Origin of the sequence: Kitasatospora sp. GAS1066B, assembly GCF_041262605.1 — a bacterium.
GTDB lineage: Bacteria > Actinomycetota > Actinomycetes > Streptomycetales > Streptomycetaceae > Kitasatospora.
In genome coordinates this window covers 113,877-170,070 of the sequence record NZ_JBGCCO010000010.1, presented here as the reverse complement: position 1 = coordinate 170,070, position 56,194 = coordinate 113,877, and the positions used below count along the sequence as shown (strand labels likewise).

Genomic DNA, 56,194 nt, shown 5'->3' with positions numbered 1-56,194 from the left:
CAGGCAGCCCGCGCAGGAGTGTCTGGAGCTTGGACTTCCGTCCGTACGGTTTCCCCGTTCGGCCGTCGAGGTCCGTCACGAGCCCCGAGCGCCCTGTGCGCCGGGGCTCTTCTCGTTCTCGCGACGAGTTCTCCGCGAGGGCTTCCTTCCCTTCCAAGGTCCGACGGCACAGTAGGTCGACTTGTCCAGGTCGGCCGACCTCGACATCACGGAAGGAGGCGTAAGCCTATGGCAAGGCCCGACAAGGCTGCTGCCGTCGCGGAGATCGCGGACAAGTTCCGTTCCTCCAACGCGGCCGTGCTGACCGAGTACCGCGGTCTGACGGTGAAGCAGGTCAAGACCCTGCGTCGCTCGCTGGGTGCTAACGCCCAGTACGCCGTGGTGAAGAACACGCTGACCAAGATTGCGGCCAATGAGGCCGGGATCACGGAGCTCGACGACCAGTTCACCGGTCCGACGGCTGTCGCCTTCGTCACCGGTGACCCGGTGGAGTCGGCGAAGGCTCTGCGTGACTTCGCCAAGGAGAACCCGGCTCTCATCATCAAGGGCGGTGTCCTTGACGGTAAGGCGCTGACCGCCGATGAGATCAAGAAGCTCGCGGACCTCGAGTCCCGCGAGGTGCTGCTCGCCAAGCTGGCGGGTGCCATGAAGGCCAAGCCCTCGCAGGCTGCCGCGGTCTTCCAGGCCCTGCCCTCGAAGCTCGTCCGCACCGTGGACGCGCTGCGCGAGAAGAAGGCCGAGCAGGGCGGTGCCGGTACGCCGGCTCCCGCCGAGGACGCCGCCGCCGAGTAATCGGCGACGGGCTGACGCCCTCGCAGCGGGCCCGCGCCCGCCAACCCCGTACATCCCGGCACCACCTGCCGAATTAGTGGAAGGACGCCATCATGGCGAAGCTGTCCCAGGACGACCTGCTCGCGCAGTTCGAGGAGATGACCCTCATCGAGCTCTCCGAGTTCGTGAAGGCGTTCGAGGAGAAGTTCGACGTCACCGCGGCCGTCGCCGTCGCCGCCGGCCCGGCCGGCCCGGCCGCTGCCGTCGAGGCCGTCGAGGAGCAGGACGAGTTCGACGTCATCCTCGAGGGTGCCGGCGACAAGAAGATCCAGGTCATCAAGGAGGTGCGCACCCTGACCTCCCTCGGCCTGAAGGAGGCCAAGGACCTCGTTGACACCGCCGGCGCCAAGGTGCTGGAGAAGGTCGCCAAGGACGTTGCCGAGAAGGCCAAGGCTGCCCTCGAGGCCGCTGGCGCCAAGGTCACCGTCAAGTGACTTCTCGCTCCTGAGCGAGCTCTTCGGGCCGGGCCGGCCACCCCTCGCGGGTGGCCGGCCCGGCCTTTTGCTGTCAGCCTTCTGTCAGCCCCGCCGGGTAAGGTGATCACGTTCCGCTCGCCCACCGCGGCGGGGGCCCCGGCGGCACTTGTGCCGGGTCCGCTGTAACGCGTCGGGTGCCCGGAGCGATGGAGAGTGCGAGGTCCGCGCTTCGGCAGGGCCTTGACGAACGGCACGCGGCGCGCGATTCTCGAGGCGCGCGCCGACACCGCGAGAGCGGTCGGCCGTTAGTTTGAGTGGCCCCTGGATGCATAACCAGGGGGCGCGGCGGGAAATGACTCCACGTGAGTCGCGGTGTCTGCCTCAGGCGAGGTTGGGCACCGCTGCGGTGCGCAGGGGCTGCCCAGGGCAGTAGCAGTGACGGTAGTAGGCAGTGGCAGGTCGAGCAGTAGGGAGTGTCCGATTCGGTCTCCGAATCAGGGCTGGACAGCAGTGTCGCCTTTGGCTACACTGTCCCTTTGCGCTGCCTGTTAGCTGCTCCGTGACTCGTCGCCCGGAGTCTGCGCTGCCCTGACCTGGGGTTTCCCCCCTCGGCAAGGCCCGGCCGGTACGCGCGTAGTGAGCTCCGAGCCCTCGGAAGGACCCCCCCTCTTGGCCGCGCCGCGCAACGCCTCGAACAACGCCAATTCCACCGCCCCGCTCCGCGTCTCCTTCGCGAAGATCAAGGAGCCCCTCGAGGTCCCGAACCTCCTGGCCCTGCAGACCGAGAGCTTTGACTGGCTGCTCGGCAATGCGGCCTGGAAGTCCCGGGTCGAGGCGGCCCTGGAGAGTGGTCAGGACGTCCCCACGAAGTCCGGTCTGGAGGAGATCTTCGAAGAGATCTCCCCGATCGAGGACTTCAGCGGGTCGATGTCCCTGACCTTCCGCGACCACCGTTTCGAGCCGCCGAAGAACTCCATTGACGAGTGCAAGGACCGCGACTTCACCTTCGCGGCCCCGCTCTTCGTCACCGCCGAGTTCACGAACAACGAGACCGGTGAGATCAAGTCTCAGACGGTCTTCATGGGCGACTTCCCGCTCATGACCCACAAGGGCACGTTCGTGATCAACGGCACCGAGCGTGTCGTCGTCTCCCAGCTCGTCCGCTCGCCGGGCGTGTACTTCGACTCCACCCTGGACAAGGTGTCCGACAAGGACATCTACTCCTGCAAGGTCATCCCCTCGCGTGGTGCCTGGCTGGAGATGGAGATCGACAAGCGCGACATGGTCGGTGTCCGCATCGACCGCAAGCGCAAGCAGTCGGTCACCGTGCTGCTCAAGGCTCTCGGCTGGACCAACGAGATGATTCTCGAGGAGTTCGGCGAGTACGAGTCGATGCGCGCCACCCTGGAGAAGGACCACACCCAGGGCCAGGACGACGCGCTGCTCGACATCTACCGCAAGCTGCGTCCCGGCGAGCCGCCGACCCGTGAGGCCGCGCAGACCCTGCTCGAGAACCTCTACTTCAACCCCAAGCGCTACGACCTCGCCAAGGTCGGCCGCTACAAGGTCAACCGCAAGCTGGGCAACGCCGAGTCGCTGGACTCCGGCGTGCTCACCGAGCCCGACATCATCGGTGCGATCAAGTACCTGGTGAAGCTGCACGCGGGCGAGACCGAGTGGCGTGACAACGAGGGTCGCGACATCGTCGTCGAGGTCGATGACATCGACCACTTCGGCAACCGTCGCCTGCGCAACGTCGGCGAGCTCATCCAGAACCAGGTCCGTACCGGCCTGGCCCGGATGGAGCGCGTCGTGCGCGAGCGCATGACCACCCAGGACGTCGAGGCGATCACGCCGCAGACCCTGATCAACATCCGGCCGGTCGTCGCCTCCATCAAGGAGTTCTTCGGCACCAGCCAGCTGTCCCAGTTCATGGACCAGACGAACCCGCTGTCGGGCCTGACCCACAAGCGTCGTCTGTCCGCGCTGGGCCCCGGTGGTCTGTCCCGTGAGCGGGCCGGCTTCGAGGTCCGTGACGTGCACCCCTCGCACTACGGCCGCATGTGTCCGATCGAGACCCCCGAAGGCCCGAACATCGGTCTGATCGGGTCGCTGGCCTCGTACGGCCGGGTGAACGCCTTCGGCTTCATCGAGACCCCGTACCGCAAGGTCGTCGAGGGCATCGTCACCGAGCAGGTGGACTACCTGACCGCTGACGAGGAGGACCGCTTCGTCATCGCGCAGGCCAACGCGCCGCTGACCGAGGACCTGCACTTCGCCGAGCCGCGCGTGCTGGTGCGTCGCCGTGGCGGCGAGATCGACTACATCCCCGGCACCGAGATCGACTACATGGACGTCTCGCCGCGCCAGATGGTGTCGGTCGCGACCGCCATGATCCCCTTCCTCGAGCACGACGACGCCAACCGCGCGCTGATGGGCTCGAACATGATGCGCCAGGCGGTGCCGCTGCTGAAGAGCGAGGCTCCGCTGGTCGGCACCGGCATGGAGTACCGCTGCGCCGTCGACGCCGCGGACGTCATCACCGCCGAGAAGGCCGGTGTGGTGCAGGAGGTCTCGGCCGACTACGTCACCGTGGCCAACGACGACGGCACGTACAACACGTACCGCGCCGCCAAGTTCACCCGCTCCAACCAGGGCACCGCCTTCAACCAGAAGGTGCTCGTGGACGAGGGCGCCCGGGTCGAGGCCGGCCAGGTGCTGGCCGACGGCCCGTGCACCGACGAGGGCGAGATGGCGCTGGGCAAGAACCTGCTCGTCGCCTTCATGTCCTGGGAGGGTCACAACTACGAGGACGCGATCATCCTGTCGCAGCGCCTCGTGCAGGACGACGTCCTCTCCTCGATCCACATCGAGGAGCACGAGGTCGACGCCCGTGACACCAAGCTGGGTCCGGAGGAGATCACCCGGGACATCCCGAACGTCTCCGAGGAGGTCCTCGCCGACCTCGACGAGCGCGGCATCATCCGGATCGGCGCGGACGTCGTCACCGGCGACATCCTGGTCGGCAAGGTCACGCCCAAGGGTGAGACCGAGCTGACCCCGGAGGAGCGCCTGCTCCGCGCGATCTTCGGTGAGAAGGCCCGTGAGGTCCGCGACACCTCGCTGAAGGTGCCGCACGGTGAGTCCGGCAAGGTCATCGGCGTGCGCGTCTTCGACCGCGAAGAGGGCGACGAGCTGCCCCCGGGCGTCAACCAGCTGGTCCGGGTCTACGTGGCCCAGAAGCGCAAGATCACCAACGGTGACAAGCTGGCCGGCCGACACGGCAACAAGGGTGTCATCTCCAAGATCCTCCCCGTCGAGGACATGCCGTTCCTCGAGGACGGCACCCCGGTCGACATCATCCTCAACCCGCTGGGTGTCCCGTCCCGAATGAACCCGGGACAGGTCCTGGAGATCCACCTCGGCTGGCTCGCCCAGCAGGGCTGGGACGTCTCCGGTCTGGCCGACGAGTGGGCCCGCCGCCTGCAGGCGATCGGCGCGGACAAGGTCGAGGGTGGCACCAACCTCGCCACCCCGGTCTTCGACGGCGCCCGCGAGGACGAGATCACCGGTCTGCTGGACCACACCACGCTCACCCGTGACGGCGAGCGCCTGGTGAACTCCACCGGTAAGGCCCGGCTGTTCGACGGCCGTTCCGGCGAGCCGTTCCCGATGCCGATCTCGGTCGGCTACATGTACATCCTCAAGCTGCACCACCTGGTCGACGACAAGCTGCACGCTCGTTCGACCGGTCCGTACTCGATGATCACCCAGCAGCCGCTGGGTGGTAAGGCGCAGTTCGGTGGTCAGCGCTTCGGTGAGATGGAGGTGTGGGCACTCGAGGCTTATGGCGCGGCGTACGCCCTCCAGGAGCTGCTCACCATCAAGTCCGACGACGTCCTGGGCCGCGTGAAGGTCTACGAGGCGATCGTCAAGGGCGAGAACATCCCCGAGCCCGGCATTCCCGAGTCCTTCAAGGTGCTCATCAAGGAAATGCAGTCGCTCTGCCTCAACGTGGAGGTGCTGTCCTCGGACGGTTCCAACATCGAGCTGCGGGACTCCGACGAGGATGTCTTCCGCGCCGCCGAGGAGCTCGGTATTGACCTGTCCCGGCGCGAGCCGAGCAGCGTCGAAGAGGTCTGACGGAGGTTGGGCCGGCTGCGCGATCAGCAGCCGGCCCGCCCCCAGGCCCCCCTCAGACCAGATGAACGACTTTCGACTTACGAAAGAGGGCTTGACGACCAGTGCTTGACGTCAACTTCTTCGACGAGCTCCGCATCGGCCTCGCGACCGCCGACGACATCCGCCAGTGGTCGCACGGCGAGGTCAAGAAGCCGGAGACCATCAACTACCGCACGCTGAAGCCGGAAAAGGACGGCCTTTTCTGCGAGAAGATCTTCGGTCCCACCCGGGACTGGGAGTGCTACTGCGGTAAGTACAAGCGTGTCCGCTTCAAGGGCATCATCTGCGAGCGCTGCGGCGTCGAGGTGACCCGCGCCAAGGTGCGTCGTGAGCGGATGGGCCACATCGAGCTGGCCGCCCCGGTCACCCACATCTGGTACTTCAAGGGTGTCCCCAGCCGTCTGGGCTACCTGCTCGACCTGGCGCCGAAGGACCTCGAGAAGGTCATCTACTTCGCCGCCTACATGATCACCTGGGTGGACGACGAGCGTCGCCAGCGCGACCTCCCGTCCCTGGAGGCGCACGTCTCCGTCGAGCGCCAGCAGATCGAGAACCGCCGTGACGCGGACCTCGAGGCTCGGGCAAAGAAGGCCGAGACCGACCTGGCCGAGCTGGAGGCCGAGGGCGCCAAGGCCGACGTGCGCCGCAAGGTGCGCGAGGGTGCCGAGCGTGAGATGAAGCAGCTGCGCGACCGTGCGCAGCGCGAGATCGACCGCCTGGACGAGGTGTGGGCCCGGTTCAAGAACCTCAAGGTCCAGGACCTCGAGGGTGACGAGCTGCTCTACCGCGAGCTGCGCGACCGGTTCGGCACCTACTTCTCCGGCTCGATGGGCGCGGCGGCCCTCAAGGACCGCCTGGAGACCTTCGACCTGGCCGAGGAGTCCGAGCGGCTGCGCGAGATCATCCGCACCGGCAAGGGCCAGAAGAAGACCCGTGCGCTCAAGCGCCTCAAGGTCGTCTCCGCCTTCCTGCAGACCACCAACAAGCCCAACGGCATGGTGCTGGACTGCGTCCCGGTGATCCCGCCGGACCTGCGTCCGATGGTGCAGCTGGACGGTGGCCGCTTCGCGACCTCCGACCTGAACGACCTGTACCGCCGCGTGATCAACCGCAACAACCGCCTGAAGCGGCTGCTCGACCTCGGCGCGCCCGAGATCATCGTGAACAACGAGAAGCGGATGCTCCAGGAGGCGGTCGACGCCCTCTTCGACAACGGCCGTCGTGGTCGCCCGGTGACGGGCCCCGGCAACCGTCCGCTGAAGTCCCTCAGCGACATGCTGAAGGGCAAGCAGGGTCGTTTCCGTCAGAACCTGCTCGGCAAGCGCGTCGACTACTCGGCCCGTTCGGTCATCGTCGTCGGCCCGCAGCTCAAGCTGCACCAGTGCGGTCTGCCCAAGGCCATGGCGCTGGAGCTCTTCAAGCCGTTCGTGATGAAGCGCCTGGTCGACCTGAACCACGCGCAGAACATCAAGTCGGCCAAGCGCATGGTCGAGCGCGCGCGCCCGGTGGTGTGGGACGTCCTCGAAGAGGTCATCGCCGAGCACCCGGTGCTGCTGAACCGTGCGCCCACCCTGCACCGCCTCGGCATCCAGGCCTTCGAGCCGCAGCTGGTCGAGGGCAAGGCCATCCAGATCCACCCGCTCGTCTGTACCGCGTTCAACGCGGACTTCGACGGTGACCAGATGGCCGTCCACCTGCCGCTCTCCGCGGAGGCGCAGGCCGAGGCCCGCATCCTGATGCTGTCCTCGAACAACATCCTGAAGCCGGCCGACGGTCGCCCCGTCACCATGCCGACCCAGGACATGGTGCTCGGTCTCTTCTTCCTCACCTCGGACCGCGAGGAGGTGAAGGGCGGTGGCCGCTCCTTCTCCTCGACCGCCGAGGCGATCATGGCCTTCGACGCCCGCGAGCTGGACGTCCAGGCCCCGATCGAGCTGCGGCTGCCGATCGGCACCGTGCCGCCGCGCGGCTGGACCCCGCCGGTGGTGGACGCCGAGTGGACCGACGGCCGGCCGAGCTGGACCGAGGGCGAGCCGTTCCGCCTGAACACCACCCTGGGCCGCGCGCTCTTCAACGAGCTGCTGCCCGAGGACTACCCGTTCGTCGACTACGAGGTGGGCAAGAAGCAGCTCTCCGCGATCGTCAACGACCTGGCGGAGCGCTACCCCAAGGTCATCGTCGCGGCGACCCTGGACAACCTGAAGGCGGCCGGCTTCCACTGGTCGACCCGGTCCGGTGTCACCGTCTCGATCTCGGACGTCGTCGTGCCGCCGAGCAAGCCGCAGATTCTCGAGGGCTACGAGGCGCAGGCCGAGAAGGTCCAGAAGAACTACGAGCGCGGTCTGATGACCAACGACGAGCGCAAGCAGGAAATGGTCAACATCTGGACCAAGGCGACCAACGAGGTCGCCGAGGCCATGAACGCGAACTTCCCGAAGACCAACCCCATCTTCATGATGGTCGACTCGGGTGCTCGCGGAAACATGATGCAGATGCGTCAGATCGCCGGTATGCGTGGTCTGGTGTCGAACGCCAAGAACGAGACGATCCCGCGTCCCATCAAGGCGTCGTTCCGTGAGGGCCTGTCGGTGCTGGAGTACTTCATCTCCACCCACGGTGCCCGTAAGGGTCTGGCCGACACCGCGCTGCGTACCGCCGACTCGGGTTACCTGACCCGTCGTCTGGTGGACGTCTCGCAGGACGTGATCATCCGCGAGGAGGACTGCGGCACCGAGCGCGGCCTCAAGCTGGCGATCGGTTCGGTCGGCGAGGACGGCGTGCTGCGCAAGGCCGACGACGTCGAGACCAGCGTCTACGCCCGCATGCTGGCCGAGGACATCACCGTCGACGGCAAGCTCATCGCGACCGCCAACACCGACCTCGGTGACGTGCTGATCGACGAGCTGATCCGCCACGGCATCGGCGAGGTCAAGACCCGTTCGATCCTGACCTGTGAGTCGGCCGTCGGCACCTGTGCCTTCTGCTACGGCCGTTCGCTGGCCACCGGCAAGCTGGTCGACATCGGTGAGGCGGTCGGCATCATCGCCGCCCAGTCCATCGGTGAGCCCGGCACCCAGCTGACCATGCGTACCTTCCACACCGGTGGTGTGGCCGGTGACGACATCACCCAGGGTCTGCCGCGTGTCGTCGAGCTCTTCGAGGCCCGTACCCCCAAGGGTGTGGCCCCGATCTCGGAGGCCTCCGGCCGGGTCCGGATCGAGGACACCGAGAAGACCCGCAAGCTCGTCGTCACCCCGGACGACGGCACCGAGGAGATCGCCTACCCGGTCTCCAAGCGTGTCAAGCTGCTGGTCAGCGAGGGCGAGGCGGTCGAGGTCGGCCAGAAGCTGACCCAGGGCGCCACCAACCCGCACGACGTGCTGCGGATCATGGGCCAGCGTGCCGTCCAGATTCACCTGGTCGCCGAGGTCCAGAAGGTCTACAACTCGCAGGGTGTGTCGATCCACGACAAGCACATCGAGATCATCATTCGGCAGATGCTCCGCCGCGTGACGATCATCGAGTCGGGCGACGCCGAGCTGCTCCCGGGCGAGCTCGTCGAGCGCGGCCGCTTCGAGACCGAGAACCGTCGGGTGGTCTCCGAGGGCGGTCACCCCGCCTCCGGTCGTCCGCAGCTGATGGGTATCACCAAGGCCTCGCTGGCCACCGAGTCCTGGCTGTCGGCCGCCTCCTTCCAGGAGACGACCCGGGTGCTCACCGACGCGGCGATCCACGCCAAGTCGGACCCGCTGCTGGGCCTCAAGGAGAACGTCATCCTCGGCAAGCTCATCCCGGCCGGTACGGGTCTGCCCCGCTACCGCAACATCCGGGTCGAGCCGACCGAGGAGGCCAAGGCCGCGATGTACTCGGCCGTCGGCTACGACGACTACGACCTGTCGCCCTTCGGCGCCGGCTCCGGCCAGGCGGTTCCGCTGGACGACTACGACTACGGGCCGTACACCGGCTGAGTCGTTCGCTGAACCGCAGGGCGGTCACCCCACCGGGGTGGCCGCCCTGCGGCGTTTCCAGGCGCCCCCAGGCGTCTCCAGGCGTCTCCAGGCGTCGTCCAGTCCGGCTCGCGACGGGCGGCCATGCCGCCGAGCGAGCGTGCGAGGACGTGGCTGCCGCGATTCCGGCAGCCTCAGGCCCGGCGAAAGTCGGCTGGTAGTGTGCCGCCATGCGAATCTTGGTCACCGGTGGCAGCGGTTACATCGGCTCTCACACCACGCTCCAGCTCATCGCGGCGGGCCACGAGGTGGTGATCGCGGACAACTTCAGCAGGAGCAAGCCGTCGGTCCTCGGCCGCCTCGAGTCGCTGTCGGGCGTGCCGATCAAGCACCACGTCATCGACCTCACCGACCAGGACGAGACCGACCGTCTCTTCGCCCAGGGGGCGTTCGACGCGGTGATCCACTTCGCCGGGCTGAAGGCGGTCGGGGAGTCCGTCGCGATGCCGCTCGAGTACTACGCGAATAACCTCGGTTCGACCCTCTCCGTGCTGGCCGCGATGCGTGCGCACGGTGTCAAGAAGCTGGTCTTCTCCTCCTCCGCCACCGTCTACGGCGAGGACGCGCCGGCGCCGATGCGGGAGCCCTTCCCCACCTCGGCGACCAACCCCTACGGCTGGACCAAGGTGATGCAGGAGCAGATGCTGCGCGACCTCGGCGTGGCCGACCCGGAGATGCGGATCGCGCTGCTGCGCTACTTCAACCCGGTCGGCGCCCACCAGTCCGGGACGATCGGCGAGGACCCGCACGGGGTGCCCAACAACCTGATGCCGCTGGTCGCCCAGGTCGCCGTCGGGCGACGCGCCGGCCTCCAGGTCTTCGGCACCGACTACCCCACGCCCGATGGCACCGCGCGGCGTGACTACCTGCACGTCGAGGACCTGGCCGCCGGCCACGTCGCCGCCCTGAAGAAGCTGGGCGAGACGCAGGAGCCGGTCTCGACCTGGAACCTGGGCACCGGGAGGCCGACTTCGGTCCGCGAGATGGTGTCGGCGTTCGCCAAGGCGAGTGGCCGGGAGATCCCGACCGTCGACGCGCCGCGCCGCCCCGGCGACATCGCGGACTCCTACGCGGACCCGGCCAAGGCCCAGGCCGAGCTCGGCTGGGTGGCCACCCGCACCATCGACGACATGTGCGCGGACACCTGGCGCTGGCAGTCGCAGAACCCGGACGGTTTCCCGGAAGCCTGACGTCCCGGGTACTACGGGCACTAGGAGCTGTTCGGGGTTCGGATCATGTGGTTGAGGTGAGGTGCTTCAGCCACATGATCGAGCCTCGGAGGTGGAGTGCGGCCTCGAAGCTCTCCTGGCTCTTGTCGTAGCGAGTGGCCACCCCGCGCCAGGTCTTGAGCTTCTGGAAGCAGCGTTCGACGGTGTTCCTCTCCTTGTAGAGCTCGGCGTCCTGGCTGACGGGCCGGCCACCTCGGCTGCCCTTCTTCTTGCGGTTGGCGGCTTGGTCCCCCTTCTCCGGGATGACGGCCCTGATGCCGCGTTTGCGCAGGTAGGCCCGATTGGCCTTGGAGGAGTAGGCCTTGTCCCCGGCGACTGCGTCCGGTCTGGTGCGCGGGCGGCCGACCGGCCCCGGGACCCTGATCTTCTCCAGCACGGTCCGGAACAGCGGGCAGTCCGCCGCCTGACCGGGTGTCAGGACGAAGGCCAGCGGCAGCCCGGCGGAGTCGACCGCGGCATGGATCTTGCTGCTCAGGCCGCCCCGGGACCGGCCGAGTCCGGCAGCCTTCGCACGGGCTTTGCGGCGACGCCGCGTTGCGGCAGGATCCGCGCCCGCCCGGTCCGCGGCGGTCGTGTCCGCCGGGGCTTGCGGTGCACCACCCGCCACACCGGCGGTTGGCGCGGCAGTGGAGCCCCTTTTTCCTCGGTCAGTGCCTGTTCGAGGGCGTCCAGGGTCTCCCCAGCGACGGCCAGGCCGGACGAGTCCTGGTGCCCGCGCACCACCGTGGAGTCCACGCTCACCAGCTCCAGACCGACCAGCCCACGCCCGGCCGCCTCCGCGATCAACGCGTCCATCAACCCCTGGAACACCCCGGCCCTGGCCCAGTTGCTGAACCGGGAGTACACCGTGGACCAGGGCCCGTACCTCTCTGGGACATCACGCCACCCGGACCCGGTCCGGAAACGCCAGATCACCCCGTTGAACTGGTCCCGCACCCGCCGGGGCAACGGCCCCGTAGCCGCGACCGGCAGAAGGGGCTCGATCAGCATCCACTCGGCATCCGTCACATCAAAACGCGCCACACCCGAGTTCTACCAGCAGCCAGCACCACAAAGAGATCCAAACCCCAGACAGCTCCTAGCTGACGCGGAACACCGGGCCCCGCGCGGTGAACGGCAGCGAGCCGTCCGGCGGCAGCAGGAAGGCGTGCTCGCGGCGCACTCGCAGCACCTCGCAGTAGCCGTCGGTGATCAGCAGGATCGGCGCGCCGGGCGGGAAGTCCTCGGCTCGCTCCAGCAGGTCCACCCCGGGCTGCAGCAGCGTGCCGCCGCGACCGCGCACCCGCAGCCGGCCGGCGATCCGCTCCGGCGGCAGGTAGCCGGCGTCGTAGGCGGCGGCGTCGCAGTACACCACGCGGGCGGCCGGCACGTCCCGGGCGGCCGCGTAGGAGGCGATCGCGCCGAGTGCCTTGCCGAGCAGGCGGCGGTCCATCGACCCGGAGGTGTCGAGCACCACGCCGAAGGTGCAGCGGGCCACCTCCTCGGGCGGGAAGTACCGTCCGGCGCGCGGGATGCCGGGGGAGGAGGCCTGCCGGCGCGAGGGGCGGGCGTAGCTGCGCACGGGCTGCGGCGAGGGGACGAACTCGTCGAACCAGCGGGCGAGGCGGGCGTCCCAGGGCAGCGGCGGGTGGGCCAGCGCGCGGATCTCCTCCTCCAGGCCGGCCGGCAGCAGCCCGCGCTCGCGCCGGTGCAGCTCGAACCCCTGTTGCAGGCCACGGCGGTAGAAGTCGTCGAGGTCGACGTAGTCGCGCGGCTCGCCGAGCGGCGCGCCCAGCACGTCCGGGCGGCCCTTGCCCGCGAGGGTGGCCAGGCGGCGGATCCGGCGCTGGTCGCGGACGATCCGGTCGTACACCTCCTCGGCCGACAGGCCCCGCAACTCCGGGTCGTGCAGCAGCCCTTCGGGCATCTCGCCGACACCCATCTCGAGCAGCCAGCCGTTGATCACATAGTCGGCCGCGACATTGAACAGGTACGGGTCGCGGGCCCCGCGCCGGTCGCCGTGCCGCAGCGCGGCGTGCAGCATCTCGTGGGCCAGGATGAACCGCCACTCCTCGTCGCTGTAGTGGCGCAGCGGGTTGAGGTAGATCTCGCCGGCCTCGGCGTTGACGGCCGCGATCGCGATGCCCTGGGCCCGGGCCAACTCGGCGTCCGCGACCAGGGTGAGGCCGGCCGCGATGCCGCCGAGCAGCGGGTAGGAGGAGATGAACCAGTTCAGCGCGCGGGTCCACGGCCGCTCCGGCAGCCGCGCTCCGGTCAGCTCCTCGCGCCGGCCGCCGGCCAGGTCCATCGCCGCCGACATGGTGCGGGTCAGCGCGGCGGCGAAGGCCACCGTCCAGTCCTCGGGCGTCTGCTGGTACTTGCCGGTCCGCCGGAGGTCCGACGCGGTCCCGGCGGTCCCCGCCACCTCGGGCAGCCCGTCCCGGCGCCAGCGGGCGGCCATCTCCTCCTCGTCCCCGCCGAGGTACGCGCCGGGCAGCTCGAACGGGCTGCGGCCGATCGTGAAGGTGGCCAGGAAGCGGTTGACCACGTGGCAGCGGGCGGCTCGCAGGCAGGCGTCGGGCGGCTCCGGCGGGCCGTCCAGGTGCCCGAAGCCCAGGTGCAGCAGGCAGTGTGCGAACACCCAGGCCCACTCGGCCGGGTCCGCGCGCCGGTTGCCGTCCACGTGCAGCACGCCGTTGGAGTCGACCACCGCCCAGCCGCCCGGCGGCAGGCAGTCGGGGTTGCGGCACAGGCTCACGTCGAGCGAGGCGAAGGCGCTGTTGCGGCGCAGCAACGCCAGCCCCTCGGCGAGCGCCAGGGCGGCCGGGTCCTTGACGTCCGGCTGACGCGGCGGGCGCCTCACCGTCGCGCCTCGACCAGCCGGGGCATGTCCCGGGCCGCCTCGATCAGGAACCAGGCGGGCAGCACCGGGTTGCCGTCCGGGCCGTCCGCGATCACCGTCTGGGCCACCTCGACCGAGATCTCGGCCAACTGCACCAGCAGCGACTTGGCCCGGTAGGCGGTCTGCCGCAGCGCGTCGGAGGCGTACTCCTTCCTGGCGGGCAACTCCTTGACCAGGCGGCCGCGGAAGGCGTCGGCCAGGTAGTAGAGCAGGTCGCGGTCCTCCAGCCGGTGCGGCCAGCGGGCCTCGCCCTTGAGGATCGCGTCCAGCCCGAAGGAGTGCCGCACGATCTTGGCGTAGCCGCAGAAGGCCACCGCGTGCTGCGGCGTCAGCAGCCCGTTCGCCACCACCTTCAGCGTCTCCTCGGCGAGGGTCGGCCCGAAGGAGTGCAGCGCGTCGGAGAGCATGTGCCAGGCGCGCGGGGTGGAGAACGGTTCCTCGGACTTCGGCGGCGCGGACCAGAGGTGGTCCGGACGGTCCGTCAGGTAGTCCACCACCCAGGGGTGGATCCCGCTGCCCGCGGCCCAGCTCAGCCAGTCCGTGGCGCTGGCCCGCAGATGGACGTGGACCAGCCGGTTGACCAGCGCGGAGGCCATCGGCCGGGCCAGTGCGCCGTCCGTGGCCCGGTTGCCCGCGCCGATCACGATGCTGCCCGGTGGCAGCTCGTAGGAGCCGATCCGGCGGTCCAGGATCAGCGAGTAGAAGGCCTTCTGCACATCGGGCGTGGCCGCGTTGAGCTCGTCCAGGAAGAGGCAGTACGGCTCGTCGCGGGCGATGGCCTCCGGCGGGCAGAACCGCGAGCGCCCCTGCGGGGTGATCTGCGGGACCCCGATCAGGTCCTCCGGCGCCAGCTGGGTGCCGATCAGGCTCACGCACTCGAGCCCGAGCGAGTCGGCGAACTCCCGCACCAGCGAGGACTTCCCGATCCCCGGCGCACCCCACAGGAAGACCGGCCGCACGGTGGCCAGCCCGAGCAGCAACTCGGGTACCTGGGACGGGGATACGGTGACAGCACCCTGCACGGGGGATCCTCTGCTGCTCGGCGGACGGTCCGACCAGTGTCCGGGCCACCGCCCGCCCGCGCACCCGCTTTTCGCCGCTGAAACCGGGGTGCGGCCCCGCCCGGCGGGCGCCTACTGTCGGTCGCATGACCCGCACGCTCGTCGCCGTCCTGACCGGAGCCGGCATCTCCACCGACTCCGGCATCCCCGACTACCGCGGCCCGAACGGCCTGTGGCAGCGCGACCCACAGGCCCAGCAACTGGTGACCATCGGCCCCTACCTGGCCGACCCCGAGATTCGCCGCCGCTCCTGGCAACTGCGCCTGGAGACCGGGGCGCTGGCCGCCGAGCCGAACGCCGGGCACCGCGCGCTGGTCGAGCTGGCCGCGAAGCTGCCGGTCCGGGTGCTCACCCAGAACGTCGACGGCCTGCACCAGAAGGCCGGGCTGCCCGACCGCAAGGTGCTCGAACTGCACGGCACCGTGCGGCGCACCCAGTGCGTGGCGTGCCGGCGCTACGGCGAGATGACCGAGGCGCTGGCCCGGGTCACGGCCGGTGAGCCGGACCCCGCCTGCCCGCACTGCGGCGGCATCCTCAAGCCGGCCACCGTGATGTTCGGCGAGAGGCTGGACCCGGTGGTGCTGGCGCAGGCCGACGCGATCGCCAAGGCCTGCGACGTGTTCATCGCGGTCGGCAGCTCGCTGCAGGTCCACCCGGCGGCCGCCCTGCCGCGGATCGCGCTGGAGCACGGCGCCCGGCTGATCGTGGTCAACGGCGAGCCGACCCCGTACGACGAGCCGGCGGCGGAGGTGATCCGGGAGCCGATCTCCACCGCCCTGCCCGCGCTGGTCGCTAGGCTGGCCGGGTGACGCACTTCGATCCCTGGTCAGCGGAGTTCATCGCGCACCCGTACGACGTGTACGCGCAGCTGCGCGAGCGGACCCCGGTGGTCTTCCACGAGCCGACCGGGCAGTGGCTCGTCTCCCGCCACCGGGACGTCAGCGCGCTGCTGCGCGACCGGCGCCTCGGCCGCAGCTACACCCACCGGTTCAGCCACGAAGAGTTCGGGCAGCAGCCGCCCGACCCGGCGCACGAGCCCTTCCACACGCTCAACGGCAACGGGCTGCTCGATCTGGAGGCGCCCGACCACACCCGGATCCGGCGGCTGGTCGCCAAGGCGTTCACGCCGCGGATGGTCGAGGCGCTGCGGCCGACCGTGGCCGCGCTGGCCGACGAGCTGGTCACCGGGCTGCTGAAGGAGGGCGGCGGCGATCTGATCTCCGCCGTCGCCGAGCCGCTGCCGGTCGCGGTGATCGCCGAGATGCTCGGGGTGCCCGCGGCCGACCGGGACCTGCTGCGGCCCTGGTCGGCGGCGATCACCGGGATGTTCGAGCTGAATCCGACGCCGGAGGCCGCGCGGAAGGCGGTGGACGCCAGCGTCGAATTCTCCGACTTCCTGCGCGAGCTGATCCGCGAGCGCCGGGCCAACCCGGGCCCCGACCTGATCTCCGCCCTGATCGCCGCCCAGGAGGAGGGTGACCGGCTGAGCGAGCAGGAGATGGTCTCCACCTGCGTGCTGCTGCTCAACGCCGGCCACGAGGCGACCGTCAACACCACCGGCAACGGCTGGTGGGCGCTCTTCCGCAACCCCGACCAGCTGGCCCTGCTGCGCTCCGACGTCGACCGTCATCTCCCCACCACCATCGAGGAGTTGATGCGCTATGACACCCCGCTGCAGATGTTCGAGCGCTGGGTCCTGGAGGACATCGAGCTGTACGGCAGCACGATCCCGCGCGGTGCCGAGCTGGCCCTGCTCTTTGGCTCGGCCAACCGCGACCCCGAGCGCTTCGCCGAGCCCGAGCGCCTCGACGTGACCCGCACCGAGAATCCGCACCTCAGCTTCGGTGCCGGCATCCACTTCTGCCTCGGCGCTCCGCTGGCCCGCCTCGAACTCACCGAGTCCTACGGCGCGTTGCTCCGCCGCGCGCCCGGCCTGGCGCTGCTGAGCGAACCCACCTGGCAGCCCGGATACGTGATCCGCGGCCTGGACGAATTGCTGGTGACCACGTGAAGCGAGCCACCGGAGCCCTGCTCGGCCTGGCCATCGGCGATGCCATGGGCTATCCGACCGAGTTCCGCACCATCGCCCAGCTCGCCGCCACGGACCCCGACTGGCGCCGTCTGCCGCTGCCCACCCCGGCGTTGATCACCGACGACACCCAGATGACGCTCGCGGTCGCCCGCGCCGTCCGGCTGACCGGCGAGCTGGCCCCGCAGCCCTTCGCCGAGCAGCTGACCGACGAGTTCGTCGCCTGGTGCCACGCGCCCGACAACAACCGGGCACCCGGCCTGACCTGCATGCGCGCCTGCCGGGAGCTGCAACGGCACCCGGGCCGCCCCTGGCAGGTGTCCAGCCAGATGGGTTCCAAGGGGTGCGGCGCCAACATGCGGGTGGCCCCGATCGGCCTGATCCGCTCGTTGACGGCCGATCAGCTGTCCGGTGCCGCCCAGCTCCAGGCCGCCCTGACCCACGGCCACCCGACCGGGCTGGCCGCCAGCAGCCTGACCGCCCACACGGTCCGGCTGCTGATCGAGGGCTGGGCGCCTGAGCAACTGCCGGCCGAACTGCGCCGCTTCGCGCTCGCCAACCGCACCCGCTACGAGTCGTACTGGCTCGGCGACCTGGCCGCCCGCGCCGACGACCGCTTGCCCGAGGACTTCATCGCGCGCGGCTGGGACGAGTGCCTGGAGGTGCTCGACCGGCTGGACGCCGCGCTGGCCGCCCCCGACCGGGAGAGCGACCCGTGCCTGGCCACCGGCGCGGGCTGGATCGCCGAGGAAGCACTGGCCACCGGCCTGCTCTGCTTCCTGCTCTTCCCCGACGACCCGGTCACCGCGGTGCGCCGGGCCGCCTACTCCTCCGGCGACTCCGACTCCATCGCCTGCCTGGCCGGCGCCTTCGCGGGTGCCTACGTCGGCGCGGCCGCCTGGCCGGCCGAGTGGGTGGAGCGGATCGAGCACCGCGACGAGCTGCTGGCCCTCGGCGCCTTCTGGGATTAGCAGGCTCCTACCGCTTGCCGCGCCCCCGCTCCACCCGAGCCCGCCCGTGCAGCGCGGCCCGGTCCGCGGCGGCGCGGCCCGCGGCCCAGCCCTCGCCGTCGCTCACCCGCACCCGCTGCGAGGTGAGCTTGGGGAACATCCGGTCGGTGGCGGAGGAGACCGCCTCCTCGCGGGCGGCCAGCGCGGGCAGCAGCCGCTCGTCCGGCAGCAGTTGTTCGGCGGTGCCGTCCTCGCGCAGGTGCCGCCCGGCGGCCGCCTCCCGGGTGGTCCGCTCGGTGGCCTCGGTCAACCGTTCGCGGATCCGTGCCGCGTAGGAGACCAGGAACGACTGCCGGAACGCCCGGGTGCGGGAGGCCCCGCCCAGGTGCTGCTTGCTGCCCGACTGGTTCATCGCGGCGGTCGCCTGGACCAGCAGCGAGGTGTACAGCAGTTCGACGGCGTCCAGGTCGGAGTCGAAGCCGACCACCGTGCAGAAACCGAACTCCTTCGCCCAGACCACCCGGCAGCGGTTGGCCGCCGCCACCGCGTCCAGCAGCATCGCCTTCGGTCCCTCGTACGGGTTCTCCACCCCGATCCGCACCGCGCCCGGCAGGTCGTCGCGGGCCTGACCGGCGGCCAGCAGCGCCTCGTCGATGCTGTGCTGGGCCATCAACTGCTGCGCCTTCTCGGTCAGCGCCTCGGCCTCCTGCGGGTACTCGGTGGACTCCGCCTTGGCCAGCAGCGCCCGGATCCGGGACAGCATCCGCGGCTCGCCCGGCACCGGGACGGCCGCCCGGTGCTCCACCGGCCGGGAGCCGGGCACCGGACCGACCGGCGCGAGCACCGGCAGCCGGCCGAGCAGCCGCAGCAGTTCGAACACGGCGGTGGCCAGCGCGAACCGGTCCAGCCGGTGCCGCTCGGCGAAGCCGGGCAGGAACCGCTCGTCGCCGGCCCACCAGACGGCGGCCGCCAGCTCGCGCAGTTGCTCCTGCCAGCGCCGGTCCAGCGCGGCGGGAGAGTAGCGGCGCGCCTCGGCGGCGACCAGGTCGACCAGCAGCGTCTGGTGGACCGGGGTCAGGTCCCGGCGGACCAGCCTGGCCAGGTCGGCGGGGCGCCAGCCGCGGGCCCAGAGCCCGCCGAGAGAGCGGTCGGTGAGCAGCAGCAGGCCCCGGCTCATCGCCGGCCAGCGCTCTGCGGAGGCGGCCAGCAGCGAGGCAGCGCCGTCCACCACCTCGTCCAGCCGCCGGTCCGGCGCGGCCAGCACCGTCTGGAGCGCGTGTTCCAGCAACTCGTCGATGCTCTTCTGCTCTTCGTCCACCGAGCCCATGATGCCGCAGCGCCGTGCGGGTCTCGGCGCGATGATGGTGGAACCCTTGGCCGCCCTGGTTCGTCCACAGGGTTGGGAGAGGCATCACGGGAGGAGAGCCGGATGGGTGATGTGCAGCCGTGGCCGTCTGCGGGGGGCCGTCCTGACCGGCCGCAGGGTGGCGGCTGGCAGCCCGCCGGGCAGCACCCCGGGTATGCGGCGATGCGCGCCGCCCACACCGACCGGGACCGCACCGTCGACGTGCTGAAGGCCGCCTACGCCGAGGGCCGGCTGAGTGCCGACGAGTACTCCGCGCGCTTCGACCTGGCGAACCAGGCCCAGACGTACGGCCAGCTGGCCCAGCTGGTCGCCGACCTGCCGTCCGGCCCGATGCCCGGCCCGATGTCCGGCCCCTCGGCGGTGCCGCTCGGCCCGCCGGTGCCGGCCACCTTCCTGCCGCCGACCCGCCAGGCCCGCAACAACGGCGTGGCCATCGCCTCCCTGGTGTTCGGCCTGCTCTGCGTGCCCTCGTTCGGCGCCCTGGGACTGCCGGCCGTGATCACCGGCCACATGGCCCGCCAGCAGATCCGCCGCTCCGAGGAGGGCGGCGACGGCATGGCGACCTTCGGCCTGGTGGTCGGCTACCTCTCGCTGGCCGGCTGGAGCCTGGCCCTGTTCGTGGCGGTGCTGGGTGCGCTCAGTCACCCGTGACGGCGCGCCCCGTCCGGGTCGCCGCCGACCCGGCGCTGTGCTATAGCGGATGAGACGGGTCGGGACGGGGTCCGGAGGATGCCACGATTCCCGCCACGACCAGCCAAGTTCCATTTGTTTTGACCGCGCCCGATGCGCTAGGTACGCTCTGACCTTGTGCCTGGGGTGTCCCCGGGTCCTTGTGCGTGCAAGCACACCGGCCGCCGCGCCACTCGCGTACCGGCGCCGTCGCTGCACAGAGCACCATGGATTCCGCGATCTTCCTCAACTCGCCGAGCGAGCCGGAAGTAGCCCAACACACCCGACCTCGTGGGTCGGCGTGAGCTGGGAACACCGCAGGTTAGTTTCACCCAGCCTTGGCACACAGAAAACGGAGAAACGGTGCCTACGATCCAGCAGCTGGTCCGAAAGGGCCGGCAGGACAAGGTCGAGAAGAACAAGACGCCCGCGCTGAAGGGCTCGCCCCAGCGCCGCGGCGTCTGCACGCGTGTGTACACGACCACCCCGAAGAAGCCGAACTCGGCGCTTCGTAAGGTCGCCCGTGTGCGCCTCACCAGCGGGATCGAGGTCACCGCTTACATCCCCGGCGAGGGCCACAACCTGCAGGAGCACTCCATCGTGCTCGTGCGCGGCGGTCGTGTGAAGGACCTTCCTGGTGTCCGCTACAAGATCATCCGCGGCTCGCTCGACACCCAGGGTGTCAAGAACCGCAAGCAGGCCCGCAGCCGCTACGGCGCCAAGAAGGAGAAGTAAGAATGCCTCGTAAGGGCCCCGCCCCGAAGCGCCCGGTCATCATCGACCCGGTTTACGGCTCCCCGCTGGTGACGTCGCTGGTCAACAAGATCCTGCTGCACGGCAAGCGCTCCACCGCCGAGCGGATCGTCTACGGCGCCCTCGAGGGCGTCCGCGAGAAGACCGGCTCCGACCCCGTCGTGACGCTGAAGCGCGCGCTGGAGAACGTCAAGCCGGCCCTCGAGGTCAAGTCCCGCCGCGTCGGTGGCGCCACCTACCAGGTGCCGGTCGAGGTCCGTCCGGGCCGTGCCAGCACCCTGGCGCTGCGCTGGATGGTCGGCTACTCCCGCGCCCGTCGCGAGAAGACCATGACCGAGCGCCTGATGAACGAGATCCTCGACGCCTCCAACGGCCTGGGCGCTTCCGTCAAGCGTCGCGAGGACACCCACAAGATGGCCGAGTCCAACAAGGCCTTCGCGCACTACCGCTGGTAGTCCGAACCCCGTCACTAGACAGAGAGAGAACGAGCCACAATGGCTGCAACCTCCCTTGACCTCGCCAAGGTCCGCAACATCGGGATCATGGCGCACATCGACGCGGGCAAGACCACCACCACCGAGCGGATCCTGTTCTACACCGGTGTCTCGTACAAGATCGGTGAGGTCCACGATGGCGCTGCCACCATGGACTGGATGGAGCAGGAGCAGGAGCGCGGCATCACGATCACGTCGGCCGCGACGACCTGTCACTGGACCCTCGACGACTCCGACCACACCATCAACATCATCGACACCCCGGGCCACGTCGACTTCACCGTCGAGGTGGAGCGTTCGCTGCGCGTGCTCGACGGTGGCGTGACGGTGTTCGACGGCGTCGCCGGTGTCGAGCCCCAGTCCGAGACCGTGTGGCGGCAGGCTGACCGCTACGGCGTCCCGCGCATCTGCTTCATCAACAAGCTGGACCGCACGGGTGCCGACTTCTACTTCTGCGTGCAGACCATCGTGGACCGCCTCGGCGCGACCCCGCTGGTCATGCAGCTGCCGATCGGCGCCGAGGGCGACTTCGCCGGTGTCGTCGACCTGGTGAAGATGAAGGCCCTGGTCTGGTCCGCGGACGCCCCCAAGGGCGAGATGTACGACACCGTCGAGATCCCGGCCGACCTGGCCGAGAAGGCTGCGGAGTACCGCGAGCAGATGATCGACACCGTGTCGAACACCAGCGACGAGGTGATGGAGCTCGCCCTCGAGGGCGAGGACATCCCCGAGGAGCTGCTGGTCGCCGCGATCCGCAAGGGCACGCTGAACTCGGACTTCACGCCGATCTTCTGTGGCTCCGCGTTCAAGAACAAGGGCGTCCAGCCCCTGCTCGACGCGGTCGTGAAGTACCTGCCGTCGCCGCTCGACATCACGGGCATCGAGGGCACGAAGCCGAACGACCCCGAGACGAAGATCATCCGCAAGGCCTCGGACGACGAGCCGCTCGCCGCGCTCGCGTTCAAGATCATGTCGGACCCGCACCTCGGCAAGCTCACCTTCGTCCGGGTCTACTCGGGCCGCCTGGAGTCCGGCACCTCGGTGCTGAACTCCGTCAAGGGCAAGAAGGAGCGCATCGGCAAGATCTACCGCATGCACGCGAACAAGCGTGAGGAGATCGAGTCGGTGGGCGCCGGCGACATCATCGCCGTGATGGGTCTCAAGCAGACCACCACCGGTGAGACGCTGAGCGACGAGAAGAACCCGGTCATCCTGGAGTCCATGGACTTCCCGGCCCCGGTTATCCGCGTCGCCATCGAGCCCAAGTCCAAGGGCGACCAGGAGAAGCTGGGTGTCGCCATCCAGCGTCTCGCGGAGGAGGACCCCTCCTTCCAGGTCAACACGGACGAGGAGACCGGCCAGACCATCATCGCGGGTATGGGCGAGCTGCACCTCGAGGTGCTGGTCGACCGTATGCGCCGTGAGTTCAAGGTCGAGGCCAACGTCGGCAAGCCGCAGGTGGCCTACCGCGAGACGATCCGCAAGGCCGTCGAGCGGATCGACTACACGCACAAGAAGCAGACCGGTGGCTCCGGCCAGTTCGCCAAGATCCAGATCGCGATCGAGCCTCTGGAGTCCGGCGAGGGCTACGAGTTCGTCAACAAGGTCACCGGTGGCCGCGTGCCGCGGGAGTACATCCCGTCGGTTGACGCCGGTTGCCAGGAGGCCATGGAGTTCGGTGTGCTCGCCGGCTACCCGCTTCAGGGTGTCCGCGTGACCCTGCTCGACGGTGCCGCGCACGACGTCGACTCCTCCGAGCTCGCGTTCAAGATCGCCGGCTCGATGGCCTTCAAGGAAGGCGCCCGCAAGGCCGGTCCGGCCCTGCTGGAGCCGATGATGGCCGTGGAGGTGACCACGCCCGAGGACTACATGGGTGAGGTCATCGGCGACATCAACTCTCGTCGTGGCCAGATCCGGTCCATGGACGAGCGTCACGGTGCCCGCGTGGTCAACGCGCTGGTGCCGCTCTCCGAGATGTTCGGCTACGTCGGTGACCTGCGCAGCAAGACCTCTGGTCGCGCGAGCTACTCGATGCAGTTCGACTCGTACGCCGAGGTTCCGCGGAACGTGGCGGACGACATCATCGCCAAGTCCAAGGGCGAGTGACGTCCCGCAATCGGGACGAATCACAACCCTTAGGCTTAATGGAGGCAAACCCGGCGGGGTCGACCCGACCCCGCCGGCGCCTCCAGCCCCTATCCGCGGGACGGCATGGAGTGCAACCAGCACTCCGTACCACAACCCGATCAAAGACCAACTGACGTCGTACGGCGTACAGAACTGTCCTCAGGAGGACTGAAGTGGCGAAGGCGAAGTTCGAGCGGACGAAGCCCCACGTCAACATCGGCACCATTGGTCACATTGACCACGGTAAGACGACCCTTACCGCGGCCATCACCAAGGTGCTGCACGACGCGTACCCGGACATCAACCCCTTCACGCCGTTCGACCAGATCGACAAGGCGCCGGAGGAGCGGCAGCGCGGTATCACCATCTCGATCGCGCACGTCGAGTACCAGACCGAGGCGCGTCACTACGCCCACGTCGACTGCCCCGGTCACGCGGACTACATCAAGAACATGATCACCGGTGCGGCCCAGATGGACGGCGCGATCCTCGTCGTCGCCGCCACCGACGGTCCGATGCCGCAGACCAAGGAGCACGTGCTCCTGGCCCGCCAGGTCGGCGTCCCCTACATCGTCGTCGCCCTGAACAAGGCCGACATGGTGGACGACGAGGAGATCCTGGAGCTCGTCGAGCTCGAGGTCCGTGAGCTCCTCTCCGAGTACGAGTTCCCGGGCGACGACCTGCCGGTCGTCCGCGTCTCCGCGCTGAAGGCGCTGGAGGGCGACAAGGAGTGGGGCGAGAAGCTCCTCGGCCTCATGCACGCGGTCGACGAGGCCATCCCGACCCCGGCTCGCCTCACCGACCAGCCGTTCCTGATGCCGATCGAGGACGTCTTCACGATCACCGGTCGTGGCACCGTCGTCACCGGTCGTATCGAGCGTGGCATCCTCAAGGTCAACGAGACTGTCGACATCATCGGCATCAAGGAGACCAAGACCACCACCACGGTCACCGGCATCGAGATGTTCCGCAAGCTGCTCGACGAGGGCCAGGCCGGTGAGAACGTCGGTCTGCTCCTCCGTGGCATCAAGCGCGAGGACGTCGAGCGCGGCCAGGTCATCATCAAGCCGGGCACCGTCACCCCGCACACCGAGTTCGAGGCGCAGTCCTACATCCTGTCGAAGGACGAGGGTGGTCGTCACACCCCCTTCTTCAACAACTACCGCCCGCAGTTCTACTTCCGTACCACGGACGTGACCGGCGTCGTGACCCTCCCCGAGGGCACCGAGATGGTCATGCCGGGCGACAACACCGCCATGACGGTCGTGCTGATCCAGCCGATCGCCATGGAGGAGGGCCTCAAGTTCGCCATCCGTGAGGGTGGTCGTACCGTCGGCGCCGGCCAGGTCACCAAGATCAACAAGTGATCTGATGCGTTAGGGCCTGCTCATACCACGGGCAGCCTGCCAGAGGGGCCCCTCGACACCGTGAGGTGTTGAGGGGCCCCTCTTTCGTACACGCTTTCTCCATATGGTTTGGTTATTGAAGCTGCGTTGTGAGGATCGGGGGATCACGGGGTGCAGCAGATCGTGTCCTGTGTAGGGGGGATGCGTGAACAAGGACTCGATTGAAGGGGCACCACGGTGTCTGCCATGCCTTCCACGCTCGATAGAGCCATGCCCGGTGAGCCGCCGCGTCGCGGCCGGCGAAGATCGCCCGGCGCGGGCCCGCGAAGACGCCGCAGCCTGCCGGTCCTGGGCGGCTGCCTCGTCGCCTCCTGGGTGGTACCGGCGCTACTGACCGCCGTCCGGCTGGACATCGTGCTCCTGCCGCTGCTGCTGCTCGCGGTGGCCTCGGTGATCAAGGTCGGCGGTGTCCTGCTGGACCGGCTGATGGCGGCCGGCCTGATCACGGCCGGTTGGGTGCTCGTGTTCGGGCTGCTCTTCTCGCTCTGGCCCTGGGGCCTGGCCCCGGTGGCCACCAGCGGGGTGCTGTTCAGCACGGTCAGCGTGCTCGGTTGGGCCGGTCGCCGCCGCCCGCGGCTGCCGTGGCGGGTGCGCGGCTCGGACCTGCTGGTGGTCGGGACCGCGGCCGCCGCGGGCTACCTCCTCTACCACCCCCTGGCCGGCCGGTCGGCCGCCGATCGGATCGGCTACTTCGCGTCCGCCGAGGACCGGCTGGGACACTTCTCCTATTTCACCGCGATCCAGCAGGTCGGTGGCTTCAACTTCCTGCACCAGCACGCCGCTCAGGGATATCTCATGCCCCCGGCCGAGGTCGTCTACCCGCAGGGGTCGCACTTCCTGCTGGCCTGGCTGGACACGCTGGTCCACTCCTCGGCTGCCCCGGGTGCCGAACTCGCGGTCATGAACCGGTACTTCCTCTACGTCCTGGCAAGTTACGCGCTGCTCTGCGCCGCGCTGGTGTGGGGAGCCCGCTGGATCGGTGGGCCGCGGCTGCGCGGCTGGCGCTGCACCGCGGTCTGCGCGGTCATCTCGGCTCTGGTGCTGGCCGGCAGTGATGTCGCCCTGCTGGTGCACGGCTTCGACTCGCAGATCATCGGGCTGCTCTTCCTGGCGCTCACGGTGGCGCTGCTGGTCCGCCCCGCGATGGGCAGCGCCGAGTTCCTGCTGGTCTCGGTGGCCGGCATGGTCGCGGTCACCTACTCGTACAACATCTACGCCGCGATCGCCGGGATCGTGCTGGTCGGCACCACGGTGGCGCACCGCAAGAAGTTCGCCAAGCGGCGCTGGCTGCTGTACACCGGGCAGGCCGCCGGGCTGGGCATCGCCGCGCTGCCGAGCCTGGTCTCGGTGTTCGCCAAGCTGGACGTGGCGAGCACCTCCAACATGAACGGCCCGTCGGTCGGTGTCGACCGCACGTTGCTGATCGGCTCGGCGCTGCTGGCGCTGGTGGCGGCGGTGCCGCGCAAGAGCCGGCGTACCGCGGTCGGGCAGGCGTACCTGACCATGGTGCTCGGTACGGTCGCGGTCGTGGGCGCCTTCGCGTGGTGGCAGCTGCACACCATCGGCTACTACGCGTACTACTTCGAGAAGATGGCCCATGGCGGCATCGTCGTCGGCCTGCTGGCCCTGGGGAGCGTCGGCACACTGCTGCGGATTCCCGGCCAGCGGCGTCGCACGGTCTTCGCCCTGCTGACCAACGCTCTGGTCGCGGTGCTCACCGTGGCGGCCGCGTTCACGTTCTTCGCCGGTGTGCAGTGGGGGCTGCTCAGCACGAAGAACAGTCCGAGTGCGTGGTCCGCGACGGCGCTGGTCAAGTGGAGCCACGGCGATTACGCGACCGACATGGGCCCACGGGGCGTCGCGGCCCTGCAGCCGCCGCCCGGTACGACCGGACCGGTGATCGTGCTCTACTCGAACGACTCCTACAAGAACCTGAAGGCCACCTGGATCGCCGAACTGCTGAACCGGCGCGGCGGTGACCTGGCGGCGCTGTACGAGACCCACTGGGTGAACATCGGCGGCCCGGCGGGGCAGGAGTCGGAATACCAGAACTCCATGGCGCACCTGAAGGACGCCATCGCCAAGGTCGGCGCGGCACCCACCATCCTGGTGGCCGACAAGGGCACCGGCGACCGCATCCGGCACGACCTCGCGGCCGCCGGGGTGCGGGCCACCATCGTATACGAACCGCAGAGCCTGTGGACCGAGCCCTGGGACCGGACCTTCCCCGGCGACAGCTGACGGCTGGCCGTGCCGCCGTCGGCGGCACGGTGGAACGCCGATCGCCCCGCCGCTGAGCGGCGGGGCGATCCGGGCAACCGGGGCCGGCGTGGTGGCCGGACGGCTCAGACGGTGTGCAGGCTCTCGTAGTAGCTCTGGCAGGCGGCGTAGTCCGGCAGGAGGCCGGTGGCGATTGCTTCCGCCAGCGAGGGTGCGGCCTCGTCGCGGGCCGAGAGCTGCGGCACCTCGGCCGGCCACTCGATGCCCAGCTCCGGGTCGAGCGGGTGGACGGCGTGCTCGCCGGTGGGGTTGTACGCCTCCGAGCAGAGGTAGGACAGCGTGGCGTCGTCGGTCAGCGCGCAGAAGCCGTGGCCGAGACCCTCGGAGAGGTAGACCGCGCGGCGCTCCACATCGTCCAGCCGGACGCCCTCCCAGCGACCGAACGTCGGCGAGCCGACCCGCAGGTCCACGATGACGTCGAGTACCGCACCGCGGACGCACGTCACGTACTTGGCCTGGCCGGGCGGCACATCGGCGAAGTGGATGCCGCGCACCACCCCGCGCGAGGAGACCGAGAGGTTGGCCTGCGCGAGCTTCAGCGGGTGGCCGACGACCTCGGCGAGCCGGTCGAAGCGGTACCACTCGGTGAACAGGCCGCGCGGGTCGCCGTGCAGTTGCGGCGTGATCTCGAAGCTGCCCTCGATGCTCAACTCGCGGATCTTCACCGTGCGGTCTCCTCGTCCAGCAGGCGGAGCAGGTACTGGCCGTAGCCGCTCTTCAGCAGCGGCTCGGCGAGCCCGCGCAACTGCTCGTCACTGATCAGCCCGGCCCGCCAGGAGGTCTCCTCGATGCAGCCGATCTTCAGGCCCTGGCGTTCCTCGATCACCCGGACGAACTCCGAGGCCTGCACCATCGAGACGAAGGTGCCGGTGTCCAGCCAGGCAGTACCGCGGTCCAGGATCGTGACCTGGAGTTCGCCGTCGCGCAGGTAGGCGTCGTTGACGGCCGTGATCTCCAGTTCGCCGCGGGCGCTGGGCTTCAGGCCGCGGGCGATCTCGATGACCCGGTTGTCGTAGAAGTACAGACCCGGCACCGCGTAGCGGGACTTGGGGACGGCCGGCTTCTCCTCGATCGAGATGGCCTGGCCGTTCTCGTCGAACTCCACCACGCCGTACGCGGTCGGGTCCGCGACCGGGTACGCGAAGACCCGGCCGCCCTTGGCGTCGGTGTGCTCCGCGAGCCGGGTGCCGAGCCCGCTGCCGTGGAAGATGTTGTCACCGAGGATCAGGGCAACGGGCTCGTCGCCGATGAAGTCGGCGCCCAGCACGAAGGCCTGGGCGATGCCCTCGGGGCGTTCCTGCACGGCGTATTCCAGACGCAGGCCGAACTGCGAGCCGTCGCCGAGCAGTCGCTCGAACTGGTCCCGGTCGGCGGGCGTTGTAATGATCAGGATCTCGCTGATCCCCGCCATCACCAGGGTGGAGAGCGGGTAATAGATCATCGGCTTGTCGAAGACGGGCAGTAGTTGCTTCGACACTGCCCGAGTCAGCGGCCAGAGTCGTGATCCGGTCCCGCCGGCCAAGAGGATTCCACGCATGGGTGCACCATATGCGAGAACGCGAGGGCACCGAGGTCCGGGTGGGGGCACCTGGGGAGGGCCGCTAGACTCATCGTATTATGCGCATCTTCGTGACCGGCGGTGCCGGTTTCATCGGTTCTGAGTTCGTCCGCCAGCAGTTGGGTGCGGACGCCACTGCCCAGATCACGGTCTTCGACAAGCTGACCTACTCCGGGGTCGAGGCCAACCTCGCGCCGGTCGCGGACCTCCCGGGTTACGCCTTCGTCAAGGGCGACATCTGTGATGCCGACGCCGTCGACCGGGCGATGGCCGGCCACGACGTGGTCGTGCACTTCGCCGCCGAGTCGCATGTCGACCGTTCGATCGCCGGTGCGGGCCCCTTCGTGATGACCAACGTGGTCGGCACCCAGGTGCTGCTGGACGCCGCTCGCAAGCACGGCGTCGGCCGCTTCGTGCACGTCTCCACCGACGAGGTGTACGGCTCGATCAGCGAAGGCTCCTGGACCGAGGAGTGGCCGCTGGAGCCCAACTCCCCGTACTCCGCGTCCAAGGCGTCCTCCGACCTGCTGGCGCTCGCGTACCACCGCACCCACCGGATGGACGTGGTGGTGACCCGCTGCTCCAACAACTACGGGCACTACCAGTTCCCGGAGAAGGTCATCCCGCTGTTCACCACCAACCTGATCGACGGCATGAAGGTGCCGCTGTACGGCGACGGCGGCAACATCCGCGACTGGCTGCACGTCTCGGACCACTGCCGCGGCATCGACCTGGTGATGCGTGGCGGCCGCGCCGGCGAGGTCTACAACATCGGCGGCGGCACCGAGGTCACCAACAAGGAGCTGACCGGCCTGCTGCTGGACGCGGCCGGCGCCGGCTGGGACATGGTGGAGCAGGTGGCCGACCGCAAGGGCCACGACCTGCGCTACTCGATCGACATCAGCAAGATCGGCAACGAGCTCGGCTACGCCCCGCAGGTGCGCTTCGAGGACGGCCTGGCGGCCACCATCGCCTGGTACCGCGACAACCGCGCGTGGTGGGAGCCGCTCAAGACGAAGGCAGCCCTGCAGAAGTGACCGCGAACTCCTCGGGCACCACCAGCTGGCTGGTCACGGGTGCTGCTGGGATGCTCGGCCAGGACGTACTGGCCGAGCTCGCCGGCAACCCCACCGTCAAGGTCACCGCCCTCGGCCGGGCCGATCTCGACATCACCGACCCGGCGGCCGTGCTGGCCGCGGTCGCGGGCCACGACGTGGTCGTCAACTGCGCGGCGTGGACGAACGTCGACGCCGCGGAGAGCGCCGAGGAGGCTGCCACAGCAGTCAACGGCAGCGGCGTCCGGAACCTCGCGGAGGCCTGCGCCACGGTCGGCGCACGGCTGCTGCACGTCTCGACCGACTACGTGCTGCCCGGGGATGCCACCGAGCCGTACGCCGAGACCGCGCCGACCGGCCCGGTCAACGCCTACGGCCGCTCCAAGCTGGTCGGCGAGCAGGCCGTGACCCAGCTGCTCCCGGAGCACGGCTACATCGTGCGGACCGCCTGGTTGTACGGCGAGCACGGCCCCAACTTCGTGGCCACCATGCTGAAGGCCGCCACCCAGCGGGAGACCCTGGACGTGGTGGACGACCAGCACGGCCAGCCGACCTGGTCCCGGGCGCTCGCCGCGCAGCTGGTCGCGCTGGGCCACGCCGCCCTGGCCGGCCGCGCGCCGGCCGGCGTCTACCACGGCACCTCCACCGGCCGTACCACCTGGTTCGGACTGGCTCGCGAGGCGTACCGGCTGACCGGACTTGACCCCGAGCGGATCCGGCAGACCGACTCGGCGGCGTTCGTCCGCCCGGCGGTCCGGCCGGCGTTCAGCGTGCTGGCGCACGAGCGCTGGGCTCAGGCGGGCCTGGAGCCCATGCCCACCTGGGACCGGAGCCTGGCCGAGGCGCTGACGCGTCCCGGCTTCCAGGCCCTCGGCCAGGCGGCCCTCCAGGCCCCGACCCACGCGCCGAGCCAGGGATGAGCAACCCGCTGGCGAAGCTGCTCAAGGTGATCCCGCCCGGGACCCACCTGGTCATCGGCGGCACGATGATCCTCGGGGCGGCCTCGTACGTCCAGACCTCGATCACCGGCCACGCCTTCACCGGTGACCCCAAGCAGGCTCTGGCCGAGCTCTGGACGCTGGTCATGACCGTCAGCCTGGGGCTCTTCTTCCCCATCGAGCAGGAACTCACCCGCGTGGTCGCCGCGCGCGCCGTCCGCGGCGAGGGCGTCGCCCCGGTGCTGCGCCGGGCCGCGCTGCTCACGCTGGGTCTGCTCGTGGTGATCGGCGCGATGCTGGCGGCGGCGGCCGGTCCGCTGGCGGACACCTTCTTCGGCCATGACCGCTCGCTGGTCTGGGTCCTCGGCGCCGCACTGGCCGGGATGGCGCTGGTCTACCTGACCCGCGGCATCCTGGCCGGGCTCGGCCTGTTCAACGCCTACGGCGTCTCGCTGGGCCTGGACGGCCTGCTGCGGATCCTGCTCGCCGGGGGGCTCTACCTGGCCGGCAGCACCTCGGCGGTGGAGTACGGCCTGGTGCTGGCGATAGCCCCGCTGGTGGCGATGGTGTGCACCCTGCCGACCACGCTGCGCGGCTGCCGTCCCGGCCCGACGATGCCGTGGGGTGAACTCTTCCAGAACATGACGATGATGATCTGCGCCTCCGTGCTGGCCCAGCTCGTCGTCAACGCGGCCGTGATCACCACCGCGCTGGTCACCGTCGACAAGGACCTGAGCTTCGCGCTGCTGACCGCCGGAATGCTCTGCCGGGTCCCGCTCTTCGTCTTCGGCTCGCTGCAGCCGACACTGATGACCGGCCTGTCCAGCACCGCGACAGCGGGCGACCGCGCGGGATTCCGCAAGATGCTGCTGCAGACCTGCGCGGTCATCGGCGGCCTGGGCCTGCTCGGCACCCTCGGCGCCGTCGTCGCCGGTCCGTGGGTGACCTCGGTGCTCATGGGGGCCAAGGACCTGCTCGGGGCGATGGACTTCTTCTGGTTCTCGATCGGAACCATGTGCTACATGCTGGCGATGGTGCTCGGCCAGGCGCTGCTGGCGCTCGGGCGGCACAGCCGGCAGATGACCGCCTGGCTGCTGGGCACCGCGGTGCTCGCGGGGGTGACCCTTGTTCCCGGTCCGGTGGCCACCAGGGTTGAGGTAGCGTATGCGTTCGGTTCACTGGTGACCGCTATCTTCATGCTTCTGACGCTTGTCCGAGGCATTTCCCGGCAGCCGTCCGACCCACTGACTCATGGCAGCGCCGCGGCCTCAACGCTGGAAAACGCATGACGCCGCCCCTTTCCCACCTCGGAGAAGCAGTGAACGATTACCACGACACCTGGCTGGTGATACCGGCCTACAACGAGGGCCAGGTGATCGCCGACGTGGTAGAGGCGGCGCGCAAGACGTTCCCCAATATCGTCGTCGTCGACGACGGCAGCTCGGACGACACCGCGAAGCACGTCGCGCAGACCGGGGCGCACCTTGTTCGCCACCCGGTCAACCTGGGCCAGGGCGCTGCCCTCCAGACCGGGCTGAAGTACGCCTTGGAGCAGCCGACTGCTCAGTACTTCGCCACGTTCGACGCGGACGGTCAGCACCAGACGGCGGACGTCGAGAAGATGGTCGAGCTGCTGCGCACCAGCGAGGTGGACGTGGTGCTCGGCTCCCGGTTCATCGAGCAGAACGGCCAGGTGCCGTGGATCAAGCGGGTCGTGCTGCGCACGGCCGCGGCGGTCAGCCCGACCGCTCGCAAGCTGAAGCTGACCGATGCCCACAACGGCCTGCGCGTGCTCAACCGTGAGGCGGCCGGGCGGCTGCAGATAACGATGAACGGCATGGCTCACGCCTCCGAGATCGTCGGCTTCCTGGCCGGCTCCGAGCTGAAGGTCGCCGAAGTCCCGGTCGACATCCTGTACACCGAGTACTCCCGCGCCAAGGGTCAGTCCCTGATCAACGGCGTCAACATCCTCTTCGACATCTCGCTTCGGGAGCGTGGCCGCCGATGAAGTACTTCTGGATCCAGCTGGTCCTCATCGTGGGCTCGCTGTCGCTGGCCCTGATGTTCATACGGCGCTGGGACCGGGCGAACACCCGTGCCTGGAAGCGCATAGCCTTCTCGTTCTTCGTCCTGGTCAACATCTACGCGGTACTGCGACCGACCGATGTCACCTGGTTCGCCAAGCAACTCGGCGTCGGTCGCGGCACCGACCTGGTGCTCTACGTCATGGTGCTGGGGATGGGCTTCCTGACGCTCAACACGTTCCTGCGCTTCCGCTCGCTGGAGAAGAAGCTGACCGACCTGGCCCGGACGGTGGCGATCAGCGAGGGCGTCCGCAGCAATGACGAGCGCCTCGCGCCCGAGGTGCTGGAATCCTCCGAGTCTGTGAAGGCCTGATCCGGTGGCTGGCTTCGACTTCATGCTCCCGTACTACGGGGACGTGCGGCTGATGCAGGACGCGGTGCGAAGCGTCCTGGCCCAGACGGATCCCGACTTCCGGCTGGTCGTCGTCGACGACGGTCGGGAGCCCGAGGTACCGGGTTGGTTCGAGCAACTGGGCGACGAGCGGGTCCACTACCTGCGCAACGAGCAGAACCTCGGCATCACCAAGAACTTCCAGAAGTGCGTCCAGCTCTCGCAGGCGGATCACGTGGTCATCATGGGCTGCGACGATCTGCTGCACCCGCACTACCTGCAGACCGTCAGGGCGATCCTCGAGGAGCACCCCGAGGCGGGCATGGTCCAGCCGGGTGTCGAGGTGATCGACGGGAACGGAGTCGTCACCTCCGGACTGGCGGACCAGACCAAGCGTCGGCTGTACGCGCCCAAGGTCAACGGGCGCCGGGTGATGGCCGGAGAGGAACTGGCGGCCAGTGTGCTTCGGGGCAACTGGCTGTACTTCCCGTCCATCTGCTGGCGTGGTGAGGCGCTGCGCGCGGTCAACTTCCGGGACGACTACTCGGTCATCCAGGACCTCGCCCTGGTGGTCGACCTGCTGGAACTGGGCGAGCAGATGGTGATCGACGAGAGCACCACGGTGTTCCAGTACCGGCGCCACGCTGTCAGCGAGTCGTCCGTGCAGGCCTTTTCCGGCACGCGCTTCACCGAGGCGGAGCGGTACTTCTCCGCGGTCGCCGACCGGTTGGACGCCCGTGGCTGGCCCAAGGCGGCCCGTGCGGCGCGTTTCCACAGCGCGTCCCGGCTGCACGCGCTGACCATGCTGCCCGGGGCGCTTCGTGCCGGCCGGGCCGACGGGGCCAAGCTGATGGCCCGGCACGCACTCACCGCGGGACGGCGCCAGGACGCCTGACCGATTGTTGCCCTGAAGGCCGACTGCCCCCGCCGGACTCGTCCGGCGGGGGCAGTCGGCCTTCAGGGCAACGGCTCAGCAGAGGATCAACCCCCGAGCCGGCTGGGCTCGGTGGCCGACTTCAGCGGATACGGGTTCCCACCCGAACAGGACAGGACGTCCGGGGCCTGCCGCTTCTGCAGCAGGGTGCTCAGGTCGCCCGGGCTGCTGGTGCACGTGCCGCCCGGGGCGTACCGAGAGCAGTGGCCGTGCGCGTCCGCGGTGCTCTGTGCGATCCAGGCGAGCATCCCGGCACTGTCGCGGTTCGGGTCCTCCGGCATGTACTTGCTGGCGGTGGCGGAACCGGCCATGCCGTACAGCAGGCCCAGTGCGCACAGCGTCCCGAGGGCGACCGGCCGTCGCACGGCGGCTCCCAGGTGCCACCCCGCACCCTGCGCGGCATCCGGTGCCGAGGCCCGCCCCGCGTACCGGCCGACGGCCAGGTAGGCGGCGAGCCCGGTGAGGACCAGCAGGCAGTACAGGAGCTGGGCACTGGTCCTCGGGTAGAGCATGACCGCCTGGTCGTGTTCCATGTGCGAGGCGAACCAGTAGCGCATGACCAGCGCGCTGGCCGTGCAGGCAGCGGCGGCCAGCACACCGGCATGCCGCACCCCGAGCGCCAGCGCGACGCCGGCACCGACGATCAGCAGGATGCTGAAGACGCCGACACCGCCGAGCTCACCGGGCGGCGGCCAGGAACCGAGCGCGTCCGAGCCGGGCAGGTCGTCGCGCCACATCGCGACATAGGTCGGCTCGGTGAGGGTGTCGAAGTAGCAGTACCGGTCGACGGTCGACCCCGCCGCGGTGAACAGCTGGACGGCGTACGTTCCGGCGACCAGGAGGAAGGCGGCGAGCGTCGAGCCCAGTCCGATCAGTGCGGTCACCAGCGCCCGCCCGCCCCCGCTGCGCACCAGCCGGACCAGCATCGCCAGCGTCAGCGCGCCGACACCCAGCGCGGACCAGACGAACCACCCCGAGTAGAGGAGGAAGAGCCCGCCGAGCACCAGGCCGAGCGCGCCGCCGAGCACCGCGGCGTGCTTGCGGCGGATCACCTCGGAGCGCAGGACCAGCTGGAGCAGCTTGCCGAGCAAGGGGACGAGGGCCACCAGCACGATGTTGGTGTACGGCTTGTACGGCTGCACCAGCGGGAGCGCGGCCGTGACGCCGATCCCCAGGGCCCAGAGCGGCGGGAGGAGCAGGCGCCAGGACAGGTAGGCCACCGGCCCGATCATGGCGGTGAAGACCAGCCCCAGCAGCTTCAGCGCGTGGCCGACGTCATCACCGGTGAAGATCTGCGCGACCCAGGCGACCAGGTGCGGGAACAGCGGCGGGTAGGCAGGGTCCAGCGGCTTGCCGTCGATGATCGCCTGCGCCCAGGCCTGAAGGGCTCCCGAGTCGCCCGTCAGTCCGTAGAGCGGCGCGTTGGTGCCGTGCAGGGCCAGCGCGACCCCCGCCGCCGTCACCCCGGTGCACAGGCCGGCCAGAGCGGCCGACGCCAGCCGCAGCGGTGCCATCGGCCAGCGGCGCATCGCGGGCATCGCGATCAGCAGGACCACCCCGAGCAGGAGCAGCAGCCGCAGCTGCAGGGCGGCGAGCCCGCTCACCTGGCCGACCCGGGAGACCGGATCGATCGTCACGAAGCTCGCGAGCCACGTCATCAGCAGTGCGGCAGTGGTGGCCACCAGGCCCTCGGTGGCGAGCGACAGTCCGGACGTCCGGTCCAGCGGGAGTTCGGCTCCTGAGACGCGATGCCTGGTTCTACGTGCCAGGTTGGTAGGAGCTGAGCTGATCGTCACTTCAGGATCCTGTCGATGAGCGGAAGGTGCGTCACGGTGATTGTGTCGAGACCCTGGTTTGAGTCCACCACTACGGGCTCGGGGCTCCGGACCAGAGGGACGTGGTGGGTGCCACCGTCGGTTGCGTGCGAACGCCTGACCGCATCCGCACGGGCACTGGACCCACGGTATGGTGCGCCCGAACGGACTAATAGCATGAGCGTGCGCCCGTAGCATCGGATGACTTTCAGGTAAGCGGCTATCCATGTGGTAACCACGGCGCGTTGCCGGCGGCCTCCTTGTCGATGTGGCCCCACTGTCCATGGCTCGCGGCACCAAGCCGCCCTACGGAAGCGATCGATATGGCCGACTTGGCCCACGAACCGGCGAGCGGTGCTCCTGGTGCAGCCCGGGAAACGGTGCACCTGACCGCTTCCGCACCGCCCGCCGAGGCTGGCCGCCTCCGTCTGCGGCCGTGGCAACTGCGGCTCTCCGAGGCCGTGGTCAGCGTCGTCGCCGCACTCGGCTACACCGCGTTGTGCCGTCACATCAGCGTCAACCCGCTCAACCGGATCGGCCAGGTCAGCGGTCTCGCCACGCTGCAGGAGTACGTGGCGCTGATCGGGCTGCCGCTGCTGGCGGTGCTGCTCTACGCCGCCTACCGCGGCACACTGCGGCAGTACGAGCTGGCCAAGCGGCTGGTCTGCGCGGCCCTGGCCGGCCTGGCGACCGGCGTCGTCGCCGGCGGGGTCGTGGTAGCACTGCGGGGAACGCCCTGGCCGCTGGGCGGCCAGGAGGGCGACCCCAGCGTCCTGATCGACATGGCCACCTCGATCATGCACGGCAAGGGCATCGGCGTCTATCCGCCCGCGTTCCCCGCCGCGATGGCGGCCTGGTCGGAGATGCGCTACGGCGGAGTGGGCGGCGCCGGGTACGCACTGCACGACCTGCAGATCATCTGCAGCGCGCTGGTCGGTCCGATGTCCTACCTGGCCTGGCGCCTCCTGCTGCGTCCGTTCTGGGCGCTGCTCATCGCGGTCCCGGCCGCGGTGGTCTTCCTGGACCCGATCCGGCCGTACAGCCACGTCGTCATGATCATGCTGCTGCCGCTGCTGGCCGCCTTCATGCGCGAGCTGCGCCGCACCGAGCGCCGGTCGGTGCGGTCCGCCCTGCTGCTCGGCGTCGGCTTCGGCGTCGTCTTCGGGCTGATGTTCCTCTGGTACTCGGGCTGGTACCTGTGGTCGGCGCCCGGCGTGTTCGTGCTGGCGCTCCTGCTCTTCCCGTGGCGCAAGGGCCGGGCGGCGATCACCTCGGCCGCCGCCTTCGTGGTCAGCGCCGGGGTCGCCTTCGCGGTGGTGGGCGCGCCGCTGATCTACGAGATCGTGCGCCTCGGTGCCTCGACGCCTGACCGGTACGCCTACCTCTCGGTCTACGCGGACCCGACGTACGTGCTCGGCTGGATGTCGGACCGCTCGGGCCAGCTGACCTACGACACCTGGCCGGCGGCCGGCGAGCTCTCGGGCCAGACCGGGTTCGCGGTGCTGCTGCTGCTGGGCGTCGGCCTCGGGATGGGTCTGGCGCTGCGGAACATCGCGGTGCGGACCGCCGCGGCCGTGCTGGCCGGCGCCTGGCTGATGCGCTTCTACTACGCCGGGAACATGGAGCGCACCCAGCAGATCCAGCTCTACCCCCGGACCACCTGGATCATCATGTACTGCCTGATGATCCTGGCCGTCCTGGGCCTGATGGCCCTGGTCCAGCGCGGTACCGGCTGGCTCGACCGGGCGCTGCGGGCCAAGGACTCGGCCGTCGGCGTCATCTCGCCGCGGGTGCTGGGGCAGCTCTCGGCCGGCATGGTGTGCGCGGTCGCCCTGTTCGCGACCATGGGCGCCTCGTGGTCGATCAACCGCTACATGCCCGAGTCGTCCGAGACCTCCATGGGCATCGACGCCTACCGGGCGCAGGAGGTCAAGAAGGCGGACGGGACGTGTCCCAAGTACTCGCCGGTCACGAAGTGTGCCGACCACATCGTCAAGGACTGGAAGCCCACGCCTGACACCGGCCTCTGGTGCTCCGGCATCCCGACCGAGGACTGGCCGGCCGTCTGCGGCCGCCCGGCGCCGTGGGTCACCGGCACCAAGAACTAGCAGAGGCGATCGGGGCCGGCGTGGTGCAGACCACGGCGGCCCCGATTCGCGTTCCCACCTCCCGTTATGGCAGGATGTCCAAGTTGCTCGGTTGAGTGCCGATGCTGCGCGCCTCCCGTCGGGAGGACCGGAAGCGAGTCCCAAGTACTCGTCGTTCCCGTGATGGCCGTTCATGTGTTCACGTGCTCTGTGTGAACGCAGTGGTGTGTAAGCGACACCGCGGCAGCTGCGGGGCGGACGTACGGGAATCTTCCGGGAAGCGTGGGCGGGGCCTCGACCCGGCGTTCTGTGGGTGCAAGGCAATCCGGATCCTCTGGAAGAGGGCTTTCCCTTTTCTTAAGCGCGGGCGCGACACGCCCGAGCGCGGGGGCCGGAGGGTAGCCACCCAGGGGTGCCACCGGACCAGTCCACCGGACGACTTCGGCAGCAGAAGCAGCAGACGAGACAAAGGACTACTGAGTAGCCATGGCGGGACAGAAGATCCGCATCCGGCTCAAGGCCTACGACCACGAGGTCATCGACTCCTCGGCGAAGAAGATCGTCGAGACGGTGATTCGTACTGGTGCGCAGGTCGCGGGCCCGGTGCCGCTGCCCACTGAGAAGAACGTGTACTGCGTCATCCGCTCGCCGCACAAGTACAAGGACTCGCGCGAGCACTTCGAGATGCGCACTCACAAGCGTCTGATCGACATCCTCGACCCGACCCCGAAGACCGTTGACTCGCTGATGCGCCTCGACCTTCCGGCCGGCGTCGACATCGAGATCAAGCTCTGAGAGGCGCGACGAAGATGGCAAAGCAGATTAAGGGAATCCTGGGCGAGAAGCTCGGCATGACCCAGGTCTGGGACGAGAACAACCGGATCGTTCCGGTGACCGTCGTCAAGGCCGGGCCCAATGTCGTGACCCAGGTTCACACCGCCGACAGCACGAGCGGCTACGACGCCGTGCAGATCGGCTTCGGCGAGATCGACCCCCGCAAGGTGAACAAGCCCCTCGCGGGTCACTTCGCCAAGGCCGGTGTCACCCCGCGCCGCCACCTGGTCGAGCTGCGTACCTCGGACGCCTCCGAGTACACGCTGGGCCAGGAGATCACCGCCGAGCTGTTCGAGGCGGGTGTCAAGGTCGACGTGACCGGCACCTCCAAGGGCAAGGGCTTCGCCGGTGTCATGAAGCGTCACAACTTCAAGGGCCTCGGCGCCGGTCACGGCGTGCAGCGCAAGCACCGTTCGCCCGGCTCGATCGGTGGCTGCGCCACCCCGGGTCGCGTGTTCAAGGGCATGAAGATGGCCGGCCGGATGGGCCACGAGCGCGTGACCACCCAGAACCTGACCATCCACGCCGTTGACGCGGAGAAGGGGCTGCTCCTGATCAAGGGAGCGATCCCGGGCCCGAACGGCGGCCTCGTCCTCGTCCGCACCGCGGCGAAGGGGCTGTGAGGATATGAGCACCATTGACATCCTGTCGCCCTCGGGCGACAAGACCGGCAGCCTCGAGCTGCCCGCCGAGATCTTCGACGCCAAGGTCAGCGTTCCGCTGATGCACCAGGTCGTCGTGGCGCAGCTCGCTGCGGCCCGTCAGGGCACCCACAAGGTCAAGACTCGCGGCGAGGTCCGAGGCGGCGGCCGCAAGCCGTACCGCCAGAAGGGCACCGGCCGGGCTCGTCAGGGCTCGACCCGCGCGCCGCAGTTCGCGGGCGGTGGCGTCGTCCACGGCCCGAAGCCGCGCGACTACTCGCAGCGGACCCCGAAGAAGATGATCGCCGCCGCGCTTCGCGGTGCGCTCACCGACCGGGCCCGCCACGAGCGCATTCACGTCATCACCGACGTGACCGCGACCGAGGCGCCGTCGACCAAGGCCGCCAAGGGCCTGTTCGGCAAGATCACCGAGCGCAAGAACATCCTCCTCGTCGTCGAGCGTGCCGACGAGCTGGGTCTGAAGAGCGCCCGCAACCTGCCGAACGTGCACATCGTGGACGCCGGTCAGCTGAACACCTACGACGTGCTCGTCTCCGACGATGTGGTCTTCACCCAGGCTGCTTTCGAGCGTTTCGTAGCGGGTCCCGCTGCGTCCGCCAAGGCTGTGGCTGCTGAGGGCGAGCTCGAAGGGAGCGCCGCCTGATGGCTGCAGACATCACGAGCAAGACGTTCACGGACCCCCGTGACGTTCTGGTGAAGCCGGTCATCTCCGAGAAGAGCTACGCGCTCCTCGACGAGAACAAGTACACGTTCGTCGTGTCGCCCGGTGCCAACAAGACCCAGATCAAGCAGGCCGTCGAGGCGGTCTTCTCGGTCAAGGTCGAGTCCGTCAACACGCTCAACCGTCAGGGCAAGCGCAAGCGCTCCAAGACGGGCTTTGGCAAGCGCAAGGACACCAAGCGCGCCATCGTGACGCTGGCTGAGGGCAACCGCATCGACATCTTCGGTGGTCCGGTCTCCTAACGGGGATCGTGATCGTCGATAAGGACGAGGACGAGAGAGCCAAATGGGCATCCGCAAGTACAAGCCGACTACGCCGGGCCGTCGTGGCTCCAGCGTGGCCGACTTCGTAGAGATCACGCGGTCCACGCCGGAGAAGTCGCTGGTTCGCCCCCTGCACAGCAAGGGCGGCCGTAACAACGCCGGTCGTATCACCGCTCGCCACCAGGGTGGCGGCCACAAGCGCGCTTACCGAGTGATCGACTTCCGTCGTCACGACAAGGACGGCGTGCCGGCCAAGGTCGCGCACATCGAGTACGACCCCAACCGCACCGCGCGCATCGCGCTGCTGCACTACGCGGACGGCGAGAAGCGCTACATCATCGCCCCGCGTGGCATCACCCAGGGTGACCGGATTGAGAACGGCCCGACGGCCGACATCAAGCCGGGCAACAACCTGCCGCTGCGCAACATCCCGGTCGGTACCACCATCCACGCGGTGGAGCTGCGTCCCGGTGGCGGTGCCAAGATGGCCCGCTCCGCGGGTTCCGGCATCCAGCTGCTCGCCCGTGAGGGTCGCATGGCGCACCTGCGCATGCCCTCCGGTGAGATCCGCCTGGTCGACGTGCGCTGCCGCGCCACCGTCGGCGAGGTCGGCAACGCCGAGCAGTCGAACATCAACTGGGGCAAGGCCGGCCGTATGCGCTGGAAGGGCGTTCGCCCGACCGTGCGTGGTGTGGCCATGAACCCGATCGACCACCCGCACGGTGGTGGTGAGGGTAAGACCTCTGGTGGTCGCCACCCGGTCTCGCCGTGGGGCCAGAAGGAGGGTCGCACCCGTAAGCCCGGCAAGGCTTCGGACGCCCTCATCGTGCGCCGCCGCAAGACCAACAAGAAGCGCTAGGAGCAGGTCAGATGCCGCGCAGTCTCAAGAAGGGCCCCTTCATCGACGGCCACCTCATCAAGAAGGTGGACGTACAGAATGAAGCCGGTACCCAGAACGTCATCAAGACCTGGTCCCGCCGCTCCGTGATCAGCCCGAGCATGCTCGGTCACACGATCGCGGTCCACGATGGTCGCAAGCACGTCCCGGTGTTCGTCACCGAGTCGATGGTCGGCCACAAGCTGGGCGAGTTCGCTCCGACCCGCACCTTCCGCGGCCACGTCAAGGACGACCGCAAGTCGAAGCGTCGCTAGTCGCCTGAGCTTCACCGCCAGAACGACTCAATGACTTACTCCATTAAGGGGACAACCATGGAAGCCAGGGCCCAGGCGCGGTACATCCGCGTCACGCCCATGAAGGCCCGCCGCGTGGTGGACCTCATCCGTGGCCTGAACGCCACGGAGGCCCAGGCGATCCTGCGGTTCGCTCCGCAGGCCGCCACCGTGCCGGTCGGCAAGGTGCTCAACAGCGCCATCGCCAACGCCGCGCACAACTACAACCACAACAACGTGGACGACCTCGTCATCAGCGAGGCGTACGTTGACGAGGGCCCGACCCTGAAGCGGTTCCGTCCGCGCGCCCAGGGCCGTGCCTACCGGATCCGCAAGCGGACCAGCCACATCACCGTGGTCGTCAGCAGCAAGGAAGGGACCCGGTAATGGGCCAGAAGGTTAACCCGCACGGGTTCCGTCTCGGCATCAGCACGGACTTCAAGTCCCGCTGGTACGCCGACAAGCTGTACAAGGACTACGTCAAGGAAGACGTCGCCATTCGTCGCATGATGACGAAGGGCATGGAGCGCGCCGGCATCTCGAAGGTTGAGATCGAGCGCACCCGCGACCGCGTCCGCGTTGACATCCACACCGCTCGCCCCGGCATCGTCATCGGTCGCCGTGGCACCGAGGCCGACCGCATCCGCGGCGACCTCGAGAAGCTGACCGGCAAGCAGGTCCAGCTGAACATCCTCGAGGTCAAGAACCCCGAGCTGGACGCCCAGCTCGTGGCTCAGGGCGTCGCGGAGCAGCTGTCCTCCCGCGTGTCGTTCCGCCGTGCCATGCGCAAGTCGATGCAGGGCACCATGAAGTCCGGCGCCAAGGGCATCAAGGTCCAGTGCTCCGGTCGTCTCGGCGGCGCCGAGATGAGCCGTTCGGAGTTCTACCGCGAGGGTCGTGTGCCGCTGCACACGCTGCGCGCGAACGTCGACTACGGCTTCTTCGAGGCCAAGACGACCTTCGGCCGTATCGGCGTGAAGGTCTGGATCTACAAGGGCGACGTCAAGAACATCGCCGAGGTCCGCGCTGAGAACGCCGCTGCCCGCTCGGGCAACCGTCCGGCCCGCAACGACGCCCGCCCCGCGCGTGGCGGCGAGCGCGGTGGCCGTGGCGGCGAGCGCGGTGGCGCCCGTGGCGGTCGTCGTCCCGCGAACACCGAGGCCCCCGCGGCTGCGGTGAACGAGGCGCCGGCTGCTGAGAGCACCGGAACGGAGGCCTGACCCATGCTGATCCCCCGTCGGGTCAAGCACCGCAAGCAGCACCACCCCAAGCGCCGCGGCATGGCCAAGGGTGGCACCGAGCTCGCCTTCGGCGAGTACGGCATCCAGGCCGTCACCCCGGCCTACGTGACGAACCGGCAGATCGAGTCCGCTCGTATCGCCATCACCCGTCACATCAAGCGTGGCGGCAAGGTCTGGATCAACATCTACCCGGACCGTCCCCTCACCAAGAAGCCTGCCGAGACCCGCATGGGTTCCGGTAAGGGTTCGCCGGAGTGGTGGATCGCCAACGTTCACCCGGGACGGATCATGTTCGAGCTGTCCTACCCCAACGAGAAGGTTGCTCGTGAGGCGCTCACCCGCGCTGCTCACAAGCTCCCGATGAAGTGCCGGATTGTCCGGCGCGAGGCAGGTGAGAGCTGATGTCGGCCGGCACCAAGGCTGCTGAGCTGCGCGAGCTGGACAACGAGGGTCTCGTTGCGAAGCTCCGCGAGGCCAAGGAGGAGCTGTTCAACCTCCGCTTCCAGGCGGCGACCGGACAGCTCGACAACCACGGACGGCTTCGGCTGGTCCGTAAGGACATCGCGCGGATCTACACCCTGATGCGCGAGCGCGAGCTGGGCATCGAGACGGTGGAGAACGCCTGATGACTGAGAACACCAACGAGACGCGCGGTTTCCGCAAGACCCGTGAGGGTCTCGTCGTCAGCGACAAGATGGACAAGACCGTCGTCGTCGCCGTCGAGGACCGCGTCAAGCACGCTCTGTACGGCAAGGTCATCCGCCGTACGAACAAGCTGAAGGCGCACGACGAGCAGAACGCGTGCGGCATCGGTGACCGGGTCCTCCTCGCGGAGACCCGCCCGCTGTCCGCGACGAAGCGCTGGCGCGTCGTCGAGATCCTCGAGAAGGCCAAGTAACGAAGCCGATGAGGTACGGCCGTATGTGCACCAGGTCCCCCAGGGGACGCCGGTGTGAGCAGCGGCCGGCCCGTCGACTCTCGTTGACGATCAGGAGAAAGCTGTGATCCAGCAGGAGTCGCGACTGCGTGTCGCCGACAACACGGGCGCGAAGGAAATCCTTTGCATCCGCGTTCTCGGTGGCTCCGGTCGCCGCTACGCCGGCATCGGGGACGTCATCGTCGCCACCGTCAAGGACGCGATCCCCGGTGGCACCGTGAAGAAGGGTGACGTCGTCAAGTGCGTCATCGTCCGTACCGTGAAGTCGCGCCGTCGTCCCGACGGTTCGTACATCCGGTTCGACGAGAACGCCGCCGTCGTCCTCAAGAACACCGATGGTGACCCCCGTGGCACCCGCATCTTCGGCCCGGTGGGCCGCGAGCTGCGTGACAAGAAGTTCATGAAGATCATCTCGCTGGCGCCGGAGGTGCTCTAACCATGGCGAACAGCATGAAGATCAAGAAGGGTGACCTGGTTCAGGTCATCACCGGCAAGGACCGCGGCAAGCAGGGCAAGGTCATCCAGGCCATGCCCGCCGAGAACAAGGTCCTCGTCGAGGGTGTGAACCGGGTCAAGAAGCACACCAAGCCCGGCCAGGGCACCGCCGGTGGCATCATCACCGTCGAGGCCCCGGTGCACGTCTCCAACGTGCAGCTGGTCGTGGAGAAGGACGGCAAGAAGGTCGTCACTCGCGTTGGTTACCGCTTCGATGACGAGGGCAACAAGATCCGCGTTGCCAAGCGAACCGGTGAGGACATCTGATGTCTGAGACGACCATCGAGAACGTTGAGAAGGTGGCCCCCCGCCTCAAGGCGCGTTACAACGCCGAGATCAAGGGCCAGCTGCAGGAGGAGTTCTCCTACGAGAACGTCATGCTGATCCCCGGCCTGGTCAAGGTCGTGGTCAACATGGGTGTGGGCGAGGCCGCCCGCGACTCCAAGCTGATCGAGGGCGCGATCCGCGACCTCACCGCCATCACCGGTCAGAAGCCGGCGGTGACGAAGGCTCGCAAGTCCATCGCGCAGTTCAAGCTGCGTGAGGGCCAGCCGATCGGCACCCACGTCACCCTTCGTGGTGACCGCATGTGGGAGTTCCTGGACCGTCTGGTGTCGCTGGCGCTGCCGCGTATCCGTGACTTCCGTGGTCTCTCCCCCAAGCAGTTCGACGGCCGTGGCAACTACACGTTCGGTCTGACCGAGCAGGTCATGTTCCACGAGATCGACCAGGACAAGGTCGACCGTCAGCGCGGTATGGACATCACCGTCGTGACCACCGCTCAGACCGACGACGAGGGCCGGGCGCTCCTGCGCGCTCTGGGCTTCCCGTTCAAGGAGGCGTGAGCCAATGGCGAAGAAGTCCCTCATCGCGAAGTCCGAGCGTAAGCCGAAGTTCGGCGTCCGGGCCTACACCCGGTGCCAGCGCTGCGGCCGTCCGCACTCGGTGTACCGCAAGTTCGGCCTGTGCCGTGTCTGCCTCCGTGAGATGGCGCACCGCGGCGAGCTGCCGGGCGTGACCAAGAGCTCCTGGTAGTCCTTACCCAAGGCGCCCTGGAGCACGAGGTACCACCAGCGAAGCAGAGGTGCCCCACCCCCTACTTTTGGGTTCCGGTTCCGGATCCCGTAAGGTAGTGGGGTCGGGCCCCCTGCCGCGGCATTCCCTATGAATGCTCGCGGCTCTCTTCTGAGGGCTCGCACCCAGTCTTACTAACGCCGCAGGTCCCCTGCGTCTGTGCCCCCACCGCACTCCTCGCGGAGTGCGGTGGGGGGACCTGGCGCGGAGAAACCACGGCGAGAGAGGCCTGAGGCCATCATGACCATGACCGACCCCATCGCAGACATGCTCACGCGTCTGCGTAACGCGAACTCGGCGTACCACGACACCGTGGCGATGCCGGCTAGCAAGATCAAGTCGCACGTCGCGCAGATCCTGCAGCAGGAGGGTTACATCTCCAGCTGGAAGGTCGAGGAGCCGCAGGAGGGCGAGGTCGGCAAGAAGCTGACCATCGAGCTCAAGTTCGGCCCCAACCGCGAGCGCTCGATCGCTGGTATCAAGCGAATCAGCAAGCCGGGCCTGCGGGTCTACGCAAAGTCCACCAACCTGCCGAAGGTGCTCGGCGGCCTGGGCGTGGCGATCATCTCCACGTCCTCGGGTCTCCTCACCGACAAGCAGGCCGCCAAGAAGGGCGTAGGCGGAGAAGTTCTCGCCTACGTCTGGTAATTCGGGAAACGGAGGTACAGCAATGTCGCGCATTGGACGGCTGCCCATCCCGGTTCCCGCCGGCGTGGACGTCACCATCGATGGCCAGGCGGTCTCGGTGAAGGGCCCGAAGGGCTCCCTCACCCACGTTGTCGCCGAGCCGATCGAGATCGGCAAGGACGAGAACGGCACCCTGGTTGTCACTCGCCCGAACGACGAGCGTCAGTCGAAGGCCCTCCACGGCCTTTCCCGCACGCTGGTGGCGAACATGATCACCGGCGTGACCGCGGGCTACCGCAAGTCGCTGGAGATCAGCGGTGTTGGTTACCGAGTCGCAGCGAAGGGCTCCTCGATGGAGTTCCAGCTCGGCTACAGCCACCCGATCCTGATCGAGGCCCCGGAGGGCATCTCCTTCGTGGTCGAGTCGCCCACCAAGTTCCACGTGGACGGGATCGACAAGCAGCTGGTCGGCGAGGTTTCGGCCAAGATCCGCAAGCTGCGCAAGCCCGACCCGTACAAGGCCAAGGGCGTCAAGTACGCGGGCGAGGTCATCCGCCGCAAGGTCGGAAAGAGTGGTAAGTAAGCGATGAGCGTCTCTGTCAAGATCGGCAAGGGCAACGCCTACAAGCCCTCCGCCCGTAAGCGCCGCGCGATTCGCGTTCGCAAGCGCGTCGTCGGCACCGAGGTGCGTCCGCGCCTCGTTGTGACGCGCTCGAACCGTCACATGGTCGCCCAGGTCATCGACGACGCCAAGGGTCACACCCTGGCGTCGGCGTCCACCCTCGACGTGTCCATCAAGGGCACCGAGGGCGACAAGACCGAGCTGGCCAAGAAGGTCGGGAGCCTGGTCGCCGAGCGCGCCAAGGCCGCCGGCATCGAGTCGGTCGTCTTCGACCGCGCGGGCAACCGGTACGCCGGCCGCATCGCCGCTCTGGCGGACGCGGCCCGCGAGGCCGGGCTCGACTTCTAAGCCGCTCGTCGACTCTGTCGGCGGACGTAATCGAGAGAGGTAATTCCAATGGCTGGACCCCAGCGCCGCGGTAGCGGCGCCGGCGGTGGCGAGCGGCGTGACCGTAAGCGTGACGACCGGGGCAACGCCCCCGCCGTCGAGAAGACCGCTTACGTTGAGCGCGTCGTTGCGATCAACCGTGTCGCCAAGGTTGTCAAGGGTGGTCGTCGTTTCAGCTTCACCGCGCTGGTCGTGGTGGGCGACGGTGACGGCACCGTGGGTGTCGGATACGGCAAGGCGAAGGAGGTTCCGGCCGCCATCGCCAAGGGTGTTGAGGAGGCCAAGAAGAACTTCTTCAAGGTCCCCCGTATCCAGGGCACCATCCCGCACCCGATCCAGGGCGAGAAGGCCGCCGGCGTCGTGCTCCTGAAGCCGGCGTCCCCCGGTACCGGCGTTATCGCCGGTGGCCCGGTGCGTGCCGTCCTGGAGTGCGCCGGCGTTCACGACATCCTGTCGAAGTCGCTCGGCTCGGACAACGCGATCAACATCGTGCACGCCACCGTGGCTGCTCTGAAGGGCCTCGTGCGCCCCGAGGAGATCGCGGCCCGTCGTGGTCTGCCGCTCGAGGACGTGGCCCCGGCCGCCCTGCTGCGCGCTCGCGCCGCCGGCACCGCCGCCGCGACCGCGGGGGCGGGTGCCTGATGGCTCGCCTGAAGATCACGCAGACCAAGTCCTACATCGGCAGCAAGCAGAACCACCGCGAGACGCTGCGCTCGCTGGGTCTGAAGCGCATGCACGATGTGGTCGTCAAGGAGGACCGTCCCGAGATCCGCGGGATGGCCCAGACCGTGCGTCACCTCGTCACGGTCGAGGAGGTGGACTGAGATGGCTGACTCGCCGATCAAGATCCACAACCTGCGTCCCGCCCCGGGCGCCAAGACCGACAAGATCCGTGTCGGTCGTGGTGAGGCGTCCAAGGGTAAGACCGCCGGTCGTGGTACCAAGGGCACCAAGGCCCGCTACCAGGTTCCGCAGCGCTTCGAGGGTGGCCAGATGCCCCTCCACATGCGCCTGCCGAAGCTGAAGGGCTTCAAGAACCCCTTCAAGATCACCTTCCAGGTGGTCAACCTCGACAAGCTGGCCGAGCTCTACCCGCAGGGTGGAGAGGTCACCGTCGAGGGTCTCGTCGAGAAGGGCGCGGTTCGCAAGAACTCGCTCGTCAAGGTGCTCGGCACCGGCGAGATCTCGGTCGCGCTGCAGGTCTCGGTGGACGCCGTCTCCGGCTCCGCCGCCGAGAAGATCACGGCCGCCGGCGGCACCGTCACCGAGCTCATCTGAGCCCGTTGACCGCCGACTGACGTCAGGTCAGACACCGAGCCCCGTCCCTCGTTCGAGGGGCGGGGCTCTGGTCATTCGTGTGCTCATCACCACGACTTTGGGACTCAACCCGGGCCAAAACCGGGCATCTGGGCGCCCGTTGGGCAACCCCCTGCTCCATGAGCTTCTTCTTCGTTGCCGCGCACTGTTAGAGTCCGTGGAGTTCCCTTGTAGCCTCCCCCCGGCTGCGGCGGAGCAGGTCACACCTCAACTCCCCATCATCAGGACCGACCCTCCCGCCGACGACGCGCGGGAGGCGCAGGAGGCACCGTGCTCAGTGCGTTCGCGCGGGCGTTCAAGACGCCCGACCTGCGCAAGAAGCTGCTGTTCACGCTGGGCATCATGGTGCTGTTCCGGATGGGTGCGCACATCCCCGTCCCCGGCGTCAATTTCAAAGCCGTGAACGAGTGCGTGAAGCAGAGCAACAGCGGCCTCTTCGGCCTCGTCAACCTGTTCAGCGGCGGTGCGCTGCTGCAGTTGACGATTTTTGCGCTCGGCATCATGCCGTACATCACCGCCAGCATCATCCTGCAGTTGCTGACCGTCGTGATCCCGCGGCTGGAAGCGCTGAAGAAGGAGGGGCAGGCCGGTACCACCAAGATCACCCAGTACACCCGGTACCTGACGATCGCGCTGGCGATCCTGCAGGGCACCGGCATCGTGGCGACCGCCTCCAACGGCGCGCTCTTCTCCACCTGTGCCGTGGGCAACCAGGTGGTGCCGGACACCTCGGTGTTCCGGATCGCCACCATGGTCATCACGATGACCGCCGGTACCACGATGATCATGTGGCTCGGTGAGCTGATCACCGACCGCGGCATCGGCAACGGCATGTCGATCCTGATCTTCACCTCGATCGCCTCCGGTTTCCCGGGCAACCTCTGGTCGATCAAGAAGGCCGGCAAGATCGGTGGCGGCTGGGTCGACTTCTTCGCGGTCCTCGCGGTCGGCGTGGTCGTGGTGGTGCTGGTCATCTTCGTCGAACAGGCCCAACGCCGGATCCCGGTGCAGTACGCCAAGCGCATGATCGGGCGGCGGGCCTTCGGCGGTACCTCGACCTACATCCCGCTGAAGGTGAACCAGGCCGGTGTCATCCCGGTCATCTTCGCCTCCTCGCTGCTGTACATCCCGGCCCTGGTCGCGCAGCTGACCAGCAGCAAGGCCGGCTGGGCGATCTGGATCCAGAACAACTTCACCAAGGGCGACCACCCGATCTACATGGCCACGTACTTCGTGCTGATCGTGTTCTTCGCCTTCTTCTACGTCGCGATCTCCTTCAACCCCGAGGAAGTTGCCGACAATATGAAGAAGTATGGTGGGTTCATCCCCGGGATCCGGGCCGGTCGCCCGACGGCCGAATACCTGAACTACGTGCTGACCCGCATCACCTGGCCGGGTTCGCTCTACCTGGGCCTCATCGCGTTGATCCCGATGATCGGCCTGGTCGCCCTCAACGCGAGCACCACCATCCCGTTCGGCGGCACCAGCATCCTCATCATCGTCGGCGTCGGACTCGAAACTGTGAAGCAGATCGAGAGCCAGCTCCAGCAGCGTAATTACGAAGGGTTCCTCCGCTGATGCGTATCGTCCTCGTCGGACCTCCCGGGGCCGGGAAGGGTACTCAGGCGCACGTGCTCGCCAAGACCCTGTCCATTCCCCACATCTCGACCGGTGACCTGTTCCGGGCCAACATCAGCCAGAGCACCCCGCTGGGGCTCGAGGCGAAGGGCTACATGGACAAGGGTCAGCTCGTACCGGACGAGGTGACCATCGGGATGGCCAAGGACCGCCTCCTCCAGCCGGACACCGCGCAGGGCTTCCTGCTGGACGGCTTCCCGCGCAACCTGGCCCAGGCCAAGGCGCTGGACGAGCACCTCGCCGCCGAGGGGATCACCCTGGACGGCGTGCTCGACCTGGAGGTCCCCGAGGACGAGGTCGTGAAGCGGATCGCCGGTCGCCGGCTCTGCCGCAACAACGGCGCCCACGTCTACCACGTGGACTACAACCCGCCGGCCGTCGCGGGCGTCTGCGACGAGTGCGGTGGCGAGCTGTACCAGCGTTCGGACGACACCGAGGACGCGGTCCGCACCCGGCTGGAGGTCTACCACACGGAGACCGAGCCGATCATCGAGTACTACGCCCAGCAGAACCTGGTCACCACCATCTCGGCGCTCGGCAAGGTCGACGAGGTGACCCAGCGCGCGGTGGACGCGCTGCAGGCGCGCGCAGCGGGCTGAGCAAGGACGTTCCCCCGCCCATACGGCCGCGGTACCCGCTTCGGGGTACCGCGGCCGTACGGCGTCGTACCGTTGGGGGAGTGGAACCGCCGCCCGGCAAGGACCGGACGGCCGACATACCGACGAAAGGCACTGGCCAGATGGTGGAGATCAAGACCCCCGAGCAGATCGCGAAGATGCGAGCGGCCGGGCTGGTCGTCGCCGAGGCACTCAAGGCCTGCCGCGAGGCGGTCGCCCCCGGGGTGAGCACCCAGGAGCTCAACGACGTCGCGGCCAAGGTGATCGCCGACCACGGTGCCACCTCCAACTTCCGCGCCCACCACGGCAGCCTCTGGTTCCCCGGGGTGATCTGCGCCTCGGTCAACAACGAGGTGGTGCACGGCATCCCCGGTGAGCGGGTGCTGGCCGAGGGCGACATCATCTCGATCGACTGCGGTGCGATCATCGACGGTTGGCACGGCGACGCGGCGATCACCGTGCCGGTCGGCGAGGTCCGCCCCGAGGTCGCGATGCTCAGCCAGGTGACCGAGGGCTCGATGTGGGCTGGCATCGCCCAGATGAAGAAGAGCAACCGCCTGGTCGACGTCTCCAAGGCGATCGAGGGCTTCGTCCGGCGCCAGCCGCTGCCCCCCAAGGGCAAGTGGGGCATCACCGAGGGCTACGGCGGCCACGGCATCGGCACCGCCATGCACATGGAGCCGCACGTGCTGAACTACGTCGAGCGCGGCCGGGGCAAGGGCCCCAAGCTGGTCCCCGGCACGGTGCTGGCGATCGAGCCGATGGTCTCGCTGGGCACCCCGCACACCTCGGTCCTCGAGGACGACTGGACGGTCGTCACCAACGACGGCACCTGGGCCGCGCACTGGGAGCACTCGGTGGCTGTCACCGAGCAGGGCCCGCTGGTGCTGACCGCCTTCGACGGCGGCAAGGCGCAGCTCGCGGCGCTGGGCGTGACCGCGGCTCCGGACCCGTTGGGTTGACACGGCCGCTGGGCCGAGCCGGTATCGTGCTGCCTTCGAGCGGCCGGTAGATCGGACAATAGGGGTAACAGTGCTCAAGGGCTTCCGCGACTTCATGATGCGCGGCAACGTCATCGACATGGGCGTCGGGATCGTGATCGGCTCGGCGTTCACCGCCGTGGTCACCGGGTTCGTGAAGGCGTTCCTCACTCCGCTGGTGGGCGTCGTGGTGGGCGCCGCCGGCGACTTCAGCTCGCGCAGCTTCACCGCGGCCGGCGTGACCTTCCCGTACGGGCAGTTCCTGAACGTGCTGATCGCGTTCGTGCTGACCGCCGCGGTGCTCTACTTCTGCGTCGTGCTGCCGGTGACCCGGGCCAGCGCCAAGTACCTGCCGAAGAAGCCGAAGGTCGCCAAGCGCCCCTGCCCGGAGTGCCTGACCGACATCCCGGAGGCGGCCAGCCGCTGCTCGGCCTGTACCGCGCAGGTCCAGCCGCTCGCCATCGCGGCGCAGCGCTGAACCGTTTTGGTCGCTGAGCGGACGGTAGCGTAGGATGGACCGTCGGCTCACTCGTAGCGTGCTTCAGCACGCCCTCTTCCCTCGCAGGGCAGGGGTGAACCCAGGTTCGCACGAGCGTGCCGCATACGGTAGCCGGTCCCGGAAGGTGGATCTCGTAGTTCATGGCAAAGAAGCAAGGCGCCATTGAGATCGAGGGCACCGTGATCGAGTCTCTCCCGAACGCGATGTTCAAGGTTGAGCTGCAGAACGGTCACAAGGTCCTCGCGCACATCAGCGGCAAGATGCGGATGCACTACATCCGAATCCTGCCGGATGACCGCGTCGTCGTGGAGCTGAGCCCCTACGACCTGACGCGCGGACGCATCGTCTACCGCTACAAGTAGTCACATTTTTTCTCGCCCCGCGAGGGGCGAAACCGTCAGATCTAGACCCGGAGGACCGGACTCATGAAGGTCAAGCCGAGCGTCAAGAAGATCTGCGACAAGTGCAAGGTGATCCGCCGCCACGGCCGGGTCATGGTGATCTGCGACAACCTGCGCCACAAGCAGCGCCAGGGCTGATCCTCCCGCATTTCTCGTAGTACCTTCGCGCGACGCGCACAGTCATACACGGGCTGCCCGATCCGTCCCAGGACGGACTGCCACCCCCGGTCAGAGGCCGGGGCTCCCTCGCCGAGAGGCGGATGGAGTAGGCAGCACGTAAGACCTCTGAAGAACCACAGGAGCCATGAATGGCACGCCTCGCCGGCGTTGATCTCCCCCGCGAGAAGCGGATCGAGATCGCCCTCACGTACGTCTACGGCATCGGCCGTACCCGCGCCCAGCAGACGCTGGCCGAGACGGGCGTGAACCCCGACATCCGCGTTCGCGACATCTCCGAAGACGACCTCGTCAAGCTGGGCAAGTGGATCGAGGCCAACTACCGCGTCGAGGGTGACCTCCGCCGTGAGGTTGCCGCCGACATCCGCCGCAAGGTCGAGATCGGCTGCTACGAGGGTCTGCGTCACCGCCGTGGCCTGCCTGTCCGCGGTCAGCGCACCCACACCAACGCGCGTACCCGCAAGGGCCCGCGTCGCGCGATTGCCGGCAAGAAGAAGCCCGGCAAGAAGTAGTCCGTCCCGCTCACCGGACATCCCTCCGGCCCGCGGGTAGCGGACCGACCACCTCAGTAGGAGAAACAGACTTATGCCCCCCAAGGGTCGTCAGGCTGCCGGCGCCAAGAAGGTGCGCCGCAAGGAGAAGAAGAACGTCGCTCACGGGCACGCCCACATCAAGAGCACGTTCAACAACACCATCGTTTCGATCACCGACCCCGCGGGCAACGTGATCTCCTGGGCCTCCGCCGGCCACGTGGGCTTCAAGGGCTCGCGCAAGTCCACCCCGTTCGCCGCGCAGATGGCCGCCGAGGCCGCCGCGCGTCGTGCGCAGGAGCACGGCATGCGCAAGGTCGACGTCTTCGTCAAGGGTCCGGGCTCCGGCCGCGAGACCGCGATCCGCTCGCTCCAGGCCACCGGCCTGGAGGTGGGTTCGATCCAGGACGTCACCCCCACCCCGCACAACGGCTGCCGCCCGCCGAAGCGCCGCCGCGTCTGACGCGTCGCCTTCGGGTGCTTGCTCTACCCCTTGCGTCCGGCCTCCCGCAACGCGCGGGAGGCCGTACGCTTGGTTTGTTCGGCATCAAATAGTGGGTGTCGAAGACAAGTGGAGGATCTGAAAACATGCTGATCGCTCAGCGCCCCTCGCTGACCGAAGAGGTTGTCGACGAGTACCGCTCGCGGTTCGTCATCGAGCCGCTGGAGCCGGGCTTCGGCTACACCCTCGGCAACTCGCTTCGCCGCACCCTGCTCTCCTCGATCCCCGGTGCCGCCGTCACCAGCATCCGGGTCGACGGTGTCCTGCACGAGTTCACCACCGTGCCGGGTGTCAAGGAGGACGTCACCGACCTCATCCTCAACATCAAGCAGCTGGTCGTCTCCTCGGAGCACGACGAGCCGGTCGTGATGTACCTGCGCAAGCAGGGTCCCGGTGTGGTCACCGCCGCCGACATCGCGCCGCCGGCCGGTGTCGAGGTGCACAACCCCGAGCTGGTCCTGGCCACGCTGAACGGCAAGGGCAAGCTGGAGATGGAGCTGACCGTCGAGCGCGGTCGCGGCTACGTCTCCGCCGTGCAGAACAAGGCTTCCGGCCAGGAGATCGGCCGGATCCCGGTCGACTCGATCTACAGCCCCGTGCTGAAGGTCACCTACAAGGTCGAGGCCACCCGTGTCGAGCAGCGGACCGACTTCGACAAGCTGATCGTCGACGTCGAGACCAAGCCCGCCATGCGCCCGCGTGACGCCATGGCCTCGGCCGGCAAGACCCTGGTGGAGCTGTTCGGCCTCGCTCGCGAGCTGAACATCGACGCCGAGGGCATCGACATGGGCCCGTCCCCGACGGACGCCGCCCTGGCCGCCGATCTGGCGCTGCCGATCGAGGAGCTGGAGCTCACCGTTCGGTCGTACAACTGCCTCAAGCGCGAGGGCATCCACACCGTGGGTGAGCTCGTCGCCCGCTCCGAGGCCGACCTGCTCGACATCCGCAACTTCGGTGCGAAGTCGATCGACGAGGTCAAGGCGAAGCTGGCCGGCATGGGCTTGGCCCTCAAGGACAGCCCGCCCGGATTCGACCCGACCGCCGCCGCCGACGCCTTCGGCGCCGACGACCTGGACGACGCGGGTTACGCGGAGACCGAGCAGTACTGAGAGATTTGTGGTGGGGGCGACTCCCAGCGGGTCGCCCCCACCTCAATGCAATGAACTAAGCCGTCCGGGCAATCGTGCCCGGCCGCCCGTTCCGGTACCTGATACGGCCGGAGTCGGAGATACAAGGAGCTACCATGCCCCGTCCCGCGAAGGGTGCCCGCCTCGGTGGCGGCCCGCACCACGAGCCGCTGCTGCTCGCCGGCCTGTGCCGTGAGCTGTTCCAGTACGGCCGCATCACCACGACCGAGGCCAAGGCCCGTCGGATGCGCCCGCTGGCGGAGAAGCTGATCACCAAGGCGAAGGTCGGCGACATCCACAACCGTCGCATCGTCCGCAAGACGATCACCGACGTCTCCGTGCTGCACACCCTCTTCACCGAGATCGCGCCGCGCTACGAGAACCGTCCGGGTGGCTACACCCGGATCACCAAGATCGGTCCCCGTCGTGGCGACAACGCCCCGATGGCCGTGATCGAGCTGGTCGAGGCGCTGACCGTCGCGCAGACCGCCGTCGGTGAGGCCGAGGCCGCCACCAAGCGCGCCGTCAAGGAGACCGAGGCTGCCGCTCCGGCTGCCGCCGAGGTCGCCGACGAGGCCCCCGCCGACGCCGCCCCGGCGGACGAGCAGGCCTGACGCCGGTAGGTGTTCTCAACGGGCCCGTTTCCCCGCTTCGGCGGGGGAGCGGGCCCGTTCCCTTGTGACGGAGGTATGTGGTGAACGACTGCGCCGAGCAGCCGCCCGTGAAGGACGGCCCCGCCGCGGGTCACGTCCGGATCCGGCTCGATCTGGCCTATCACGGCGCCGAGTTCTCCGGCTGGGCGCGCCAGCGGGGGCGGCGCACGGTGCAGGAGGAGATCGAGAGCGCGCTGCAGGTCGTCACCCGCAGCGCGGAGCTGTTCCCGCTCACGGTGGCCGGGCGCACCGACGCCGGGGTGCACGCGCGCGGGCAGGTGGCGCACGTCGACCTGCCGGACGAGGTGTGGGCCGGCCACGGCGAGAAGCTGCTGCGGCGCCTGGCCGGGCGACTGCCGGCGGATGTCCGGATCTACCGGGTGAGCGAGGCGCCGGCCGGCTTCGACGCGCGGTTCGCGGCGATCTGGCGGCGGTACGCGTACCGGGTGGCCGACCACCCGGGCGGGGTGGACCCGCTGCTGCGCGGTCATGTGCTCTGGCACGACCGGCCGTTGGACGTCGCGAAGATGAACGAGGCGGCGCGACTGCTGCTCGGCGAGCACGACTTCGCCGCGTACTGCAAGAAGCGCGAGGGCGCGACCACCATCCGCACGCTGCTCGAACTGCACTGGGACCGGGTGCCGATGGACCCGTACGCGGCCCAGCAGGGCTCGCTGGCGGTGGCCACGGTGCGGGCCGACGCGTTCTGCCACAACATGGTGCGGGCCCTGGTCGGCGCGATGCTGCTGGTCGGGGACGGGCACCGGCCGGTGGAGTTCCCCGGCGAGGTGCTGCGCGGCGGGGTGCGCAACAGCGCGGTCAACGTGATCCGGCCCTACGGGCTGACCCTGGAGGAGGTCGGCTACCCGGCCGACGACCAGCTCGCCGAGCGGAACCGGATGGCGCGGCGGATGCGGACGCTGCCGGGCCAGGCCTAATCCATTTGGTGACGACACGCGGGCACTGCACAATTTCGACCCATGGGACACGTCGAGATTTCGCACCTTGAGTACTACCTGCCGGACGGGCGGGTGTTGTTCGACGACGCGTCCTTCCGGGTCGGCGAGGGCTCCGCGGTCGCGCTGGTGGGCGCCAACGGGGCCGGCAAGACCACGCTGCTGCGGATGATCGCCGGTGACACCCAACCCCACGGCGGGACGGTGACGGTCTCCGGCGGGCTCGGCGTGATGCGCCAGTTCGTCGGCACCACCGGGCGCGAGGACCAACGGGAGACGCCG

General features: G+C 68.6%; 60 protein-coding genes and 1 pseudogene (1 of these 61 running past the window's edge). 54 read left to right on the top strand and 7 right to left on the bottom strand.

The annotated features are described in order from the left end of the window. The first annotated feature begins 228 nt into the window (after positions 1–228). From rplJ to galE, 5 genes are all read left to right on the top strand, one after another. Positions 229–792, top strand: coding sequence for a 50S ribosomal protein L10 (gene rplJ, locus ABH937_RS13840; protein WP_280693255.1), 564 nt, complete (start codon positions 229–231; stop codon positions 790–792). A gap of 92 nt (positions 793–884) precedes the next feature. Continuing rightward, positions 885–1,265: a 50S ribosomal protein L7/L12 gene (gene rplL, locus ABH937_RS13835; RefSeq protein ID WP_280693254.1), complete on the top strand. Its 381-nt coding sequence runs from the start codon at positions 885–887 to the stop codon at positions 1,263–1,265. Positions 1,266–1,916: 651 nt separating this feature from the next. Continuing rightward, positions 1,917–5,390 carry a DNA-directed RNA polymerase subunit beta gene (gene rpoB / locus ABH937_RS13830; RefSeq protein ID WP_280693253.1) on the top strand — a complete coding sequence of 1,158 codons (3,474 nt, stop codon included), beginning with the start codon at positions 1,917–1,919 and terminating at the stop codon, positions 5,388–5,390. A gap of 101 nt (positions 5,391–5,491) precedes the next feature. Beyond that, positions 5,492–9,397 (top strand): DNA-directed RNA polymerase subunit beta', encoded by a 3,906-nt coding sequence (locus tag ABH937_RS13825; protein ID WP_280693252.1) that lies wholly within the window; start codon positions 5,492–5,494, stop codon positions 9,395–9,397. A gap of 209 nt (positions 9,398–9,606) precedes the next feature. Next, complete coding sequence (galE, locus tag ABH937_RS13820; RefSeq protein WP_370218316.1) at positions 9,607–10,626, top strand: UDP-glucose 4-epimerase GalE; 1,020 nt, start codon at positions 9,607–9,609, stop codon at positions 10,624–10,626. Positions 10,627–10,669: 43 nt separating this feature from the next. Here the strand turns inward: galE and ABH937_RS13815 are convergent. From ABH937_RS13815 to ABH937_RS13805, 3 genes and pseudogenes are all read right to left on the bottom strand, one after another. Continuing rightward, positions 10,670–11,688: pseudogene (locus tag ABH937_RS13815) on the bottom strand (IS5 family transposase). 55 nt (positions 11,689–11,743) lie between these two features. Beyond that, complete coding sequence (locus ABH937_RS13810; RefSeq protein ID WP_280692156.1) at positions 11,744–13,507, bottom strand: hypothetical protein; 1,764 nt, start codon at positions 13,505–13,507, stop codon at positions 11,744–11,746. Then, positions 13,504–14,568, bottom strand: coding sequence for an ATP-binding protein (locus tag ABH937_RS13805; protein ID WP_370218314.1), 1,065 nt, complete (start codon positions 14,566–14,568; stop codon positions 13,504–13,506). The genes ABH937_RS13810 and ABH937_RS13805 overlap by 4 nt, the downstream gene beginning before the upstream one ends. A gap of 125 nt (positions 14,569–14,693) precedes the next feature. Between ABH937_RS13805 and ABH937_RS13800 the strand changes: the two genes are divergently transcribed. Genes ABH937_RS13800 through ABH937_RS13790 form a run of 3 tightly spaced genes read left to right on the top strand, consistent with a single transcriptional unit; the run spans position 14,694 to position 17,607 of the window. Next, a complete protein-coding gene (locus ABH937_RS13800) occupies positions 14,694–15,416 on the top strand; it encodes a Sir2 family NAD-dependent protein deacetylase (RefSeq protein WP_280692160.1) in 723 nt (240 codons plus the stop codon). Next, on the top strand, positions 15,413–16,618 hold the full coding sequence (locus ABH937_RS13795) for a cytochrome P450 (protein ID WP_280692162.1): 1,206 nt from the start codon (positions 15,413–15,415) through the stop codon (positions 16,616–16,618). Before ABH937_RS13800 ends, ABH937_RS13795 begins: the two co-directional genes overlap by 4 nt. Continuing rightward, complete coding sequence (locus ABH937_RS13790; protein ID WP_280692163.1) at positions 16,615–17,607, top strand: ADP-ribosylglycohydrolase family protein; 993 nt, start codon at positions 16,615–16,617, stop codon at positions 17,605–17,607. Before ABH937_RS13795 ends, ABH937_RS13790 begins: the two co-directional genes overlap by 4 nt. A gap of 7 nt (positions 17,608–17,614) precedes the next feature. Here the strand turns inward: ABH937_RS13790 and ABH937_RS13785 are convergent, their stop codons facing one another. After that, complete coding sequence (locus tag ABH937_RS13785) at positions 17,615–18,913, bottom strand: DUF2786 domain-containing protein (protein ID WP_280692165.1); 1,299 nt, start codon at positions 18,911–18,913, stop codon at positions 17,615–17,617. Positions 18,914–19,015: 102 nt separating this feature from the next. Here ABH937_RS13785 and ABH937_RS13780 point away from each other — a divergent pair, with 102 nt between their 5' ends. The 6 genes from ABH937_RS13780 (at position 19,016) to ABH937_RS13755 (ending at position 26,642) form a co-directional block, all read left to right on the top strand. Continuing rightward, positions 19,016–19,603: a DUF4190 domain-containing protein gene (locus ABH937_RS13780; RefSeq protein WP_370218313.1), complete on the top strand. Its 588-nt coding sequence runs from the start codon at positions 19,016–19,018 to the stop codon at positions 19,601–19,603. Between the two features lie 381 nt (positions 19,604–19,984). Beyond that, positions 19,985–20,356: a 30S ribosomal protein S12 gene (gene rpsL / locus ABH937_RS13775; protein WP_014144289.1), complete on the top strand. Its 372-nt coding sequence runs from the start codon at positions 19,985–19,987 to the stop codon at positions 20,354–20,356. Between the two features lie 2 nt (positions 20,357–20,358). Continuing rightward, the gene (rpsG, locus tag ABH937_RS13770; protein ID WP_035848142.1) at positions 20,359–20,829 is read left to right on the top strand and encodes a 30S ribosomal protein S7; all 471 of its coding nucleotides are present in this window, start codon (positions 20,359–20,361) and stop codon (positions 20,827–20,829) included. Between the two features lie 39 nt (positions 20,830–20,868). Further along, the gene (gene fusA, locus ABH937_RS13765; protein WP_280692168.1) at positions 20,869–22,974 is read left to right on the top strand and encodes an elongation factor G; all 2,106 of its coding nucleotides are present in this window, start codon (positions 20,869–20,871) and stop codon (positions 22,972–22,974) included. Between the two features lie 194 nt (positions 22,975–23,168). After that, entirely contained in the window at positions 23,169–24,362 is a 1,194-nt protein-coding gene (tuf, locus tag ABH937_RS13760) for an elongation factor Tu (RefSeq protein WP_280692170.1), read from the top strand. A gap of 249 nt (positions 24,363–24,611) precedes the next feature. Further along, complete coding sequence (locus tag ABH937_RS13755; protein WP_370218312.1) at positions 24,612–26,642, top strand: hypothetical protein; 2,031 nt, start codon at positions 24,612–24,614, stop codon at positions 26,640–26,642. Positions 26,643–26,746: 104 nt separating this feature from the next. Here ABH937_RS13755 and ABH937_RS13750 read toward each other — a convergent pair whose 3' ends face one another. Then, positions 26,747–27,340, bottom strand: coding sequence for a dTDP-4-dehydrorhamnose 3,5-epimerase (locus ABH937_RS13750; RefSeq protein WP_280692459.1), 594 nt, complete (start codon positions 27,338–27,340; stop codon positions 26,747–26,749). A 2-nt stretch (positions 27,341–27,342) separates the two neighbouring features. Continuing rightward, positions 27,343–28,218, bottom strand: a complete 876-nt coding sequence (rfbA, locus tag ABH937_RS13745; RefSeq protein WP_280692173.1) for a glucose-1-phosphate thymidylyltransferase RfbA — start codon at positions 28,216–28,218, stop codon at positions 27,343–27,345. Between the two features lie 80 nt (positions 28,219–28,298). Between rfbA and rfbB the strand changes: the two genes are divergently transcribed. Genes rfbB through ABH937_RS13715 form a run of 6 tightly spaced genes read left to right on the top strand, consistent with a single transcriptional unit; the run spans position 28,299 to position 33,542 of the window. Continuing rightward, positions 28,299–29,276: a dTDP-glucose 4,6-dehydratase gene (gene rfbB, locus ABH937_RS13740; RefSeq protein ID WP_280692175.1), complete on the top strand. Its 978-nt coding sequence runs from the start codon at positions 28,299–28,301 to the stop codon at positions 29,274–29,276. 50 nt (positions 29,277–29,326) lie between these two features. Beyond that, complete coding sequence (rfbD, locus tag ABH937_RS13735; RefSeq protein WP_370218339.1) at positions 29,327–30,214, top strand: dTDP-4-dehydrorhamnose reductase; 888 nt, start codon at positions 29,327–29,329, stop codon at positions 30,212–30,214. Beyond that, the gene (locus ABH937_RS13730; RefSeq protein ID WP_370218311.1) at positions 30,211–31,521 is read left to right on the top strand and encodes a lipopolysaccharide biosynthesis protein; all 1,311 of its coding nucleotides are present in this window, start codon (positions 30,211–30,213) and stop codon (positions 31,519–31,521) included. The genes rfbD and ABH937_RS13730 overlap by 4 nt, the downstream gene beginning before the upstream one ends. Before the next feature lie 29 nt (positions 31,522–31,550). After that, positions 31,551–32,240 (top strand): glycosyltransferase family 2 protein, encoded by a 690-nt coding sequence (locus ABH937_RS13725; RefSeq protein WP_280692181.1) that lies wholly within the window; start codon positions 31,551–31,553, stop codon positions 32,238–32,240. After that, complete coding sequence (locus ABH937_RS13720) at positions 32,237–32,629, top strand: DUF2304 domain-containing protein (protein WP_280692183.1); 393 nt, start codon at positions 32,237–32,239, stop codon at positions 32,627–32,629. Before ABH937_RS13725 ends, ABH937_RS13720 begins: the two co-directional genes overlap by 4 nt. A 4-nt stretch (positions 32,630–32,633) precedes the next feature. After that, on the top strand, positions 32,634–33,542 hold the full coding sequence (locus ABH937_RS13715) for a glycosyltransferase family 2 protein (RefSeq protein ID WP_370218310.1): 909 nt from the start codon (positions 32,634–32,636) through the stop codon (positions 33,540–33,542). An 86-nt stretch (positions 33,543–33,628) separates the two neighbouring features. Here the strand turns inward: ABH937_RS13715 and ABH937_RS13710 are convergent, their stop codons facing one another. Then, a complete protein-coding gene (locus tag ABH937_RS13710) occupies positions 33,629–35,377 on the bottom strand; it encodes a hypothetical protein (protein ID WP_280692186.1) in 1,749 nt (582 codons plus the stop codon). A gap of 398 nt (positions 35,378–35,775) precedes the next feature. On the opposite strand from ABH937_RS13710, the gene ABH937_RS13705 reads away from it, so the two are divergent. The 34 genes from ABH937_RS13705 to ABH937_RS13540 all read left to right on the top strand — a co-directional run. Continuing rightward, positions 35,776–37,503, top strand: a complete 1,728-nt coding sequence (locus tag ABH937_RS13705; protein WP_370218309.1) for a hypothetical protein — start codon at positions 35,776–35,778, stop codon at positions 37,501–37,503. Between the two features lie 465 nt (positions 37,504–37,968). Continuing rightward, positions 37,969–38,277: a 30S ribosomal protein S10 gene (rpsJ, locus tag ABH937_RS13700; RefSeq protein WP_012785157.1), complete on the top strand. Its 309-nt coding sequence runs from the start codon at positions 37,969–37,971 to the stop codon at positions 38,275–38,277. A 14-nt stretch (positions 38,278–38,291) separates the two neighbouring features. Beyond that, a complete protein-coding gene (gene rplC / locus ABH937_RS13695; RefSeq protein ID WP_280692189.1) occupies positions 38,292–38,939 on the top strand; it encodes a 50S ribosomal protein L3 in 648 nt (215 codons plus the stop codon). Positions 38,940–38,943: 4 nt separating this feature from the next. Next, positions 38,944–39,621 carry a 50S ribosomal protein L4 gene (gene rplD, locus ABH937_RS13690; protein WP_280692191.1) on the top strand — a complete coding sequence of 226 codons (678 nt, stop codon included), beginning with the start codon at positions 38,944–38,946 and terminating at the stop codon, positions 39,619–39,621. Beyond that, positions 39,621–39,941 (top strand): 50S ribosomal protein L23, encoded by a 321-nt coding sequence (rplW, locus tag ABH937_RS13685; RefSeq protein ID WP_035848160.1) that lies wholly within the window; start codon positions 39,621–39,623, stop codon positions 39,939–39,941. Before rplD ends, rplW begins: the two co-directional genes overlap by 1 nt. A gap of 43 nt (positions 39,942–39,984) precedes the next feature. Continuing rightward, on the top strand, positions 39,985–40,821 hold the full coding sequence (gene rplB / locus ABH937_RS13680; protein WP_280692193.1) for a 50S ribosomal protein L2: 837 nt from the start codon (positions 39,985–39,987) through the stop codon (positions 40,819–40,821). 11 nt (positions 40,822–40,832) lie between these two features. Then, positions 40,833–41,114, top strand: a complete 282-nt coding sequence (rpsS, locus tag ABH937_RS13675; protein WP_030232469.1) for a 30S ribosomal protein S19 — start codon at positions 40,833–40,835, stop codon at positions 41,112–41,114. Positions 41,115–41,171: 57 nt separating this feature from the next. Further along, on the top strand, positions 41,172–41,519 hold the full coding sequence (gene rplV, locus ABH937_RS13670; RefSeq protein ID WP_280692195.1) for a 50S ribosomal protein L22: 348 nt from the start codon (positions 41,172–41,174) through the stop codon (positions 41,517–41,519). Further along, positions 41,519–42,352 carry a 30S ribosomal protein S3 gene (gene rpsC / locus ABH937_RS13665; RefSeq protein ID WP_280692196.1) on the top strand — a complete coding sequence of 278 codons (834 nt, stop codon included), beginning with the start codon at positions 41,519–41,521 and terminating at the stop codon, positions 42,350–42,352. The genes rplV and rpsC overlap by 1 nt, the downstream gene beginning before the upstream one ends. A 3-nt stretch (positions 42,353–42,355) precedes the next feature. Beyond that, positions 42,356–42,775: a 50S ribosomal protein L16 gene (gene rplP, locus ABH937_RS13660; RefSeq protein ID WP_280692198.1), complete on the top strand. Its 420-nt coding sequence runs from the start codon at positions 42,356–42,358 to the stop codon at positions 42,773–42,775. Then, positions 42,775–42,999 carry a 50S ribosomal protein L29 gene (gene rpmC, locus ABH937_RS13655; protein WP_035848170.1) on the top strand — a complete coding sequence of 75 codons (225 nt, stop codon included), beginning with the start codon at positions 42,775–42,777 and terminating at the stop codon, positions 42,997–42,999. Before rplP ends, rpmC begins: the two co-directional genes overlap by 1 nt. Continuing rightward, positions 42,999–43,271: a 30S ribosomal protein S17 gene (gene rpsQ, locus ABH937_RS13650; RefSeq protein ID WP_110670527.1), complete on the top strand. Its 273-nt coding sequence runs from the start codon at positions 42,999–43,001 to the stop codon at positions 43,269–43,271. The genes rpmC and rpsQ overlap by 1 nt, the downstream gene beginning before the upstream one ends. Before the next feature lie 103 nt (positions 43,272–43,374). Beyond that, the gene (rplN, locus tag ABH937_RS13645; RefSeq protein ID WP_035848171.1) at positions 43,375–43,746 is read left to right on the top strand and encodes a 50S ribosomal protein L14; all 372 of its coding nucleotides are present in this window, start codon (positions 43,375–43,377) and stop codon (positions 43,744–43,746) included. Between the two features lie 14 nt (positions 43,747–43,760). Further along, positions 43,761–44,072 (top strand): 50S ribosomal protein L24, encoded by a 312-nt coding sequence (rplX, locus tag ABH937_RS13640; RefSeq protein ID WP_035853973.1) that lies wholly within the window; start codon positions 43,761–43,763, stop codon positions 44,070–44,072. Further along, the gene (rplE, locus tag ABH937_RS13635) at positions 44,072–44,650 is read left to right on the top strand and encodes a 50S ribosomal protein L5 (protein WP_280692202.1); all 579 of its coding nucleotides are present in this window, start codon (positions 44,072–44,074) and stop codon (positions 44,648–44,650) included. The genes rplX and rplE overlap by 1 nt, the downstream gene beginning before the upstream one ends. A gap of 4 nt (positions 44,651–44,654) precedes the next feature. Beyond that, positions 44,655–44,840, top strand: coding sequence for a type Z 30S ribosomal protein S14 (locus tag ABH937_RS13630; RefSeq protein ID WP_030055830.1), 186 nt, complete (start codon positions 44,655–44,657; stop codon positions 44,838–44,840). A 279-nt stretch (positions 44,841–45,119) separates the two neighbouring features. Next, positions 45,120–45,527: a 30S ribosomal protein S8 gene (gene rpsH / locus ABH937_RS13625; RefSeq protein ID WP_184937226.1), complete on the top strand. Its 408-nt coding sequence runs from the start codon at positions 45,120–45,122 to the stop codon at positions 45,525–45,527. A gap of 22 nt (positions 45,528–45,549) precedes the next feature. Continuing rightward, positions 45,550–46,089 carry a 50S ribosomal protein L6 gene (gene rplF, locus ABH937_RS13620; RefSeq protein ID WP_184937229.1) on the top strand — a complete coding sequence of 180 codons (540 nt, stop codon included), beginning with the start codon at positions 45,550–45,552 and terminating at the stop codon, positions 46,087–46,089. Positions 46,090–46,092: 3 nt separating this feature from the next. Beyond that, positions 46,093–46,476, top strand: coding sequence for a 50S ribosomal protein L18 (gene rplR / locus ABH937_RS13615; protein ID WP_280692204.1), 384 nt, complete (start codon positions 46,093–46,095; stop codon positions 46,474–46,476). Positions 46,477–46,524: 48 nt separating this feature from the next. Next, the gene (rpsE, locus tag ABH937_RS13610; RefSeq protein WP_370218308.1) at positions 46,525–47,157 is read left to right on the top strand and encodes a 30S ribosomal protein S5; all 633 of its coding nucleotides are present in this window, start codon (positions 46,525–46,527) and stop codon (positions 47,155–47,157) included. Then, positions 47,157–47,339, top strand: coding sequence for a 50S ribosomal protein L30 (gene rpmD / locus ABH937_RS13605; RefSeq protein ID WP_030300409.1), 183 nt, complete (start codon positions 47,157–47,159; stop codon positions 47,337–47,339). The genes rpsE and rpmD overlap by 1 nt, the downstream gene beginning before the upstream one ends. Before the next feature lies 1 nt (position 47,340). Then, positions 47,341–47,793 (top strand): 50S ribosomal protein L15, encoded by a 453-nt coding sequence (gene rplO / locus ABH937_RS13600; protein ID WP_280692208.1) that lies wholly within the window; start codon positions 47,341–47,343, stop codon positions 47,791–47,793. Positions 47,794–48,102: 309 nt separating this feature from the next. Then, on the top strand, positions 48,103–49,410 hold the full coding sequence (gene secY, locus ABH937_RS13595) for a preprotein translocase subunit SecY (protein WP_280692210.1): 1,308 nt from the start codon (positions 48,103–48,105) through the stop codon (positions 49,408–49,410). After that, entirely contained in the window at positions 49,410–50,069 is a 660-nt protein-coding gene (locus tag ABH937_RS13590) for an adenylate kinase (RefSeq protein WP_280692211.1), read from the top strand. The genes secY and ABH937_RS13590 overlap by 1 nt, the downstream gene beginning before the upstream one ends. A gap of 140 nt (positions 50,070–50,209) precedes the next feature. Continuing rightward, positions 50,210–51,049, top strand: coding sequence for a type I methionyl aminopeptidase (map, locus tag ABH937_RS13585; protein WP_280692213.1), 840 nt, complete (start codon positions 50,210–50,212; stop codon positions 51,047–51,049). A gap of 70 nt (positions 51,050–51,119) precedes the next feature. Further along, complete coding sequence (gene mscL, locus ABH937_RS13580) at positions 51,120–51,545, top strand: large conductance mechanosensitive channel protein MscL (RefSeq protein WP_280692215.1); 426 nt, start codon at positions 51,120–51,122, stop codon at positions 51,543–51,545. Between the two features lie 161 nt (positions 51,546–51,706). Next, positions 51,707–51,928, top strand: a complete 222-nt coding sequence (infA, locus tag ABH937_RS13575) for a translation initiation factor IF-1 (RefSeq protein WP_003956442.1) — start codon at positions 51,707–51,709, stop codon at positions 51,926–51,928. A gap of 63 nt (positions 51,929–51,991) precedes the next feature. Next, on the top strand, positions 51,992–52,105 hold the full coding sequence (rpmJ, locus tag ABH937_RS13570) for a 50S ribosomal protein L36 (RefSeq protein WP_003956441.1): 114 nt from the start codon (positions 51,992–51,994) through the stop codon (positions 52,103–52,105). A 170-nt stretch (positions 52,106–52,275) separates the two neighbouring features. After that, the gene (gene rpsM, locus ABH937_RS13565) at positions 52,276–52,656 is read left to right on the top strand and encodes a 30S ribosomal protein S13 (protein ID WP_280692217.1); all 381 of its coding nucleotides are present in this window, start codon (positions 52,276–52,278) and stop codon (positions 52,654–52,656) included. 73 nt (positions 52,657–52,729) lie between these two features. Beyond that, on the top strand, positions 52,730–53,137 hold the full coding sequence (gene rpsK / locus ABH937_RS13560; RefSeq protein WP_035800872.1) for a 30S ribosomal protein S11: 408 nt from the start codon (positions 52,730–52,732) through the stop codon (positions 53,135–53,137). Between the two features lie 125 nt (positions 53,138–53,262). Then, positions 53,263–54,285 (top strand): DNA-directed RNA polymerase subunit alpha, encoded by a 1,023-nt coding sequence (locus ABH937_RS13555; protein WP_035800873.1) that lies wholly within the window; start codon positions 53,263–53,265, stop codon positions 54,283–54,285. A gap of 134 nt (positions 54,286–54,419) precedes the next feature. Continuing rightward, complete coding sequence (gene rplQ, locus ABH937_RS13550; protein ID WP_280692221.1) at positions 54,420–54,917, top strand: 50S ribosomal protein L17; 498 nt, start codon at positions 54,420–54,422, stop codon at positions 54,915–54,917. Positions 54,918–54,994: 77 nt separating this feature from the next. Next, a complete protein-coding gene (truA, locus tag ABH937_RS13545; RefSeq protein WP_280692223.1) occupies positions 54,995–55,894 on the top strand; it encodes a tRNA pseudouridine(38-40) synthase TruA in 900 nt (299 codons plus the stop codon). A gap of 42 nt (positions 55,895–55,936) precedes the next feature. Next, positions 55,937–56,194: the start of an ABC-F family ATP-binding cassette domain-containing protein gene (locus ABH937_RS13540; RefSeq protein ID WP_280692225.1), read on the top strand. Its footprint extends 1,407 nt past the window's final position; the window shows 258 of its 1,665 coding nt (coding positions 1–258); the start codon lies at positions 55,937–55,939; its stop codon lies beyond the right edge, outside the window.

Coding starts and splice junctions, on each gene's coding strand:
- rplJ (WP_280693255.1), top strand. CDS start 229: ATGGCAAGGCCCGACAAGGCTGCTGCCGTCGCGGAGATCGCGGACAAG.
- rplL (WP_280693254.1), top strand. CDS start 885: ATGGCGAAGCTGTCCCAGGACGACCTGCTCGCGCAGTTCGAGGAGATG.
- galE (WP_370218316.1), top strand. CDS start 9,607: ATGCGAATCTTGGTCACCGGTGGCAGCGGTTACATCGGCTCTCACACC.
- ABH937_RS13800 (WP_280692160.1), top strand. CDS start 14,694: ATGACCCGCACGCTCGTCGCCGTCCTGACCGGAGCCGGCATCTCCACC.
- ABH937_RS13785 (WP_280692165.1), bottom strand. CDS start 18,913: ATGGGCTCGGTGGACGAAGAGCAGAAGAGCATCGACGAGTTGCTGGAA.
- ABH937_RS13780 (WP_370218313.1), top strand. CDS start 19,016: ATGGGTGATGTGCAGCCGTGGCCGTCTGCGGGGGGCCGTCCTGACCGG.
- rpsG (WP_035848142.1), top strand. CDS start 20,359: ATGCCTCGTAAGGGCCCCGCCCCGAAGCGCCCGGTCATCATCGACCCG.
- fusA (WP_280692168.1), top strand. CDS start 20,869: ATGGCTGCAACCTCCCTTGACCTCGCCAAGGTCCGCAACATCGGGATC.
- ABH937_RS13755 (WP_370218312.1), top strand. CDS start 24,612: ATGCCCGGTGAGCCGCCGCGTCGCGGCCGGCGAAGATCGCCCGGCGCG.
- rfbA (WP_280692173.1), bottom strand. CDS start 28,218: ATGCGTGGAATCCTCTTGGCCGGCGGGACCGGATCACGACTCTGGCCG.
- rfbB (WP_280692175.1), top strand. CDS start 28,299: ATGCGCATCTTCGTGACCGGCGGTGCCGGTTTCATCGGTTCTGAGTTC.
- rfbD (WP_370218339.1), top strand. CDS start 29,327: ATGCTCGGCCAGGACGTACTGGCCGAGCTCGCCGGCAACCCCACCGTC.
- ABH937_RS13730 (WP_370218311.1), top strand. CDS start 30,211: ATGAGCAACCCGCTGGCGAAGCTGCTCAAGGTGATCCCGCCCGGGACC.
- ABH937_RS13720 (WP_280692183.1), top strand. CDS start 32,237: ATGAAGTACTTCTGGATCCAGCTGGTCCTCATCGTGGGCTCGCTGTCG.
- rpsJ (WP_012785157.1), top strand. CDS start 37,969: ATGGCGGGACAGAAGATCCGCATCCGGCTCAAGGCCTACGACCACGAG.
- rplC (WP_280692189.1), top strand. CDS start 38,292: ATGGCAAAGCAGATTAAGGGAATCCTGGGCGAGAAGCTCGGCATGACC.
- rplD (WP_280692191.1), top strand. CDS start 38,944: ATGAGCACCATTGACATCCTGTCGCCCTCGGGCGACAAGACCGGCAGC.
- rplW (WP_035848160.1), top strand. CDS start 39,621: ATGGCTGCAGACATCACGAGCAAGACGTTCACGGACCCCCGTGACGTT.
- rplB (WP_280692193.1), top strand. CDS start 39,985: ATGGGCATCCGCAAGTACAAGCCGACTACGCCGGGCCGTCGTGGCTCC.
- rpsS (WP_030232469.1), top strand. CDS start 40,833: ATGCCGCGCAGTCTCAAGAAGGGCCCCTTCATCGACGGCCACCTCATC.
- rplV (WP_280692195.1), top strand. CDS start 41,172: ATGGAAGCCAGGGCCCAGGCGCGGTACATCCGCGTCACGCCCATGAAG.
- rpsC (WP_280692196.1), top strand. CDS start 41,519: ATGGGCCAGAAGGTTAACCCGCACGGGTTCCGTCTCGGCATCAGCACG.
- rplP (WP_280692198.1), top strand. CDS start 42,356: ATGCTGATCCCCCGTCGGGTCAAGCACCGCAAGCAGCACCACCCCAAG.
- rpmC (WP_035848170.1), top strand. CDS start 42,775: ATGTCGGCCGGCACCAAGGCTGCTGAGCTGCGCGAGCTGGACAACGAG.
- rpsQ (WP_110670527.1), top strand. CDS start 42,999: ATGACTGAGAACACCAACGAGACGCGCGGTTTCCGCAAGACCCGTGAG.
- rplX (WP_035853973.1), top strand. CDS start 43,761: ATGAAGATCAAGAAGGGTGACCTGGTTCAGGTCATCACCGGCAAGGAC.
- rplE (WP_280692202.1), top strand. CDS start 44,072: ATGTCTGAGACGACCATCGAGAACGTTGAGAAGGTGGCCCCCCGCCTC.
- ABH937_RS13630 (WP_030055830.1), top strand. CDS start 44,655: ATGGCGAAGAAGTCCCTCATCGCGAAGTCCGAGCGTAAGCCGAAGTTC.
- rpsH (WP_184937226.1), top strand. CDS start 45,120: ATGACCATGACCGACCCCATCGCAGACATGCTCACGCGTCTGCGTAAC.
- rplF (WP_184937229.1), top strand. CDS start 45,550: ATGTCGCGCATTGGACGGCTGCCCATCCCGGTTCCCGCCGGCGTGGAC.
- rplR (WP_280692204.1), top strand. CDS start 46,093: ATGAGCGTCTCTGTCAAGATCGGCAAGGGCAACGCCTACAAGCCCTCC.
- rpsE (WP_370218308.1), top strand. CDS start 46,525: ATGGCTGGACCCCAGCGCCGCGGTAGCGGCGCCGGCGGTGGCGAGCGG.
- rpmD (WP_030300409.1), top strand. CDS start 47,157: ATGGCTCGCCTGAAGATCACGCAGACCAAGTCCTACATCGGCAGCAAG.
- rplO (WP_280692208.1), top strand. CDS start 47,341: ATGGCTGACTCGCCGATCAAGATCCACAACCTGCGTCCCGCCCCGGGC.
- ABH937_RS13590 (WP_280692211.1), top strand. CDS start 49,410: ATGCGTATCGTCCTCGTCGGACCTCCCGGGGCCGGGAAGGGTACTCAG.
- map (WP_280692213.1), top strand. CDS start 50,210: ATGGTGGAGATCAAGACCCCCGAGCAGATCGCGAAGATGCGAGCGGCC.
- infA (WP_003956442.1), top strand. CDS start 51,707: ATGGCAAAGAAGCAAGGCGCCATTGAGATCGAGGGCACCGTGATCGAG.
- rpmJ (WP_003956441.1), top strand. CDS start 51,992: ATGAAGGTCAAGCCGAGCGTCAAGAAGATCTGCGACAAGTGCAAGGTG.
- rpsM (WP_280692217.1), top strand. CDS start 52,276: ATGGCACGCCTCGCCGGCGTTGATCTCCCCCGCGAGAAGCGGATCGAG.
- rpsK (WP_035800872.1), top strand. CDS start 52,730: ATGCCCCCCAAGGGTCGTCAGGCTGCCGGCGCCAAGAAGGTGCGCCGC.
- ABH937_RS13555 (WP_035800873.1), top strand. CDS start 53,263: ATGCTGATCGCTCAGCGCCCCTCGCTGACCGAAGAGGTTGTCGACGAG.
- rplQ (WP_280692221.1), top strand. CDS start 54,420: ATGCCCCGTCCCGCGAAGGGTGCCCGCCTCGGTGGCGGCCCGCACCAC.